Below are 57,671 nucleotides of genomic sequence, written 5' to 3'. Positions count from 1 at the left end.
CCGCGTCCCGAGCACCGAGGCGCGATGCCCCCCGTCTCCCGCGCGCCGACCCGATTCCCGAGCACCGAACAGGCTCCCGCGCGCCCCCGGGGCCGCGCGGGAGCTCAGAACGCGCGCGGGAGCCGGAAACCCGCGCGGGAGCCCGACACCCGAGCGACAACCCGAAACGCGGGCGGGAGTCCGGAACGCGGGCGGAAGAGCCGAACACCGACGCGGGCTTGACCATGCCGCTGCGGCACGGTGTTCCGTGGTGACCCACCCCCGGAACGGAGGACCGATGCCCGCCCCCCTGATCGACGTCGAGGAGTTCTTCGCCGATCCGCAGTTCGCCCACCCCACGATCTCCCCCGACGGCACCCGGATCGCCTACCTCGCCCCGCACGGGGGACGGCTGCAGGTGTGGGTGCGCGGCGTCGACGACGACCACGCCGACGCCGTGCCCGTCACCCGCGACACCCGCCGCGGCATCACGAGCTACCACTGGACCGACGACCCCCGCGTGCTGCTGTACCTGCAGGACGTCGACGGCAACGAGGACTGGCACCTGCACCGCGTCGACCTCGACGACCCGGACGCGCCGCCCGTCGACCTGACGCCGATGGACCCGGGCTCGCGCGTGGTCGGGGTCGAGCCGTACCCGCCCGTGCCGGGGACCGTGCTGGTCGCGATGAACCGGCGGCCGCTGTTCTTCGACCTGTTCCGCGTCGACGTCGCCACCGGCGAGACGGTCGTGCACATGGAGCTGGACGACCCGACCGGCAGCGTCCTGTTCGACCGCGACGGCAGGCCCGCCTTCCACACCGCGCTGGCCGAGGACGGCACCGTCGAGTTCTCCGCGGTCGACCCGGACGGGCAGCGGCGGCTGCTGCGCCGCACGGGCGGCGCGGAGCACCCGGTGGGCGTGCACCCGCAGCTGGTCACCGCCGACGGGAAGGGCCTGCTCGTCGGGTCCTTCCAGGACGGCGACGACCTGCGGCTGGTCCGCATCGACCACGCGACGGGCGACGAGACCGTGGTCGCGGCCGTCGACGGTCACGACCTCGACATCACCGGCGCCATGGTGCCCGGCGTGCTGCCGCCCGTCGTCTACACCCACCGGGGCACCGGGGAGGTCCTCGCCGCCCGATTCACGGGCGACCGCCCGCACGTCGAGGTCGTCGACCCCGCGTTCGCCGAGGTGTTCACCGCCCTGGAGCAGCTGTCCGACGGCGTGCTGGGCACCCTGACCTCCGACGAGGCGGGCCGGCGCTGGATCGCCACGTTCGTCCACGACCGCGACCCGGGCGCCACCTGGCTCTACGACCGCGACACCGGCGGGGCCCGGTTCCTGTTCCGGTCCCAGCCCCAGCGCGACCCGGCCGCGCTGGCCCCGATGACGCCGGTCGCCTTCCCCGCCCGCGACGGCCTGCCGCTGCACGCCCAGCTGACGCTGCCGGTCGGGGTCGAGCCGCGGGACCTCCCGCTGGTCCTGCTCGTGCACGGCGGCCCGTGGTACCACGACAGCTGGGGTTACAGCCCGGACGTGCAGTTCCTGGCCAACCGCGGCTACGCGGTGCTGCAGGTCGACTTCCGCGGCTCGCTGGGCCACGGCCGCCGGCACCTCACCGCCGCCATCGGCGAGTTCGCCCGCGCGATGCACGACGACCTGATCGACGCCGTCGACTGGGCGGTCGCGCAGGGCTACGCCGACCCGGATCGCGTCGGCATCTACGGCGGCTCCTACGGCGGGTACGCCGCGCTCGTGGGCGTCACCGTCACGCCCGACCGGTTCGCCGCCGCCGTCGACTACGTCGGCATCTCCGACCTGGCGAACTTCCTGCGCACCCTGCCGCCGTTCGTCCGGGCCTACAACGTCAACAGCTGGTTCCGCTACGTCGGCGACCCGGAGGTCCCCGAGCAGGAGGCCGACATGCTCGCCCGGTCGCCGATCACGATGGTGGAAAAGATCCGCACGCCGCTGCTGGTGGCGCAGGGCGCCAACGACGTCCGCGTGGTGCAGGCCGAGTCCGACAACATCGTCGCCTCGCTGCGCGAGCGCGGTGTGCCCGTCGAGTACCTCCTCGCCGAGGACGAGGGCCACGGCTTCGCCAACCCGGAGAACCGGATGCGCCTCTACCGCGCGATCGAGCGGCACTTCGCCGAGCACCTCGGCGGACGACGGGCGCCGGACGCGTGAGCGCGACGGGGACGACCGCGCCGCAGGAACCCTCCCCGGCGCTCGACCGCTCCCGCCCGTTCGGCGCCCACCTGCGCATGAGCTGGTGGACGCCGCTCGTGCTCCTCACCGTGCCGGCGCTGGTGATGGTGGTCCTGCAGGTCCTGCTCTACGGGCTGGTCGCCGTCGTCGAGGGCAGCGACGACCCGCTGGCCACCAGCCTCACGCCGCTGAAGCTCCTCGCCGTCAACGTCAGCATCGCGGTCTCGGGCCTGCTGGCGGTCGTGCTCCTGACGTGGACGACCGGCGCGCCGTGGCGCAGCCTGATCAGCTGGCCGCGCGCGTTCGACGTCCGCCGCCTGGTGCACCACCTCCTCGGCGCGGCGCTGATGGTGGCCGCCGGGATCGGGGTCGTGGCGCTCGTCGCGCCCGGCTCCCCCGGCTGGACCGCCTTCGGGATCAGCGGCACGACCGTCGCCCTGCTGGTGGTCACCGTGCTGACCACCCCGGCCCAGGCCGCCGGCGAGGAGCTGATGTTCCGCAGCGTCGCGCTGCCCGCCGCCGCCTCGTGGGTGCGCGCGGTCCGCCCGGCCCTGGTCGTCGGTCTCGTGGTCTCCGGCCTGGCGTTCGCCGCGGTCCACGGCTCCGTCGACCCGTGGCTGGCCGGCTACTACACCCTGATCGGCGTCAGCACCGGGCTGATGGCGGTCCTCAGCGGCGGCATCGAGGCACCGGTCGCGTTCCACGTCGCCAACAACGTGCTGGCGACGGTCGTCAACTCGGTGATGGCCGACGGCGGCGCCGTCCCGCTCGACCGCTCCGTCGGCGCGGGCGACGCGTCGCTGCTGGTCCTCGTCGCCGTCAACGTCGCCATGGTCGTGCTCGTGTGGGCGCACGAGCGCCGACGGCCGGGGCCCGCCCGGAGCTGACCCCGGGCGGGACGGCGGGTCAGAACATGCCGTTGTCGTTGGCCGAGGTGGCCGGGACGACCTGCAGCACGTCCCAGTGCTCGACGATCCGGCCGCCGTCGTCGAGGCGGAAGATGTCGATGCCGGCGTAGTCGTCGCTGCCGGGCCAGGTCTGGTGGCAGTGCACGACGACCAGGTCGCCCTCCGCGACCACCCGGACGAACCGCACGTGCTTGCCCGGGTGGTCGTCGGCCATGCGGCGGAAGTACGCGACGAAGGCGTCCTTGCCGTCGGCCACGTGCACGTTGTGCTGGGTGTAGGTGGCGCCGGCGTAGCGCTCGATGGCCTCGGCGGGCTCGCACCGGTTGAACATCAGGTCGTAGAAGGCGAGGACGGTGTCCTTGTTGCGCGCGAGGTCGGTCACCGAGTCAGTCAACAGGGTGCGGGACCGTGTACGGCGCGGTCATGCCACCGTCGACGGGCAGGGCGATGCCGGTGACGTAGCGGGCCTCGTCCGACGCCAGCCAGACCACGGCGTTGCTGATGTCGACCGCGTCGACCCACGAGATGGGCAGGGCGTGCATCGCCTTCATCGCGGCGGCGGCGGTGTCCCGGTCGGCGCCGGGCACGCCGCCGGAGAACAGGGCGTGGATCGCCGGGTTCTGGATCATGTCGGTGTCGACGTTGGTGGGGTGCACGGAGTTCACCCGGATCCCGTGCGGCGCGAGCTCGACGGCGAGCACCTTCGCCAGCCCCACCAGCCCGTGCTTGGCCGCGCAGTAGTGGGCCAGCGCCGGGAACCCGATCAGCCCGGCGACCGAGCTCGTCAGCACGACCGCCCCGCCGCGCCCGCCGTCGACCAGCGCCGGGGCGGCCGCCCGGACCGTCTTCCAGACGCCGGTCAGGTTGATGTCGATCATCTCCTGCCAGGTGCCCTCGTCCATCTCCAGCGCCGGTGCGTAGCTCGCGATGCCGGCGTTGGCGACGACGACGTCGAGCCGCCCGAACGCGGCGACGGCGTCGGCCACCGCGGACTGCAGCGCCGCCAGGTCGCGGACGTCCGCCCGGACGGCGAGGGCGCGCCGGTCGAGGTCCTCGACCAGCTTCACGGTCTGCTCGAGGTCGGCTACGTCGGCCATCGGGTAGGGCGCCGAGCCGACCGGCTCGCAGAGGTCGACGAGGACGACGTCGGCGCCCTCCTCGGCGAAGCGGACGGCGTGCGAGCGGCCCTGCCCGCGCGCCCCGCCGGTGATCAGCGCGACCTTCCCGGCCAGGCGCCCGGCTGCGGGGGCGCTCACGGCAGGACCCGGTCGATCTCGGGCGCGAGCAGCTCGGCGGCGCGCGCGGCGGTGATGACGTCGGCCGGGTCGGGCTCGATGATCTCCCGCGACGCCCCGTCCTCGTACACGTGCTCGCCGATCAGGCGGCAACGCTCGTCGTAGGGCCAGACGAAGGCCAGGGTGCGGCGCAGCAGGAACATCTCGCCCGGGTCCTCGCCCGCGCGGATGTCGGCGAACGCGCTCTCCCCCAGCATCGGCGCCGGGACGAAGGCGTTGAACACGACCTCGCCCGAGAAGCCGTGGTCGTTGACCGCGATGTCCTGCTCGGCCACCCACATGACGATCGCGTTGGCGGCCGTCAGCGACTCGTAGAACGCGACGACCTGCTCCATCCCGTCGAGCACGATCGACCGCCCGCCCTCGTGCAGGCGGTACTGGGGGTGCTCGACCGTCATGTCCGGGGCGAGCAGCTCCCGGTAGCGCCCGGCGACCTCCAGCAGCCCGTGGCGGCGGTAGTTCGTGAGGATCGCGCGGTGACGCGGGTTGTCGATGCCCTCCAGCTGCTTCTCCAGCCCGGCGAACATGGTCGTGAACTCGTGCTCGTAGCGGCTCATGCACCCGAGGTTGGTCGGCGGCCGGCGCGCAGTCCATGACACAGATCGCTCGCGACGTGAACCATCCGGGTAACTCCCCAGGTCACGGTCGCGCCTGATGCATGACGTGCGACACTGCGCAGACCGGAGGGAGTCGACGTGGACCTCAACCTGCACCTCGTGCGCTACCTCGTCGCCGTCGTCGACGAGGGGCACTTCGGGCGGGCCGCGGCCCGGCTCTACGTGAGCGCGCCGGCGCTGAGCAAGCAGGTGCGCACGCTGGAGCGCAAGCTCGGCGTCGACCTGCTCGACCGCAGCGCGCACCCGGTCGTCCCCACCGAGGCGGGGCGGCGCTTCCTCGCGGAGGCGCGCACCGCGCTGGCCGCGGCGGACCGGGCCGTCGCGGCGGTCGAGGCGCACCGCCGCGACCTCGCCGGCGTCCTGCGGCTGGGGTTCATGACCGCCGCCACCGGCACCCACACCCGCCGCATCATCGACCGGGTGCAGCGCGAGGTGCCGGCCGCGTCGGTGCAGCTCGTGCAGCTGCCCTGGCCCGACCAGGCCGACGCGGTCCGCTCCGGCACCGTCGACGCGTCGCTGGTGCGGCCGCCCGTCGTCGACACCGAGGGGCTGCGGCTGGAGGTCGTGCGCCACGAGCCGCGCGTCGTCGCGCTCCCGGCCGGGCACCGGCTGGCCGCGCGCGCGGAGGTCGTGCTGGCCGACCTCGACGGCGAACCGCACGTCACCGACGACGAGACCGACGAGCGGTGGGTGCGGTGGTGGGCCTGCGACCCGCGGCCCAGCGGCGTCCCCGTGCGGTACGGGCCCGTGGTGCACACGATGGACGAGCTCCTCGAGGTCGTCGCCTCGGGCGAGGCGATCGCGATCACCGGCAGCTCCGTGGTCGACAGCCACCGCCACCCCGAGGTGGTCTTCCTCCCCGTCACCGACGTCGAGCCGTGCCCGATCTCGCTGTGCACCCGCCTCGACGACCCGTCTGTGCTCGTCGCGGCGCTGCGCCGGGCCGTGCGGGCGCTGCGGGCCGACGCGGCCCGCCCGGATCCCACGCCCGGAAACCCGCGAGTCGGGGTCTCGTGGTGACCGAGTCGGGGTGACGCGGCGAACCCGACTCGTTCGCAGCCAGACCCCGACTCGCTCGCAGCCAGACCCCGACTCGCGGGGAGGTGGGGGCGGGGGTCAGGGGTCCGCTCCGTCCGGCGGTGCCTGCGCCAGCAGCACGGCGACCCGGCGCATCACGTCGAGCTGCGCCGGGTTGTACAGCTCCTCCAGCGCCGCCGCCGTGACCTCGCCGACGAACCGGGCCCCGCGGGGGGCGTCGGTGTCGGGCTCCATCACGGCCGGGTGCTCGGCCCGGATGCGGCGGATGTAGGGCGTCATGCGCTCCGCCAGGTCGCGGCGCAGCGCCTCGTCGGCGTCGGGGTCCAGCGCGTCGAACTCGCCGTCGGTGGGGTCGGTGGTGTCGCTGCGCAGCAGGGCGCCGTAGGCCTCCAGCCGCCGCGGGCCCATCACGCGGGTCATGACCGTCACGAGCGAGCGGTCGGCCTGCGACAGCCCCGCCCCGCCGGCCGCCGGGGCGAGGTCGGCGGGCCAGTCGGTCGGCGCGTGGTGCCGCAGGATCAGCCCGAGCTCGACGCGGGCGCGCTGCAGCCGCTCGATCGTCGCGGCCAGCTCGGCGTCGAGGGCGCGCAGGGCCTCGGCGGGGTGCTGGTCGTCCTCGCTCATCTCCGCGATGGCCGCCAGCGAGAAGCCGAGGTCGACCAGCCGCTTGATGCGCAGCAGCCGCAGGAGGTGGGCGACGCCGTACTGCTTGTAGCCGTTGGAGCGCCGTTCGGGCTCGGGCAGCAGCCCCACGTCGTGGTAGTGGCGCACCGCCCGCAGGCTGGTGCCCGCCAGCCGGGCGATCTCGCGCGTGCTCCAGGCCATGCCCCCAGTCCACACCGTGCCGCTGCGGCACGGTCAAGCCCGGGGGCACGACCCTCGGCGCCTCAGCCCTCGACGGCGGTCCGCTGCAACGGCTTCGCGTGCTCCAGCGCCCAGTCCAGCGCCGTGTCGGCGACGGCCTCCCAGCCCGGGGCCGCGCACGTCCAGTGGTCGCGGCCGGCGAACTCGTGGTACTCGGTGAGCGCCGGCGACTTCGCGTAGTGCTTGGCGTTCGAGCGGTTCACCGCGGGGGGCATGATGTGGTCCTTCTCCCCGCCGATGAACAGCAGCGGCGCCCGGTCGGCGGAGTAGTCGACCCAGGTGTCCTGGTGGCCGGGCTTGAAGTTGGCGAACAGGCCGTACTCCCAGATCCAGTAGCCCGGCGCGGCGATCGCGTACCGCTCCCACGCCGCCCGGGAGTCCTCCGCGCTCAGGGTGTTGGTGAAGGCGTAGTGGAACTCCTCGGGGGTGAACGCGACGGCGCGGTGGCGCGTCGCCGGGTTCTTCAGCGCCGGGAACAGCGACCGGGCCTGCGACACCGGGGTGACGCGGACGCCCTCGGTCGGCGCGGAGTCGATCACCACGCCCGCGGCGCCGAGGCCCCGGGCGAGCAGCAGCTGGGTCAGGGTCCCGCCGAAGGAGTGGCCCATGATCACCGGCGGGGCGTCGAGCGCGGAGATCACGGCGGCGAGGTGGTCGACGGTGGCGGGCACCGTCAGGTCGGCGATCACCTGCGGGTCCTCGCGCAGGGCCTCGACCTCGACCTCGAAGCCGGGGTACGCGGGCGCCAGCACCCGCATCCCCTTCGCCTCGTAGTGGGTGACCCAGTGCTCCCAGCTGCGGGGGGTCATCCACAGGCCGTGGACGAGGACGACGGTGTCGGGAGTGCTCATGAGGGGACCTCCAGGCAGAAGGAGAGAAGATCGGTGGACAGACGTCGGGCGTGGGTGTCGGTGATGCCGTGCGGGGCGCCGGGGTAGACGGTCAGCGCCGCGCCGGCGATGCGCTCCGCCGAGGCGCGGCCGCCGACGTCGATCGGGACGACCTGGTCGTCGTCGCCGTGGATGACCAGCGTCGCCACGCCGGCGGCGCTGATCGCGTCGAGGTCGGGCCGGAAGTCCGTCGCCGAGAAGGCGGCGATGCACTCCAGCGCGTTGCGGTGCCCGGACTGCAGCCCCTGCAGCCAGAACGCGTCGCGGATCCCCTGCGAGGGCTCCTGGCCGGGGCGGTTGCCGCCGAAGAACGGGCCGTCGGCGAGGTCGCGGTAGGTCTGGCTGCGGTCGGCGAGGCTGCCGCGGCGGATCTCGTCGAACACCTCGATCGGGACCCCGCCGGGGTTGTCGTCGGTCCGCAGCATGAACGGCGGGACGGCGGAGACCAGCACGAGCCCGCGGACGCGGTCGGTGCCGTGCCGCCCGAGGTAGCGGACGACCTCGCCGCCGCCGGTGGAGAAGCCCACGAGGACGACGTCGCGCAGGTCGAGGGCGTCGAGGAGGTGAGCGAGGTCGTCGGCGTAGGTGTCCATGTCGTTGCCGTGCCAGGTCTGCGTCGACCGGCCGTGGCCGCGGCGGTCGTGCGCGATCGCGCGGAACCCGTTGGCGGCGAGGAACAGCTGCTGCACCTGCCAGCTGTCGGAGTGGAGCGGCCAGCCGTGGGCGAGGACGACCGGCCGGCCCTCCCCCCAGTCCTTGTAGAAGATCTCCGCGCCGTCGGGCGTGGTCACGGTGGGCATCTCGGCCTCCTCGGTCGGTGTCCCGACCCTGGCCCGGCCACCCGCCGGAGCGGATCACGTGGTGTGCGTAGTCCTCCGCAGCACCGCGCCCAGCGCGCGCCGGTCGGTCACGCCGAGCTTCTGGAACACCTTGCGCAGGTGGTAGTCGACGGTGTGCCGCGACAGCGACAGCCGGGCCGCGATCTCGGGGTTGGTGGCCCCGGCCGCGGCCAGGTCCGCCACCGCGGCCTCCTGCGCGGTGAGGCCGCCGCCCGCGTGCTGTCCGCCGCTCGCCCGGAGCTCGCGGCGGGCGCGGTCGGCGAAGGGCCGTGCGCCGATGTCCTCGAAGAGGGCCAGGGCGGCGCGCAGGTGCTCGCGGGCCTCTCCGCGGCGCCGGCCGCGGCGCAGCCACTCCCCGTGCAGGAGCCGGGTGCGGGCGAGCTCGCCGGTGGCGGTGGTGCGGGCCAGGTGCTCCGCGGACTCGCGGTACGCCTCCTCGACGGCGGCCGGGTCGGCGCCGGGACGCCGGGCGTCCACCAGGGCCCGGGCGCGCGCCGCGAAGCCGCGGGCCAGGTCGGTCCGGCTCGCCGCGGCGATCGCGGCGAGCTCGGCGGCGGCGTCGGCGGCCTCGTCGTCGTGCCCGGCGGCCGCGGCCGCCTCGACCAGGTCCGGCAGGACGACCATCGCCACCTGCAGGGCCCTCTCGGCGCGGATGGCCGACGCGGGCCCGTGGGCCTCGGCGGGGCGGCCGTCGGCGAGGTCGAGCACGACCTGCGCGTTCCGGGCCATCGTCTCCACGCCGACCATGCCGACGGCGCGCCCGAGCGCGCCCCCGGCGGCGATCTCGGCCCGGAGTGCGGCGGGGTCGGCGGCACCCTGCCAGGCGCGGCAGGTCGTGTTGCCGTAGATCGTCTCGACCACCGGCGAGAGCCCCATGGTGCGGCCGACCGCGCGGGAGTCCTCCAGCAGCGCGCCGGCCACGTCGGGGCGTCCCAGCGACGCCGCGGTGAGCGAGTGCACCCACAGCATGGAGTGCAGGACCTGCAGGGAGCCGGTCCGGCGGGCCTCGGCCGTGGCGCGGCGCAGCAGCAGGTCGCGCGCCGCGTCGTCGAACGCCGCGGTCGTGACGGCCACACCGATGGACGAGTACTGCTGTGCCGCCGCCGGACCCGCGCCGAGCAGGGCGTCGGTGGCGCGCCGCAGGACGGGGGCGGCCTCGGCGTAGGGCCACAGGGTGAGCGCCGCCACAGCCCGGACCAGCAGCTGCGGCAGGGTGTCCGGCCCGTCGCGGCCGTCCAGGGCGCGCAGGATCCGGCGGGCGACGGCCTCGAAGTCGGTGCCCACGGCACCGCGCTCGACGACCCCGAGCAGCTCCACGGCACGCAGCAGCGCGGTGGTCTCCTGGTCGGCGTCGACCCCGGCGAAGGCGTCGGCGGCCTCCAGGCACACCGCCGGCGAGGCCCGCACGAGGTCGGCGGCGCCGGAGACCAGCCACACCGCCGCGCGGGCGAGCAGGGCCCGGCCGCGGGTCGCCCCGCCGAGCAGGTCGACCGGCAGCGCCCCGAGGACCTCGCCCGCCCGGGCGGGGTAGCCGGCGGTCGTGAACGCCTCCGCCGCGTCGATCCAGCGCTCCGTGCGCCGGGGCCCGTCCGGCGTCAGCTCCGCGGACCGCTGCAGCAACCGGGCCCGGGCGGCCTGCCCGCCCTGCCCGGCGGCCCGCTGCCCGGCCGCCTCCAGCGTGGCGGCGACCTGCTCGTCGACGCCGACCGTCGCCGCGCCGAGGTGCCACGCGTGCCCGATCGTGCCCGCCCCGAGCGCGTCCGCCACCGCGCGGTGGCTGCGCCTGCGGTCGGTGGCGCCCGCACCGGCGTAGACGGCGGCCGCGACCAGCGGGTGCCGGAACTCGATGCGCGCCCCGACCCGGATCAGCCGCTCGTCCTCGGCGGGGCCGGCCGCGTCGACGCCGACGCCCAGCACCGCGGCGGCGCCGCTGACCAGGCCCGGGTCGCCGTTGCCCGCGGCCGCGGCCACCAGCAGCCAGGTCCGCGTGGTCGGGGGCAGCGCGCGGATCCGTTCCAGGTAGTGCCGCTCCAGCGTCGGCCCGATCGAGAGCTGCTCGGGCAGCAGCGTGCCGCCGACCAGCTGGTGGCCCGACAGGGACGGCGCCAGCTCGACGAGGGCGAGCGCGTTGCCCCCGGTCGCGACGACGATCCGGTCGGCGATCGGCGGGTCCAGGGCCCGGCCCAGCACCCGTTCCACGAGCGCGACGGCCGCGTCGCGGGGCAGGCCCGGCACCGGGAGGACCGCGAGCCCGTCGAAGGGGCCGGGGCCGCCGTCGTCCCCGGCCCGTTCGGCCAGGAGCAGGCCGAGCCCGCTCTCCTCCAGCCGCCGGGCGGCGAAGCCGAGGATGTCGCGGGAGTCGGGGTCGAGCCACTGCAGGTCGTCGACGAGGCCGAGCACGGGCGCCTCGGCCGCGGCGACCACCAGCGCGGCGCGCAGGGCGGCGCCGATGCGGAAGCGGTCCGGCGGCGGGCCCTCGATCTCCCCGAAGGCGACGCCGAGGGCCTGGCGCTGCAGCGGCGGGAGCGACGCGACCGGCACCCGCAGCGCGTGGAGCAGCCGCTGCACCGCGGCGAACGGCAGTCCGGCCTCCGACCGCACCCCGGCCAGCCGGACGACCCGGACCCCGCGGTCCGCGGCGACCTCCGCGGCGTGGTCGAGCAGCACGGTCTTGCCGACGCCGGGCTCCCCGAGCAGGCGCAGCACGTCGCCGGCCCCGTCCGCGACGGTCGCCACGAACGCCTCGATGCGGGCCGACTCCGCCTCCCGCCCCAGCAGCATCGTCCACCCCTCGTCGGCGCCGAGTCTGGTGGCGACGACCCGGACTGACAAGCGCGTGGTGGTCACACCCGGATCAGCCGCGCAGCGCCCCCCGCCGGGCGAGCGCACCGATCACGGCCGCGCTGACGAGGGGCACGGCGGCCAGCACCAGCCACGCGACGACCGGCGGCGCGACCGCGACGTCGAGCAGCGCCCCGACCGCGGTGCTGCCGACGAGCACGGCGAGCCCGCCCGCGGAGGCGAGCACGCCGAAGTAGGCCCCGAGCCGGCGCTCGGCCGCCAGGACGGGCACCAGCGCCTGGGCGACGGGCCCGGCCAGCATCTGCCCCGCGGTGAGCAGGACGACGAACCCGACCGCGGGCCACACCCCGGCGGGTGCGGCCGGCAGGGCCAGCGCGACCACCAGGAACGCCGCCGCCATCAGCCCGAACCCGAGCACGAGCGGCTGCTCGACGGGCCGCCGCCGCGCCCACCGGGTGATCGGCACCTGCCCGGCGATCACCAGCACCGCGGCCAGCGCGAACAGCCACCCCAGCGCGGCCTGCCCGCCGGTGCCGCGCTCGAGCTCCACCGGCAGCGCCAGGTAGAGCTGGTTGTAGCAGAGCAGGTAGCCGGAGTAGCCGGCCGCGAACACCAGGAACCGCCGGTTGCGCAGCACCTCGCCCCAGCCGACCAGCACCGGCTCGTCGGCGTGGGCGGCGGCACGGCGGGGCAGCCACCTCAGGTGGGCCAGCCCGATCAGGACGAACGCGGCCGCGGCGACGGTGCAGGCCAGCCCGAAGTCGACGAGCAGCAGCGCGGCCCCGGCCGGCGGCCCGACGACGGTGCCGACCTGACCGCTGACGGCGAACATCGCGAACACGTCGGCGCGCGTCGGCCCGCCGGGCGGCAGCTCCCCCGCCTCCCGCGCCAGCGCGGACTCGACGGCCGGGGAGAACAGCGCCGCGGCGAAGCCGGTGAGCAGCGCCCCGGCCAGCACCCCGGCGAGCGACCCGGCCGCGCCCAGGAGCAGGAACCCGGCCACCCGCAGCGCGCACCCGGCCAGGACCACCGGCTTCGCGCCCCACCTGTCGGCGAGGGTGCCGCCGATCACGAAGAGCCCCTGCTGGCTGAACGTCCGCAGGCCGAGCACCAGGCCGACGAGCCCGCCGGCGAGCGCGAGGTCGGTCGCGAGGTGCACGGCGAGGTAGGGGACCACCATGAAGAAGCCGACGTTGAACGCCAGCTGCGTGCCCACGAGCAGCCGCACGACGCCGGGCAGCGCCCCGAACGCGGTCCGCGCGGGACGTCGTCGGGGGTCCATCCGCACAGGATCACCGGTCATAGTCGCCAACTTCTAGCAGTTACATGCGCATGCGACAGCATCGGGCTTGCTGGTGCAGGAAGTGCGTCACAAGCGTTGACACGCGCTCGGCGGTGATCACAGAATCCGGCGAGCGCTGCCGCACCGACGGCCGCACCCGTGAGAGGCGGACACCCGACGTGCACCCTGCACCGACCCGGACCCGGGCCTGCGCACTGGCCCTCCTGGCCTGCCTGCTGACGGCGTGCGGCACCGGCGCGGCCCCGTCCACCGGCGCGGTCGTGCCCGACGGCGCGGTCACGATCGCCCTGCAGTTCGCACCGCGCTCGGGCCTGGCGATCGACACCGACGACGCGTTCCTGCTGACCCAGCTCGGTGCCGTCGAGACGCTGGTGTCCGTCGACGCCGAGCGCCGCCCGCAGCCGGGCCTCGCGACGGGGTGGACGCAGACCGACCCCACGACGTGGCGCTTCGCGCTGCGCCCCGGGGTGGTCTTCCACGACGGGTCTCCGCTCACCGCCGACGCGGTGGTGGGCGCGCTGACCCACGTCGCGGGCGGCGCGGCCCCGCCCCGGGCGATCGCGGGCACGGGCCTCACGGCCGAGGCCGACGGCGACGCCGTGCTGGTGCGCACCGCGGACCCCGACCCGATCCTGCCGCTGCGCCTGTCCGCCCCGGGCACCGCGGTCCTCGCGCCGTCGGCCTACACCGGCGACGGCCCGCCGTCGGTCGTCGGCACGGGCACCGGCCTGCTGCAGATCACCGGGGCGGACGCCGCGCAGGGCATCGAGCTGACGCGCTTCGACGGGTACTGGGGCGAGCGCGCGCAGGTCTCCGCGGTCTCCGCGCGCTTCCTCCCGGACCCGACGGCCCGCGCGCTGGCCTTCCGCGCCGGTGACGTCGACGTCGTGGTCGGGCTCCCCGAGCCCGCCGTCCTGGAGCTGCGGGCGAGCCCGGACGTGCAGGTGCAGACCGTCCCGACGCCGCGCACCGCGAGCCTGTACCTCAACCAGTCCGCCCCGCCCTTCGACGACGTGCGGGTGCGGCGGGCCGTCGCGCTCGCCGTCGACCGCACCGCGCTCGCCGAGCAGGCGCTCGCCGGGTCGGCGCTGCCCGCGTCGGAGGTCTTCGGGCCGGCCGTGCCGTGGGGCGCCCCCGGCCCGGCGCCGGCCGCCGACCCGGCCGCGGCCGCCGCTCTCCTGGCCGAGGCCGGCCACGGGCCGGGCAACCCGCTGACGGTGCGGCTGTGGACCTACCCCAACCGCCCCGAGCTCCCGACGCTGGCCACGGCGGTGCAGGCGATGCTGGCCGGTGCGGGGATCACCGCCGACATCCGGCTCGGCGAGTACGCGGCCCAGGAGCCCGAGGTGCTCGCCGGCCGCTACGACATGATGCTGCTCTCGCGCAACCTGCTCACCGACCTGCCCGACGCGGCGGGCGTGCTGACCAGCGACTACGGCTGCGCGGGCACCTACAACCTCAACCGGTCCTGCTCCCCCGCCCTCGACGCGCTGGTGGCCGGCCTGGTCGACGTGCCCGACGCCGCGGCCCGCCAGGACGTGTTCGCGCGGGCGGCGCAGCTGCTCGAGGCCGAGGCGGTCGGGGTGCCGCTGGTGCACACCGTCGACAGCTCCGCGACCCGCGGCGTCACGGGCTTCGTCCCCGACCCGGCCAACCGGGTGCTGGTCACCGCGGAGCTGGCCCGAACGGGCTGACGTGACGGGCACCCTCGGCCGCCGCCTGCTCCCGCTGCCCGCGGTCCTGCTGGGCGTCTCGGCGCTGGTGTTCCTGCTGCCCCGCGCGTCGGGCCTGGACACCACCCGCACGGTGCTGCGCTCGCGCCTCGCCGACTCGGTGCCCGACCCGGCCGCGGCCGAGCGGGTCACCCGCGAGCTGGGCCTCGACGGCCCGCTGTGGCAGCAGTACCTGCTCTGGCTCGGCGGCGCGCTGCGCGGCGACCTCGGCCTGTCGTTCTCCACCCGCACCGCCGTGGTGCCGCAGCTCGGAGCGGCGCTGGGCGTGTCGGCGCTGCTCACGGCGGGCGCCCTGCTGCTGGCCGGGCTGGTCGGCGTCCCCGCGGGCGTCGCGGCGGCGCGGCGGCCCGGCGGGCCCGTCGACCGCGCCGTCACCGGTCTGTCGGTGCTCGGCGCGGCCGTCCCCGAGTTCATCCTCGCCCCGCTGCTGGTGCTGGTGTTCGCCGTCGCGCTGCCCCTGCTGCCGGCCGCCGGCTGGGACGGCCCGGGCGCCGCGGTCCTGCCGGTCGTCACGCTGGCGCTGTTCCCCGCGGCGCTGGCCGCGCAGCTCACCCGGGCCGAGACCGCCGACGTGCTGGGCGCGCTGCACATCGCCGCGGCACGGGCGAAGGGCCTGTCGGAGCGGCGGGTGCTCTGGGTGCACGCCGGGCGCCGGTCGCTGACGTCGGTGACGGCGCTGTCGGGCGTGTTCTTCGCCGGACTGCTCGGGGGGTCGGTCGTCGTGGAGGTGGTGTTCGCCGTCCCCGGGCTGGGGCGGCTGCTCTACGACGCCGTGCTCGCCCAGGACCTGCCGGTGGTGCAGGGCGGGCTGCTCGTCCTCGTGATGATCGCCGTCCTCACGACCGTCGGCACGGAGCTGGTGCAGCTCGCGGTCGACCCGCTCGCGCGGCGGGCCGCGCGGTGAGGCGCGCACCGGCGGTGGCGCCGGCGGCGCTCGCGGCGATCCTGCTCGGGGCCGTCCTGCTGGTGGCGGCCCTGCTCCCGCTCGACGCCGTGGGCAACGACCTCGCGAACCGGTTCGCCCCGCCGTCGCCGGCGCACCCGCTGGGCACCGACCACCTCGGCCGCGACGTCCTGGCCCGGCTCGCGGCGGGCACCCGCCTGTCGGTCGGGTCCACCGTCGTCGCGGTCGGGCTGTGCGCCTCGCTCGGCACCGCGCTCGGCCTGCTCGCGGGCTTCCGCGGCGGGTTCGCGGCGCAGGCGCTGGACCGCGTCGTCGACGTGCTGGTGGCCGTGCCGTCGATCGTGCTGGCGCTGGTGCTCACCACGCTGCTCTCCCCCGGCACGACGACGCTGCTGGTCGCCGTCGTCGCCACGGGGTGGACGCCGTTCGCGCGGCTCGCGCTGGGGCTCACCGTGCGGGAGGCGGGCACCGACTACGTTCGCGGCGCGACGGCGCTGGGCGCCGGGCCCGCGCGGATCGTGTTCCGGCACGTCCTGCCCAACGCGGTCCGCCCGCTCGCCGCGCACGCGTTCCTGCGCTTCGCCGCCACCCTGCTCACCATCGCGGGCCTGTCGTTCCTCGGGCTCGGGCCGCAGCCGCCGACCCCGGAGTGGGGCGCGATGCTCGACGAGGCCCGCCCGTACCTGTTCGTGCGGCCCGGTCTGGTCCTCGCGCCCGCCGCGGCGATCGTGGGCGTCGCGCTCGTGGTCACGCTGGCCGGGCGCGCCCTGGAGCGCCGGTGGGGCGAACCGGACATCTTCCACCCGACCCGCAGTCACACCTAATGTGCACATGCAGGTAACCGGCAACAAGGGGGGCGTCGTGGCGACCACCGACGGACAGGGCCGCCGGCGCGGCACCGTGCGGCCCGAGCTGGAGGAGCTGCTGGCACCGCTGGGGGTGGTGCCAGCCCGGGCCGGTGACGCCGACGCGCGCGCCGTGCTCGAGCGCGACGGGGCGGTGGTCCTCGCCGACCGCGGCGACGACCCGGAGGTGCTGGTCACCGCGGCTGCGCAGCTGCTCGGCGGGCGGCTGCGCGAGCTGTTCGGCATCCGCGCCCAGCACGGCGTCGACGCGCCGGTGCTGCCGCTGCACAGCGACGGCGCCACCGTGACCGTCGACGTCCACGGCCGCGCGGTCCGGCTGCGCGACCCCGACGAGGACTACCTGCTCATGCTCTGCACCCGGCCCGCGCCGCGCGGGGGCGACTCGGTGCTCGTCGACGGCCACGCGCTCGTCGCGGCGCTGCGGGAGGCCCGCCCGGAGCTGCACGCCTTCCTCACCACGTGCGACGTCGACTTCTTCGGCGGCTGGACCGGGCGGCCGCACTCCGTCCCGCTCACCCCGCTGGTCCGCGGGCTCGTGGAGCACACCCGGCGCGGGCGGTGCGCGGTCGGGGCGAGCGACTACGCGCTGCCCGTGCCCCGCGAGCCGCGCTGGGACGCCCACCTGGCCCACCTCGAGGAGTACGCCGACGTGCTCGCCACCGCCCAGGAGTGCGCCGCGCGGTTCCGGCTCGAGGCCGGGGAGGTGCTCGTGCTCGACAACTACCGCTTCCTGCACGGGCGCGACGCGTTCGCGGGCGAGCGCCGGATGCACGTCATGACGGTGCGGACGACGGACGCCTTCTAGTCCTGCTCCGCGGGCAGCACCGGCTGCTGGAGCCGGCCGAAGAACTCCGCGGTGAGCCGCTCGCGCAGCCGGGGCGGGGCGAGGGCGAGCAGCGCGTTCACCGGGGCCATGCGCGTCGGGAGGCCGCCGCCACCACCGAGGCCCGCGGCGGCGAGCAGGCCGCCGAACTCCTCGGGGGTGAGGGCGTCCGGGTCCAGGGCGGCGACCACCGCGGCGATCCCGTCGTCGATCACCACCGGCCCGGCGGCGCGGGCGGCGTCGACGGCGGCGCGCAGGTCGGCCAGCAGCGCGTCCTCCTGCCCCGACAGCGCGGCGGTGACCGTGAGGTGCAGGTTCGCCGGGGAGGGGCCGAAGCCGAACTGAGGCTGCAGGTACCAGCCGCGGGCGAGCATCTCGTCGGCCAGGGTGAACACGTCGAGCCCGCCGTCGGAGGCCGTGAGCGCGAGCAGCGTGCTGTCCGGGGCGACCAGCACGCGCAGCCCGTCGGTCGCGTCGACCCCCTCGGCGAGCGCCAGCGTCGAGCGCCGCGCCGCACGGGCCAGCTCCGCGTAGCCCTCCCGGCCGAGGTGGCGCACCACGGCCCACGCCGCGGCGACCGGCCCGCCCGAGCGCGTGGACTGCATCGTCGGGTTGACCATCGTGTAGCCGGGCCAGGCCGCGCTCGCGAAGTACTGCGGGCGGCGCAGCGCGGCGTCGGCGTGCAGCAGGACCGAGGTGCCCTTGGGGCAGTAGGCGTACTTGTGCAGGTCGACCGCGATGCTCGTCACGCCGGGCACCGACAGGTCGAAGGGGGCCGCGTCCAGGTGCGGCAGCACCCAGCCGCCGATGCAGGCGTCGACGTGGCAGCGGATGCCGCGCGCGGCCGCCGCGGCGGCGACGGGCGCCACCGGGTCGAGCACGCCGTGGGCGTAGGACGGCGCGCTGACGACGACGAGCACCGTCCGGTCGTCGAGCGCGGCGGCCATCGCGCTCGGGTCGGCGGCGAGCGTCACCGGGTCGACGGGGACGCGCACGGCCTCCATCCCGAAGTAGTGCGCGGCCTTGTCGAACGCCGGGTGCGCGGTGTCGGGCAGCACCATCCGCGGCCGGGGCACGTCCGGGCGGGCCTCCCGGGCGGCGAGCACGGCGAGCAGGCACGACTCGGTGCCGCCCGAGGTGACGGTGCCGGCCGTGTGCGCGCCGCCGCCGAGCAGCGCGGCGGCCTCGCCGACGAGCTCGTTCTCGCACCGCAGCATGCTGGGGAACGCGGTGGGGTCGAGCCCGTTGGTCGACGACGCCAGCGCGTGCGCCTGCGCCGCGAGGGCGTCGACGCCGTCGAGGCCGCTGTCGAAGACGTAGGCCAGGGTGCGGCCGCCGTGCGTGGGCAGGTCGCCGGTGCGGCGGCGGCGGAGCTCGTCGAGCAGGTCCTCAGGAGAGGTCAACGCAGCACGTCCTTCCTCAGCAGCAGCAGCGCGCCTGCCAGCACCAGCACCGCCGGGACCAGCGAGAACCCGACGACCACGGCGGTCGTCGCCGACGGGGGCTGCACGGCGCCCGTCCCGGACACGAAACCACCCAGGGCCAGCACCACCCCGTACAGACCGGGGCCGAGCGCGAGCCCGAGTGTCTCGGCGGCCGTCCAGACCCCGGCGTAGCCGCCCACGTGCCCGCTCCCGGCGGTGACGTCGGGCAGCATCGCCAGCGGGAACACCTGGACGCCGGCGTACCCGGCCCCGGCGAGCGCGGCCAGCACCGCGACGACCGCGAGCGGCACCGAGCCCGCCGTGACCAAAGCGGCCGAGGCCGCCCCCAGCAGCAGCGACGACGCGAGGTAGCCGACCCGCTTGCCCACCCGCGCCCCGACCCGCGACCACAGCGGCGTCACGAGCACGGCGGGCCCGACGAACGCGGCGAACAGCAGGCTCGACGACCCGGCGTCGCCGAGGGTGAGGCGGGCGACGTAGTCGACCGACGCCAGCAGACAGCCGATGCCGACCGCCTGCACGACGAACACGGCCAGCAGCCAGCGGAACGCGGCGTTGGCGCGGACGGCGGCGACCAGGTCGCCCCAGCCGACCCCGCTCGCCCGCACGGGCGCCCGCGCCGTGCGCGTCCCGAGCACCGTCGCGACCGTGCCCAGCGCGATCAGCCCGCCCACCGCGAACCCCATCGCCGGGTAGCCGGCCAGGTCGCGCACGAGCGGGGCGCCGACGCCGCTCACCAGGATCGCGACGGCGAGCACCGCGATCCGGCCCGCGATCAGCCGGGTGCGCCCGTGGTAGTCGTCGGTCAGCTCGGCGGGCATCGCCACGTAGGGCACCTGGAAGAACGCGAACGCCGACGCGCAGGCGAGGAACGCGACCGTCACCCACACCACGCCGCCCGGCGACGTCGTCGGCCCGGCGAACATCAGGCCGAAGCAGACCGCCAGCGCCAGCCCGCCGCCGAGCAGGAACGGCCGCCGCGCGCCCGCGCGGTCGCTGATCCGCCCGGCCACCGGGTTGAGCAGCACGTCCCACGCCTTCGGCAGCAGCACCAGCAGCCCGGCCAGGGCCGCGGGCACGGCCAGCGACCCGGTGAGGAACGGGAGCAGCAGCAGCCCCGGGACCGTGCCGAACGCCCCGGTGACCAGCGAGCCGGCCGCGTAGCCCGCCCGCACCCCGCCGGGCAGCCCGCCCCCGTCGCCGCCGCGCATCCGGCCATCCTGCACGGCCGGGCCGCGGCTACTGTCGGCGACGTGCCGCCCCCCTCGGTCCCGCTGCGCACGCTGGGCTTCCTGACCATCGGCTCGTTCGACGAGGCCGACCCCCGCGCCGGCCACGAGACCACGCTGCGGGTCATCGAGCTCGGGGAGCGGCTCGGGTTCGACGGGGCCTGGCTGCGCCACCGGCACCTGCAGCACGGCATCTCCTCCCCCGTCGCGGTGATGGCCGCGGCGAGCCAGCGCACGACCCGCATCGAGCTGGGCACGGCCGTCACGCCGCTGGGCTGGGAGAACCCGCTGCGCCTCGCCGAGGACCTCGCCACCGTCGACGTCCTGTCCGGCGGCCGCGTCAACCCCGGGGTGTCGGTCGGGCCGCCGATGCGCTTCGACGAGGTCCGCGCCTCCCTCTACCCCGACACCGCCGACGTCGAGGACTTCACCTACGCCCGCGTCCAGCGGCTCGTCGCGCTGCTGCGCGGGGAGCCGGCCAGCACGTTCCGCGGCACGGTCGGCATCGAGGAGTTCTCCGATCGCGTGCAGCCTCACTCCCCCGGCCTCGCCGACCGGGTCTGGTACGGCGCCGCGAGCGCCGGCTCGGCCCGGTGGGCGGGCGAGCAGGGACTGTCGCTGCTCACCAGCAGCGTGCTCAAGGCGGCCGGCCCCGACGACACGACCGACTTCGCCACGCAGCAGCAGGCGCAGATCCGGGCGTTCCGCGAGGTGCACCCCGCCGGCGCCGACGCCCGCGTCTCCCAGGGCCTGGTCGTCATCCCCACCGACACCGCCACGCCCGAGCAGCGCGCGAGGTACGCCGCCTACGTCGACGCGCGGACGCCGCGCACCGCCCGTCCGCAGGGCCCGGCGCACCTGCTGTTCGCGCCCGACGTGCTGGGCACCTCCGAGCAGATCGCGGAGGCGCTGTGGTCGCACGCCGGGTTCCGCGAGGTGAGCGAGGTCGTGTTCGCCCTGCCGTTCGGCTTCGAGCACGCCGACTACGTGCAGATCCTCACCGACACGGCGACCCGCCTCGGCCCGGCGCTCGGCTGGTCGCCGCGCGGCTGAGCGATCAGCCCAGGCGCACGTCGTCGGCCTCGACCTCGACGTGCGCCCCGGCCGCGACGATGTCCTCGGCGTCCTCGGCCGGGAACTCCGGGCCCAGCACGAAGTCCGGGCCGTGGGCCACGACCGAACCGGTGAAGCTCACGCGGTCCCCGGGCTCGACGACGAACGGGCTCTCGCCCGCGGTGCCGATCTGCACCCACACGGGGTCGCCGCCGCCGGAGACCCAGAACCCCTCGTCGGCGGGCACGCTCTCGACCTCCGCGCCGCGCGCGGACACCCGCCCGCCCACGACGTCGCGGAGGTCGTCGACGTCGGCCAGGTCCACGGCCTCGCCCGCACCGGACGTCGGCGGCGGGTCGGCGCCGTAGGTGCCCACGAGGCCGATCAGCACCGCCACCGCCGCCACGACGAGGCTCACGACGAACACCCGGTCCTGCCACAACCGCCGCACCGCACCCTCCCCCGCCCGCGCCTGTGGTCCGGGTCCCCCGGTGGCGCCCTCCCCAACCCCGCCGCCGGCGGTTGACCCGGCGCGCGGCCGCAGCCAGGCTGCCCGCATGACCGCACGGGTCGGGGCGCGCCGGGCCCTGCTCGCCCTGGCGCTCGCCCTCGCCCTGACCGCCGCCGCCTGCAGCACCCCGGCGGCGCCCACCGGCGAGGACGGGCTGCGGCGCATCGCGCAGCGGTTCCTCGAGCCCGGGGCCGACCCGGTGGCGATCGCGCTCGACCTGCGCCCCGCCGACGCCGAGTACGCCGCGGTGTTCCGGTCGGAGCACCTGGTCGACGCGCTGCGGCACTACGCGGGGTACTGGGAGCACCCCGGCGTGCCCGGCCCCGCGCCCGGGCAGACCGAGGCGACGACCGGGTCGGTGACCACCGAGGAGCTCGCGGCGGGCACCGGGGAGTCCGCGCGGTTCCCCGGCGGCTTCCGGACCGCCGCACCCGCGCTGGCGCCCGGCCTGCGGATCCACCAGATCACCTTCCACGCGCCCGGGCAGACCGTCGGCGTCGCCGTGGCCGGGTTCGTGGAGGTCGACGGGAACTGGCGGCTCGTCCCGGCGCCGTGGGAGGTCCTCCTCGTCGAGCAGCCGGGGCACCGGCACTGACCGGCGTCCCGGTCCGCATCCGGACCGGGTGATCCGCGCCTCACCCGCGCCCCGCGTGTATCCGGCGTCACGGCCACCGGGTCTGGAGGGTGCCGCGGCGGCACGGCGTCCCCTGGTGGGCGCAGCCGACCGGGCACCCGACGAGGAACAGGACGATCGCATGGCGCTGACCGACCCGACCGCGGTCCGGCATCCCGACCCGGCCCCGGTCCGCGGCGTCGCCGGGGCGGTCAAGTCGGTCGTCGACGTCACCGGGGCGCTGCTACTGCTCCTGCTCGTCGCACCGGTGCTGCTCGCCGTGGCGGTCGCGGTGGCCGCCGACGGCGGGCCGGTGCTCTTCCGCCAGACCCGTGTCGGGCGCGGCGGCCGCGAGTTCCGGATGGTCAAGTTCCGCTCGATGACCGTCGACGCCGAGGGGCGCCGCGCCGCGCTGCTCGCCGTGGACGACGGTGCGGGCCCGCTGTTCAAGGTCCGCGACGACCCGCGCACCACGCCGGTCGGCGCGCTGCTGCGGCGCTGGTCGCTCGACGAGCTGCCGCAGCTGCTCAACGTCGTCGCCGGCGAGATGTCGCTGGTCGGGCCCCGCCCGCCGCTGCCCGCCGAGGTCGCCGCCTACACCGCCCGCGAGCGCCGGCGGCTCGCCGTGCGCCCGGGGATGACCGGCCTGTGGCAGGTGAGCGGGCGCAGCGACCTGGGCTGGGACGAGTCGGTCCGCCTCGACCTGGAGTACGTCGACGCGTGGACCCCGCGGCTGGAGGCGCGGATCGTGCTGCGCACGGCGCGGGCGGTGCTCGGCGGGCGCGGCGCCTACTGAGGGGCCGGCGAACGGACGGACCTAGTGGCAGTGGTCCTCGTGGTCGACGTGGTCGTCCTGCTCGATCTGGAGGGTGCTGTGGTCGAGCCCGAACCGGGTGCGCAGCATCCCGGCCGCGGCGTCGAGCACCGACGCCTCACCGCACCGGACGTGGGTGGCCTCGTCGACCACGAGGTGCGCCGACACCGTCGGCCGCCGGTCGTTGATCGACCACACGTGCAGCTCGTGCACGTCGCGCACGCCGGGGACGCCCATCAGCGCGGCCTCGACGTCGTCGGTGGCGATCCCGCGCGGCGCCCCCTCCAGCAGGACGTGCCCGACCTCGCGCAGCAGCCCGACCGTGCGCGGCAGGATGAGCGCGACGATGAACAGCGAGGCCGCGGTGTCGGCGTAGGGCCAGCCGGTGAGCAGCAGCACCGCCGCGGCGGCGAGCACGCCGACCGAGCCGAGGGCGTCACCGAGCACGTGCAGCATCGCGCCGCGCAGGTTCATGTTGCGGCGGTCGCCCCCGGAGAGCACGGCCAGCGAGACGAGGTTGCCGACGAGCCCGAGCGCGCCGACGACCAGCAGCGGCAGCCCCGGCACCTCGGCCGGGTCGAACAGGCGCTGGACGCCCTCCACCGCCACCCAGACGACGACGGCCACCAGCGTGATGGCGTTGATGCCGGCCACCAGCACCTCGACCCGCCCGAGCCCGAACGTGCGGCGGGCGTCGGCAGGGCGCTGGGCGAGGATCGAGGCGACGAGCGCGGCGGCGAGCGCGCCGGCGTCGGTCAGCAGGTGCCCGAGGTCGGCGAGCAGCGCGAGCGACCCGGCGACGACGGCCCCGACCGCGCCGACCACGGCCGTGACCAGCGTGATCGCGAGCGCGACGGCCAGCCGGCGGCGGTCGGTGTCGGCGGAGTGCCCGTGACCGTGCCCGTGACCCATGCCGCCACCGTACCTATGCGCATTCGTGCATGTCTACCGGGAACCGGCGGGGAGGCGCCGCCGCAGCAGGTAGGTGTCCATGATCCAGCCCTTGCGCTCCCGGTGCTCGGCGAAGATCCGGACGATGTCGTCGCGCACGGCGTGCAGGTCGCCGTGGGCCAGCACCTCGTCCGGCGTGCCGAGGTAGGCGCCCCAGTAGATGTCGAGGTCGCGGTCGGGCAGCGCGGCGAAGGCGTTGTGGGCGTCGAGCATCACCACCACGTCGTCGACGCCCGCGGGCATGCCCCCGGCGGCGAGGCGCCGGCCCGTCGTGACCAGGAACGGCGAGCCGACCCGGTTGAGGATCAGCCGGTGGCGGGCCGCGAGCACCTGCACGCTGCTGATCCCCGGCACGGACACGACCTCGACGGGAGTGCGCTCGCCGATGCTCTCCAGGATGCGCAGCGTGCCGTCGTAGAGCGCGGGGTCGCCCCACACGAGGAAGGCGCCGGTGCCGCCGTCGGGCAGCTCGGCGTCGATCATGTCGGCGTAGACGGCCTCGCGACGGCCCTGCCAGTCGACGACGGCGTCGGCGTACGCGGCCGCGCGCCGGTCGCGGGGCGGGTCGGGGGCCACCACGACCCGGTGCGGCCTCGTCACGTGCCGGGCCAGGAGCTCCGACCGCAGCCCGGCGAGGTCGGACTTCGCCTCGCCCTTGTCGATGGTGAAGAACACGTCGACCCGGTTCATGGCCGCGATCGCGGCCAGGGTGAGGTGCTCGGGATCGCCCGCCCCGATGCCGATCACGTAGACGGTGCGCACCGCGCGACCGTATCCCGGACCCGCGCCAGCGCCGCCTCCACGGTGTCGACCACGTCCGCCCCCGGCGGCAGCGGCGGGCGGGCCACCACCAGCACCGGCACCCCCTCCGCCCGCGCGGCCTCCAGCTTCGCCGCCGGGCCGCCGCTGTCCTTGGTGACGAGCACGTCGATCGCGTGGGCGCGCAGCAGCGCGCGCTCGTCGTCGACGGTGAACGGGCCGCGGCCCAGCACGACGTGCATCCGCCGGGGCGCGGGCGGCCCGGGCGGGTCGACCGAGCGCACGAGGAACCACAGCTCCGACGCGGCGAACGCGGCGAGCCCGCCCCGCCCGGTGGTGAGGAAGGCCCGCTCCCCCAGCTCCGGGAGCCGGCGGGCGGCGTCGGCGAGGGAGTCGACGACCGTCCACGCGTCGCCGGGACCCGGGGTCCACCCGGGGCGGCGCAGCACCACCAGCGGGACGCCGGCCGCGCCGGTGGCCGCGGCGGCGTGGGCGCTCATCCGGGCCGCGAACGGATGGGTCGCGTCGACGACGGCCACCGCGTGGCGCGCGACCAGCCAGGCCGCGAGCGCGTCGGGCCCGCCGAAGCCGCCGATCCGGACCTCCCCCGGCGGCAGCGCGGGCTCGCGCACCCGCCCGGCCAGCGACGACACGACGTGCACTCCTGGCTCGCCGACCAGCGCCTCCGCCAGCCGCCGCGCCTCGCCGGTGCCGCCCAGGACGAGCACGGTGCGCTCCACGCGCCCATCCTCGCCGCTCAGGGCTGCGCCGGTGCGGGCGGGAGGAACAGGTGCCCGCGGGCGCTCCCCCGCGCGGTGCGGCCGGCGACCACCACCCAGGCGGCCACCAGCCCGGCGCAGAGCACGACCGCGAGGGCGGCCAGGGCGGTCGCGCCGGTGTGCACCGCGAGCGCGCTGGTCCCCGTGACGACCGCGCCGAGCGGGAACGTGAACGACCACCAGGTCAGCGAGAAGGGCAGGTGGGCGCGCGCGGTCCGCAGCGTCGCCGCGCCGGCGAACACGATCCACAGCAGCGCGGCCCCGAGCACCGGGACGCCGTAGACGACGCCCAGCGCGAGGAGCGCCGAGGCGTAGGGCCGGGGCACCGCGAGGTGCGCGACGCCACCGAGCAGGTTCGCCGCGGTGACCGACTGCCCGAGCCAGCCGAGCACGATCCACAGCGCCGGCACCGTCGCCGCCGGGCCCACCCCGTGCAGCACGACCCGCTGGACGATCAGGGTGGTGACGACGAGCGAGGCGAGCAGCGCCGCCCCGAACATCGCGTAGCAGGCGAGCAGCAGCGTGAGCCGGAGCTGCCCCGCCGGGGCGTGGGGCACCAGCAGCGCGCCGGTCGTCGCCGAGACCATCGGCGGCACCACCGGCATCAGCCAGCCGCCGAACGCCGCGTCCGGGCCGACGTCGTGCCGCGTGATCACCAGGTAGGGCACCACCACGGCGCTCGCGAGCCCGGCGACGGTGCCCAGCGTCCAGAGCGTGGCGGAGACCGCCACGGCGAGCGGCTCACCCAGCAGGTCCCTGCCCAGCAGCAGGGCGCCGGCGCCGACCGTCAGCAGCGCCATCGGCGGCGCACCGTAGGAGTGGACCATCACCGGGTGCCGGACGTGCCCGCGCGCGGCGTCGCGGTGCAGGAGCCGGTGCGCCGCCGACGCGGTGCACAGGGCGACGAGCAGGACCGCGGCGGCGACCCACACCAGCAGCGCGGCGAGGTGCAGCCCCGGCGCCTGCAGCGGGAGGGTGACCAGGGCGATCGCGACGATCCCCGTGCCCATGATCGAGGCGAACCAGTTCGGCCCGAGGTGGGCCACGACCTGGCGCGGGTGCGCGAGGTCGCGGAGCAGCCCGGCCCGGTGCAGGGGGTGGAGCGGGGTGTCGCGGCGGGGCAGCGTGCTCGTGCTCATGGCGCCGACCCTGCTCCCGCGGCGGCTCCCCCGGTAGCCGCCGCGGAGCGGGGAGTCCACAAGGCCACCTTGTGGGCGGGCACTACGGTGACCGGGTGGCCCTGTCCCCGCGCGTCCCCGACCTCGGCTCCCTGGAGCTGCTGCTCGCGGTCTCGCGGACCGGCAGCCTGGGTGCGGCGGGGCGCGAGCTCGGGCTGACGCAGCAGGCGGTGTCGGCGCGGATCCGGACCGTCGAGAAGCTCGTCGGCGTCCCCGTGCTGCACCGGACCGCGCGCGGCAGCACGCTCACCGACGCCGGGGCGCTGATGGTGCACTGGGCCGTGCCGGTGCTCGCCGCCGCCGAGGAGCTCGACACCGCGATCGGGGCCCTGCGCGGCGAGCGCGACGCGCACCTCGACGTCGCGGCCAGCTTCACGGTCGCGGAGTACCTGCTGCCGGGCTGGCTGGTGCGGCTGCGCGCGCGGGCGCCGGGCGTCGCGGTCGGGCTCGTGGTGCGCAACAGCGACGACGTGGCCCGGCGCGTGCTGGCCGGGGAGTCGCGGCTCGGGTTCGTCGAGGGCCCGGAGGTGGCGTCCGGGCTGTCGACCGCGACCGTCGCCGTCGACGAGCTGGTGCTCGTCGTGCCACCCGCGCACCCGTGGGCGCGGCGCCGCCGGCCGGTCCCGGCGGCCGAGGTCGCCGGCACGCCGCTGGTGACCCGCGAGCCCGGCTCCGGCGCGCGCGCCACCCTGGAGGACGCCCTGCGCGCCGCCGCCCCCGGCGCGCCGCTCGCCGCCCCGGCCCTCGAGCTCGCCGTCACGACCGCGATCCGGCAGGCCGTCCTGGCCGGCGCCGGCCCGGCCGTGCTGTCCGACCTGGCCGTGTCCGACGACCTCGCCGCCGGCCGGCTGGTCCGCGTGCCGATCGCCGGCACGGTGGTGCTGCGCCGGGAGCTGCGCGCGGTGTGGGCGAGCGGGCCGGTCCCGGCCGGTCCGGCGCGCGACCTGCTGGCGGTCGCGACGGAGGCCGATCAGCCCCCGGAGCCCGGGCGGGCGCGGACGGTGCGCCGGTAGGCGCGTCGACCCGTGAGTGGGAACGAGTGCTGGAGCACTCGTTCCCACTCACGGGGTCTTCCTGCGCGTCGCCGGGTCCCGGCCGCCGGGACGGCGTGCCAGGGTGGCCCCATGACCGAGGGGCCGGGTGCGCACCACACGGGACTGACCATCGCCGGTGTGGCGCTCACCGACGGGCAGGTGCAGGACGTCGTCGTGACGCGGGGCAACTTCTGGCGCGTCCGGATGCGCGGCGTGTGGATCGGCGAGGTGGAGATCGACGGCGACATCGCCGGGCTGCGGGTCAACGGCGTCGACGTCGGGCCGCTGGTCGAGGCCGAGCTCGACCGCCGCCACCCGCAGCGCGCCGCGATGCGCCCGGTCGACGTCGCCGGGTTCCGCGCGGCGTGGGACCTGCTCGAGTCGCTGTGGGCCGGCACCGTCGACCGGGCGCGGGCCCTGCCGCCGGACCTGCTGCACGAGCGGGTCGACGGCGAGTGGTCCTTCGTCCAGACGCTGCGGCACCTGCTCTACGCCACCGACATCTGGGTGCGCCGCCCGATCCTGGGCGACCCCCTGCCGTGGCACCCGCTGAGCCTGCCCTTCGACGGGCTCGCGCAGGACCCCGCCGTGCCGTGCGACCCCGACGCCCGGCCGGACCTGGACGAGGTGCTCGCCCTGCGCGCCGACCGGCGGGCCGCCGTTCGCGCGGTGATCGAGGGCCTCACCGAGGAGTCGCTGGCGGGCAGCACCGAGCCCGTCGAGGGTCCGGGGTACCCCGGGCCGGGCCGCTTCCCCGTCGCGGAGTGCCTGCGCACGGTGCTGAACGAGGAGTGGCAGCACCGCCTCTACGCCGAGCGCGACCTCGACGTGCTCGCCGCGCGGCTGCACCCCTGAGCGCCGCCAGCGGTTGCCGGGTGAGGGCAGCCTTGCTTCACTTCCGGCCACCGAACCCCGGAGGTGCCCGTGTTGCTGCTGTCCCCGCCCCGCTCCGCCCTCGACCGACGCCGCTTCCTCACGGGGGCGGCGGGGATGGCCGCCGTGCTCGGCGCCACGGCCTGCGGCGGGACCGACGACCCTGCCCCGGCGGGCGGCGCGACCCGGACGATCGAGGGGGCCTTCGGGCCGGTGGAGGTGCCGGTCGCCCCGCAGCGCGTGGTCAGCACCGACTTCTACACGCCGTGGGCGCTGCTCGACGTCGGGTACACCGTGGTCGGCACGGTGCAGGCGAACGTGGGCGGTGTGCTGCCGGAGTACCGGCCCGCCTACGAGGCCATGACCCGGATCGGCACGCCCGCGGAGGTCGACCTCGAGGCGCTGGCCGCGCTGCAGCCCGACCTCGTGCTGGGCACGCTCGTCCCGGACCTGCCCGTCGACCTCCACGACCGGCTCAGCGCCGTCGCGCCCACGCTGCTGTTCGAGGCCGCGCGCGAGCCGGGGACGTGGCAGGAGCGGGCGGTGCGCGCGGCCGACGTGATCGGCCGCGGCGCCGACGCCGAGGCCCTGCGCGCGGAGTACGAGCAGCAGGCCGCCGACCTCGGCGTCCGCTACGCCGACGTGCTGGGCCGCACCCGCTTCGCGCTGGTCCGCGGCGGCGCGCAGGGCAACGCGCTCGTCGACCTCCCGGCGTCGTGGAGCGGGGTGGTGCTGGAGGCGGTCGGGGCCCGGCTCGGCTCCGTCGCCGAGGGGAGGCCCGGCGTGTTCGAGCCGCTGTCGTTCGAGGAGCTCGGGCGCCTGGAGGACTGCGACGTCGTGCTGCACCTCGTCGACACGACCGGCGAGGTCGATGACAACACGCAGCGCCTGCTGGACCAGCCGACGTTCCAGGCGCTCCCCGCGGCGCGCGGGGGACGGGTGTTCCCGCTGCCCAACTACTACGTCAGCCACTACCGGCAGGCGCAGGCCGTCCTCGACCGGCTCGACACGGTCCTCGCCGGTCTCTGAGTCCCTCGGCGGGCCGACCTCGCACACCCGCTGCGCTCCTCGCACGGCGTCGACGCCGTGCGAGGTCACCACCCGGTGTGCGAGGTGCACGGCTGGACAGGCCGCGGGGGCCCCACGACGATGACCCCGGTGAGCGATGAGGCGCAGGGTGTCGTGTTCCCGGCCGACGCGTCGGGACGGCGCAGCACCACGGCGGTGGGGCGCGCGGTCCTGGCCGACGCGCTGCGCCCCGCCGATCCGGCCGGGGCGCGGGCCGCGGAGCAGGAGACGGCGTGGCGCACCCGCTACGTCGGGCACTTCCGGCGCCAGGTCGAGGCCGGGCTCGACAGCGCGCAGGCCTGGCTGGAGATGGCCGGCACGGGGCTGGAGTCGGTGGCCGACCGGATGGCCGTCGCACGCGACGGCGAGGAGGCCGGGGCGCGCACGCTGCTGACCGCGCCGCCGGAGCGGCCGCTGGAGACCGCCGAGGTCGTCGGCGTCCGGGACCCCGTCGACCGCCTCGTCGTGCCCTACCGCGGTGCCCGGCTCGAGGGCGACGCGCTGCGCGCCCAGCTCGCGCGGTGGCTCGCCGACGGGGTGCTGGAGCCGTCGGCGGCGCAGGCCGTCGAGACCGTGATCGACCACCCGGAGTGGCTCGCGCTGCCCGGGCGGGCCGTCGCCGTGCTCGGTGCCGCGTCGGAGATGGGCCCCGCGTCGACGCTGCTGCGCTGGGGCGCGACCGTCGCTGCCGTCGACCTCCCCCGCCCGGCTCTGTGGGAGCGGCTGGAGCGCACCGCGCGGGAGGGCGCCGGCCGCCTGCTCGTGCCGGTCCGCGACGGCGACGTCCTCGCCCGGGCCGCCGGCACCGACCTGATCGCCGACGTGCCCGCCGTCGCCCAGTGGCTGGGGGCGCGCCCGCAGCCGCTCGTGCTGGCCAACTGCCTCTACGCCGACGGCGGCACGCACGTGCGGCTCTCGGTGGCCGCCGACCTGCTCGCGCAGCGCCTGCAGACCGCGCGCCCGGGCCTCGCGCTCGCCTTCCTCGCCACCCCGACCGACGTGTTCGCGGTGCCGACCGAGGCCGTCGAGCACTCGGTGCGGGCCTACACCGGGCGCTCGCGCACCACCAAGCTCCTGGGCCGGCCGCTGCGCTGGGCGAGCCGCGGGCGGCTGCTGCACCGCAACTACCGCCCCGGCGCCGACCCCGGCGTCTGCGACGCCCTCGTGCCCGCCCAGGGCCCCAACTACGCGCTGGCCAAGCGGATCCAGCGCTGGCGCGCGGCCGTGGCGCGCGCCGCGGGCACCACGGTGTCCTTCCACGTCGCCCCGTCGAGCCGGACCACCTCGGTCGTCCGCAACCGCGCGCTGGCGGCGGCGTTCGCCGGGGCGCACCGGTTCGAGGTGGAGATCTTCGACCCCGCGACCTCGAACGCGCTCATGGCCGCGCTGCTCGTCCACGACCTGCACGCCCCGCCCGCCGGGCATGACCACCCCTGGCGGCACGAGGCGCACGCGGCGGTGCACGGCGGGCTGTGGCGCGGGCCGTTCGCCCCGCGCAGCGCGCTGGGGCTGGCCGCCGTCCTGGGCTACACGACCGCCCGCCAGTAGGGCCCGCGCCGGGAGGGCCCGCGCCCGGACAGCTCAGCCGCGCGTCGCGGCGATCACGCCGGAGAGCACGGCGTGCAGGTGCTCGAGCTCGGCCAGCGGCATGCCGAGCCGCTCGACCACGGCCGGCGGGATGCGCTCGGCCTGCTCGCGCAGCGCCCGCCCCTTCGGGGTGAGCGTGACGGCGAGCGTGCGCTCGTCGCCCCGGACCCGGTCGCGGCGGACGTACCCGGCCGCCTCCAGCCGCTTGAGCAGCGGCGACAGCGTGCCCGGGTCGAGCGCGAGCGCCGACGCGAGCTCGGTGACCGACCGCGGGTCGCGCTCCCACAGCGCCAGCATCACCAGGTACTGCGGGTGCGTCAGCCCCATCGGCTCGAGCAGCGGGCGGTACAGCGCGACGACGCCGCGCGCCGCGACGGACAGCGCGAAGCACACCTGCCGGTCGAGCTGCAGCAGGTCGGCCGGGGCCGCCTGCGTCGTCCCGTCGGGCGCACCGTCCATGGCTCCACGGTACCGATGCGCCGGTCACACCGGGCACACCGCGGCCAGGCGGCGCGCTATCGTGGAGGAACACTTGGTACCCCAATGATTGGCACACGATGACGCCGTCCGACATCACCCGACCCGACCCGTTCCACTGGCTCTGGTACGCCTTCGGCGGCGCGCTGCCCGCCCGCAACCGCGGCTGGGTGCTGCACGACCTCACCGCCCGCACCTGGCCGGTCCGCCAGCTCCTGCGCTCGCTCGTGCAGGTCTCGCCGGTCGCCGCGCTGCTCGTGGCGGTGATCCCCGGGGAGCTGTGGGTCCGGCTCGTGGCCGTGCTGGGCGGCATCCTGGTCGGGATGATCTACGCCGTGGCGTACCTGTACGAGGCGACGGAGCACCGCGCACTCAAGGCCGGCTACCCGCGCGGGGCGCTGGCCGCGGTGCGCGAGCGGGCGCACAGCGGCGAGCGGGCCGAGGCGGCGCAGCGGTACGCGGAGAAGTACCGCGCAGCCTGACCCCGCGTCCGGCCGCTCGAACAGCGCCCGAGGGCAGGCTAGCCTCACCACCGTGCCGCCCTCCCCCACGACGCTGCTGCGCTCCGCCCGCCTCGACGGCCGCACCGTCGACGTCCTGCTCCGCGACGGGGTGGTGGCCGCGGTCGGGGCGGACCCGGAGGTGCCGCCCGGGGCCGAGGTCGTCGACCTCGACGGCCGGTGGCTGGGCCCGGGGATGTGGGACAACCACGTCCACCTCGACGAGCACGCGCTCAACCGCACGCGGCTCGACCTGTCCGGCGCGACGTCCGCGGCCGCGGCGGCCGCGCTGGTCGGGGAGCGCCTGCGGGCCGGGGCGCCGGCGGAGGGGCTGCCGCTCGTCGGCTCCGGCTTCCGTGACGCGCTGTGGGCCGACGCGACGAGCCACGCCCTGCTCGACCGCGTGAGCGGGGACGTGCCCGTCGTCCTCGTCTCCGCCGACCTGCACTGCTGCTGGGTCAACAGCGCCGCCGCCCGCCGCTACGGGCACGCGGGCGACGCCGACGGGATCGTGCGCGAGACCGCGGGGCAGGAGCTGCGGATGGTGATCGGGCGGGTGCCCCGGGAGGCACTGGACCGGCAGGTCGCGGCCGTCGTCGCGGAGGCGGCGGCGCGCGGGACGGTCGGGGTCGTCGACTTCCAGGAGCCCTGGCAGCTCGACACCTGGACGGCGCGGCTGGCCGGCGGCGCGGGCGCGCTGCGCGTCTCGGTCTCGGTGTGGCCCTCGCACCTCGACGACGCCGTGGCGCGCGGCCTGCGCACCGGCGACGCCATCGCGGGCACCGGCGGGCTGCTCACGATGGGCCCGCTGAAGATCCTCACCGACGGCTCGCTGAACACCCGCACCGCCTACTGCCACGAGCCCTACGCCTTCCCCGCGGACGCCGCGCACCCGTGCGGGATGCTCCTGGTCCCCCCGGACGAGCTCGCGCCGCTGATGCACCGAGCCACGGCCGCCGGGATCGACGTGGCCGTGCACGCCATCGGCGACCGCGCCAACGGCCTCGTCCTCGACGCCTTCGCCGCGACCGGCGCCCGCGGGCGGATCGAGCACGCGCAGCTCCTGTCCGACGGCGACGTCGGCCGGTTCGCGGCGCTCGGCGTGGTGGCGAGCGTCCAGCCCGAGCACGCGGTGGACGACCGCGACGTCGCCGACCGGCACTGGGCCGGGCGCACGCACCGCGCCTTCGCCTACCGCAGCCTGCTCGACGCCGGGGCGGGGCTCGCGCTGGGCTCGGACGCCCCGGTGGCCCCGCTGGACCCGTGGACCACCCTCGCCGCGGCCGTCCGGCGCACCGGTGACGACCGGCCGTCGTGGCACCCGGAGCAGGAGATCCCGGTGGACGTGGCGCTGGCCGCGTCGGCGGGGCCGGACGGGCCGGTGGCCGTCGGGCGCCGCGCCGACCTGGTCGTCACCGACCTCGACCCGCGCACGGCGGACCCGGCCGCGCTCCGCGCGATGCCCGTGGCCGGGACCCTGCTCGGCGGGCGCTGGACGCACCGGCACGGGCTCTGAGCGGCGCGCACCGGTCTGGACCTTCACCGGTCGGTAAGCATAGGCTCCCCTCACCACCGCCTGTACGAGGAGACTCATGCGCGTCGTCGCGTTCGGATACATGACCTGGGGCCGACGGACGATCGAGGCGCTCCTCGACGCCGGTCACGACGTCGCGCTGATCGTCACGCACCCCGACAGCGACAACGCCTACGAGAAGATCTTCAACGAGTCGGTCGCCGACCTCGCGGCCGACCACGGGATCCCGCTGCTGGTCCGCGACCGCGCCGACGACGACGAGGTCCGCACGGCGATCGCCGACGCGCGTGCCGACGTCATGGTCGTGTCGAACTGGCGGACCTGGCTCGCGCCCGAGGTGTTCTCGCTGCCCCGGCTCGGCACGCTCAACGTGCACGACGCCCTGCTGCCCGCCTACGCCGGTTTCGCGCCGCTCAACTGGGCGCTGATCAACGACGAGCCCGAGGTCGGCGTCACCGCGCACATGATGGACGCCGAGTTCGACGCCGGCGACGTCGTGCTGCAGCGCTCCACCCCGGTCACCGACGACGACACGATCGTCGACCTGTTCGACCGCACGCTCGCGATGTTCGGCCCGATCACCGTCGACGCGCTGGAGCTGATCGCGCAGGGGCGCACCTCCTGGACCCCGCAGGACCGCCGCGCCGCGTCGTACTTCCACCGGCGCACCGAGGAGGAGAACCGGATCGACTGGACCTGGCCGCCGCGCGACGTGTTCAACCTCGTCCGCGCCCAGGTCGACCCCTACCCGAACGCCTACTGCTACCGCGGGGCCGAGCGCGTGCGGATCACCGCCGCGTCGCTGACCCCGGACGCGATCGGCGGCACCCCGGGCCGCATCGTGATCCGCCGCGGCACCGGCGTGGTGGTCGTCGCGGGCGCCGACGCGCGGCGCGGGCGCAACCCCGGGGTGCTCGTCGAGCGCGTCCGCACCGAGGACGGCCGCGACCTCGACGCCACCGAGTTCTTCACGACCATGGGCGGCTACCTCACCTCGCACCCGGCATGCTGACGGCGGGCATGCTGACGGCGGCCGCACCCGCGACCGGGACCGTCACCGGGCCGCAGGTCCTGCGCGGGGCCATCTCCTCCCAGCGCCGCGACGTCACCCTCGGGTCGCTGCTCGCCTCCTCGCACCAGGCCGGCGAGGCGCTGGTGCCGGTGATCATCGGCGTGGTCGTCGACACCGCCGTCGGCTCGGGCTCGACCGGCCTGCTGGCCCTGTGGATCGCGGTGCTCGCCGTGACCTTCGCCGGGCTGTCCTACTCCTACCGGTTCGGCGCGCGCGCCGCCGAGCGCGCGGCCGAGAACGCCGCGCACGACCTGCGGCTGCGCCTGACCCGCCGGGTGCTGCACCCGGGCGGTGGGGCCGACGCCGGGCGCCTGTCCGGGGAGCTCGTCAACACCGCCACCGAGGACGCCAAGCGGGTGGGCGCGGCGAACCTGGTGCTGCCCTTCGGGGTCGCGGCCCTGGTCGCGGTGCTGGTCAGCGCCGTCGTCCTGCTGACGGTCTCGGTGCCGCTGGGCCTGCTGGTGCTGCTGGGCACTCCCCCGCTCCTGCTGCTCACCCACTACGTGAGCCGGCCGCTGGAGCGGCGCAGCGAGGTCGAGCAGGAGCGCGCGGCCCACGCGTCCGGGGTGGCGGCCGACCTGGTCGCCGGCCTGCGCGTGCTCAAGGGGCTCGGGGCCGAGCGCGCCGCCGTCGACCGCTACCGCGGCACGAGCCAGGCCTCGCTGCTCGCCACCCTGCGCACCGCACGGGCGTTCGCGACGCAGGGCGGGGTCGTGGAGGCCTCGGCCGGGCTGTTCATCGCGCTCGTCGCGCTGGTCGGGGGCCGGCTCGCCGCGGACGGCGCGATCAGCGTCGGGCAGCTCGTCGCCACCGTCGGGCTCGCGCTGTTCCTCATGGAGCCGCTGCAGGTCGCGGGCTGGATGACCCTGGAGTTCGCGCAGGCGCGCGCCTCGGCCACGCGGATCGCGGCCGTGCTGAGCTCGCCGCCCGCCGTGACGGGCGGGGCCGCCCCCGGCCCCGGGCCCGTCCGCGGCGCGCTGCGCCTGCGCGGGCTGCGCCACGGCGCGCTGCGCGGCGTCGACCTCGACGTCGCCCCCGGCGAGCTGCTCGGGATCGTCGTCCCCTCGCCGGCCGTCGCCGCGGCCCTGCTCGCCTGCCTGGCGCGCGAGGCCGACCCGGAGGAGGGCAGCGTGGAGCTGGACGGTGCACCACTGGTCGGCGCCGACCCGACCGCCACCCGGACCGCGGTCCTCGTCGCCGCCCACGACGCCGTGCTGTTCGCCGGGACGCTGCTGGAGAACGTCCTCGCGGCCGGCGGCACCGGGCCCGCGGCCGAGCGGCTCGCCGGCCGGATGCTGGCCGCCGCGGCCGCCGACGAGGTGGCCGACGCCCTGCCCGGCGGCGTGCACGGCACGGTCGGGGAACAGGGCGGCTCGCTCTCGGGCGGGCAGCGCCAGCGCGTCGCACTGGCCCGTGCCCTGACCGCCGACCGGCCCGTCCTGGTGCTGCACGACCCGACGACGGCGGTCGACTCCGTCACCGAGGCGCGCATCGCCGGCGCCCTCCGGCGTGTCCGCGACGGGCGCACCACCCTGGTCGTGACGACCAGCCCCCCGCTGCTCGCCGCCACGGACCGGGTCGTCGTGCTCGACGCCGACGGCGTCCGCCGCAGCGGCCGCCACGCCGACCTCGTCGGTTCCGACGCCGCCTACCGCGACCTGGTGCTGTCGTGACCGCGCCCGAGCGCACCCTGCTGCCCCTGGCCTCCGCGGCGCAGACCCGCGCCGCGGTCCGGCTGCTCCTGCGCCCGCACCGGCTGCGCGCGGCCCTCGCGGTCGCGGTGCTGCTCGCGGGCAGCGCGGTGGGGCTGCTGGTCGCGCCGCTGCTGGGGCGGATCGTCGACGTCGTCGCGGACGGCGCCGGAGCCGGGGCCGTGACCGCGCCCGCGGTGGCCCTCGCGGCCGTCGCCCTGGTCGCCGCGCTGCTCAGCGCCCTGGGCCTGGCTCTCGTCATCGGTCTCGGCGAGCGGCTGCTGGCCCGGCTGCGCGAGCGGTTCGTGGAGCGGGCGCTCGCCCTGCCGCTCGAGGACGTCGAGCAGGCGGGGGGCGGCGACCTGACCGCCCGCGTCACCCGGGACGTCTCCGCGGTCGGCGAGGCCGCCCGCGAGGCCGTGCCGCAGCTCGTCCGGGCCGGGATGACGATCGGGCTGACGCTGCTCGCGATGGGCGTCCTGGACTGGCGCTTCCTCGTCGTCGCGCTGGTGGCGGTGCCCATCCAGGTGCACACCGCGCGCTGGTACGTCCGCACGGCCACGCCGGTCTACGCCGAGCAGCGCGTGGCGCTGGGTGCCCAGCAGCAGCAGCTGCTCGACACCGTCGGCGGGGCCTCCACGGTGCGCGCGTTCCTGCTCGCCGGGGACCACACCGACCGGGTCGCCCGCCGCTCGCGCGCCGCCGTCGACGTCACCCTGCACGGGATCACGCTGATCACGCGGTTCTACGCGCGCCTCAACCTCGCCGAGTTCGTCGGGCTCTCCGCCGTGCTGGTGACCGGGTTCCTGCTCGTCGGCGGCGGGTCGGTGTCGGTGGGCACGGCGACCGCGGCGGCGCTGTACTTCCACAACCTGTTCGGGCCGATCAACATCGCCCTGTCCACGATCGACGACGCGCTCGCCGCGGGCGCGAGCCTGGCCCGCATCGTCGGGGTCGCCGAGCTGCCGCCGGCCGCCGGGCCCGAGCACACCGGGACGCCGCTGGACGGCTCGGTGAAGGTGGCCGGCGTCGAGTACGCGTACACGACCGGCCACCCCGTGCTGCACGGCGTCGACCTCGGGATCGGGGCGGCCGAGCGGGTCGCGCTGGTCGGCGCGAGCGGCGCCGGGAAGACGACGCTGGCCAAGCTGGTGGCCGGGGTGCACCGACCCGACGGCGGCTCGATCAGCCTGGGCGGGGTGCCGCTCGACGAGCTCGGCCCCGAGCGGACGCGGCGGACCGTCGTGCTGGTGGCCCAGGAGGTGCACGTCTTCAGCGGCACGCTCGCCGAGGACCTGCTGCTGGCCCGCCCGCACGCCTCGCGCGCCGAGCTGCGCCACGCGCTCGCCACGGTCGGCGCCGACACCTGGGCCGACGCCCTGCCCGACGGCCTCGACACCGCCGTCGGCGAGGGCGCGCACCAGCTCACCGTCACGCAGGCCCAGCAGCTCGCCCTGGCCCGCCTCGTGCTGGCCGACCCGCCGGTCGCGATCCTCGACGAGGCCACCGCGGAGGCCGGCAGCGCGGGCGCCCGCGTGCTGGAGGGCTCCGCCGGCAGCGCGCTCGACGGCCGCACCGGGCTCGTCGTCGCCCACCGGATGACCCAGGCCGCCGCGGCCGACCGGGTCGTCGTGCTCGACGCCGGGCGCGTCGTCGAGAGCGGCACCCACGACGAGCTCGTGGCCGCCGGCGGGCGCTACGCCGACCTGTGGGCCGCGTGGTCGGCCACGCGGTCCTGAGACCGACCGTGAGTGGCGATCGTGGCCCTGGCCACGATCGCCACTCACGAGCCCGTCAGGGCAGCAGCCCCTCGTCCCCGTCCCCCTCGTCCCGCTCGTCCCGCTCGTCCCCAGGAGGATCACCGATGTCCCCGCTCCCCGTCCCCCCGCTCCCCCGCACCCGGTCACGGGGACGGCGGGCCGCGACGCTCCTCGCGACGGCCGCACTGCTCGCCGGCGCGGCCGCCTGCGGCGGCGCCGCCCCCGAGCCGGCCGACCCCGCGGCCCCGGCCGGGGGCGCGTACCCGGTGAGCATCGAGCACAAGTACGGCAGCACCGAGATCGCCGCCACCCCGGAGCGGATCGTGCTCGTCGGGCTCAACGAGCAGGACGCCCTGCTCGCGCTCGGCACCGTGCCCGTCGGCACCAGCAAGTTCCTCGAGGCGCCGGGCGGCATCTTCCCCTGGGCCGAGGAGGCCCTCGGCGGTGCCCCGCTGCCGACGCTGATCGACCAGACCGACGGCATCCCCTACGAGCAGGTCGCCGCGCTGGCCCCGGACCTGATCATCGGCCTGTACTCGGGCCTGACCCAGGAGGACTACGACACCCTCTCGGGCATCGCGCCGACCGTCGCGCAGCCGGCGGGCCAGGAGGACTACACGATCTCCTGGCAGGACACCACGACCACGCTCGGGAGGATCCTGGGCAAGGAGGACGAGGCTGCGGCGCTCGTCGCCGACACCGAGGCCGTGTTCGCGCAGGCGCGCGACGCGCACCCGGAGTTCGCCGGGCGGACCGCGGTGATGGCCACCCTCTACGAGGGCTACTACTTCTACGGGGCCGACGACGTCCGCGGCCGCACGCTCACCTCGCTCGGGTTCACCGTTCCCGCCGACCTCGACCAGTTCGTCGGGGCCGACGGCTTCGGCGGCACGGTCCCCGGTGAGCGGGTCTCCCTGCTCGACGTCGACGCGCTGGTCTGGCTGGCCGAGGAGAGCACCGAGTCCACGCTGCGCGCGGACGCGCTCTACAGCAGCCTCGGCGTCGTGTCCGAGGGCCGCGAGGTGTTCGTCGCGGACTCCGAGGACGTGTACGACGCCGTCTCGTTCGTGACGCCGCTGAGCATCCCGTTCGTCGTCGAGAACCTCGTGCCGCGCCTGTCGGCCGCCGTCGACGGCGACCCGGTGACGGTCGCGCCCGCCGCCTGACCCACCCGCACGCGACGAGGGCCCGGCCGGGAGTCCCGGCCGGGCCCTCGTCGCGTCGGTCGCGCGGAGGGGCGGCTCAGCCGCCGGTGCGCTGCCCGTCCCGCTCCATGGCCAGGGCCAGGCTGCGGGGGCGCAGGTCGGTCCAGTGCTGCTCGATGTGGTCGAGGCACTCCTGGCGCCCGGCCGGGCCGAGCCGGACCGACCAGCCGTCGGGGACGGGCACGAACGCGGGCCACAGCGAGTACTGGCCCTCGTCGTTCACCAGGGCGTAGAACGTGCCGTTCTCGTCGTCGAACGGGTTGGTGGACATGGCGGTGCTCCTGCTGGTCGGGGGCGGGGCTGGTCGGACGGGGTCTCAGGCCCCGGTGGCGGAGTGCGCGAGGCCGGCGGTCTGCCGGACGGGCCGGCGGGCGGCGATCGAGTCGGCGATCTCGCCGCTGCGCACCGCGACGTTGGACAGCAGCGTCGACGACAGCCCGTGGGTGTGCTCGGTGGCTCCCTGCACGTAGATGCCGGCCGTCACGTCGTCGTCGGTGACGACCCGGTAGTCGCGCCCGATCTCGAGGCGGCCCAGGCCGTCGCGGCGGCACTTCGGGGCCAGCGCGCCGAGCAGCCCGACCGGGTCCGAGGGCCGGTAGCCCGTGGCGTAGAGGACGAGGTCGGCGGTCAGCACCTCCCGGCTGCGGTCGACCAGGGACTCCACGGCCAGCTCGACGCGGTCGTCGGTCTCGACCACGTCGGCCACCCGGCTGACGTTGAGGAACCGCAGCCGCTCCCGCCCGCTGACCTTCTCGTGGTAGTGGCGGCGGTAGAGCGACTGGATCAGGTCGAGGTCGACGACCGAGTAGTTGGTGTTGCCGTGGTAACCGAGAATGAGCTCCTTGACCTCGCTCGGCGCCTGGAAGAAGTCGTCGACGGCGCCGGGGTCGAAGACCCGGTTGGCGAACGAGCTGTCGTCGGCGGGGCTGTAGCCGTAGCGGGCGAACACCGCGCAGACCTCGGCGTCGGGGAACGACCGGTGCAGGTGGTCCGCCGCCTCCGCCGCGCTCTGGCCCGCCCCGACCACGATCACCCGGCGGACGTCGGTGGCCCGGGCCGCCGCAGTGAGCAGGTCCCGGCTGTGCCAGATGCGCCGCCCGCTGCTGACCCCGGCCGGGAGGTGCGGCACCAGGCCGGTGGCGAGCACGACGTTGCGCGCCCGCAGCCGTCCGCCGTCCTCGGTGCGGACGTCGAGCAGGCCGGGGTCGTCGGCGACGGGGTCGATCCCGACGATCGTCGTGCCGTAGTCGACGCGGTCGCCGAAGCCCGCGGCGGCCCACTCGAGGTAGTCGTGGAACTCCAGCCGCGTCGGGAACGACGTGCCGTAGTTGATGAAGTCGACGAGCCGGTCCCGGTCGTGCAGGTAGGACAGGAAGCTGTAGCGGCTGGCCGGGTTGCGCAGCGTCGAGAGGTCCTTGAGGAACGACACCTGCATCGTCGCGTCCTCGATCAGCATCCCGCGGTGCCAGCCGAACCGCTCCTGGCGCTCGACGAACCGCGCCGAGAGCGGCGGGCCGCCCTGCGCGACGTGCTCCTCCACGGCGATCGCCAGCGCGAGGTTCGACGGACCGAACCCGATGCCGACGAGATCGTGGACGGGGCCGATGTCGACCGGTCTCACCTGCGGCATGTACTGGCCCTTCTCGAAGACGATGGAACGGGAACACAACTGAGGCGAACCTTACGGAAGGGCAGCCTAACTTCAAGTCTTGACGCGGCCCCTCGACCGTGCCAGGACGGTCAGCCGCCGTCCGGGCCCGCGGCCGCGGCGCGGACGACGCCCCGCAGGGCCTCGAACCACAGCTCGGCCAGGGCCGGCACCTCGTCGGCGGTGAACAGCGCCGCCGGCCACTCCCACGAGGCGTGCAGCTCGGGGCGCCCGGCCGCGTCCACGGCGAGCACGTCGACCACCAGGGGGTAGCCGACGGGCGTGCCGTCGCCGCGGCCGCCGGTCAGCGGGTCGAGCCCGGGTGGGGTCCGCCAGTCGTGGCCGGACGCCGGGTCGGGCTCGCCGGAGTACCGGCCGAGGTAGTTGAACTGGAGCTCCGGCGGAGCGGCCCTAGCCAGGTCGGCCCGCGCCCGCGGGTCGAGGTGCCGCAGCACCCCGTAGCCCAGCCCGCCGTCGGCCACCGCGCACAGGCGGGTGCCGACCCCGCCGACTACCCCTCCCACCGCGTTCGGGTCGCCCGCCGCGACGGCGGGCCACGCACCGGGCCCGACCGGCAGGTGGACGGGGAAGGCGGTGGTGAACCAGCCGACGGTCCGGGTGAGGTCGACGTCGCCGACGTGCTCCTCGCGCCCGTGCCCCTCGAGCGCCACCAGCGTGCCGTCGCCGGGGTCGCGCCCGGTCCGGCGGCGCCACTCGGCCGCCGCCACGGCCAGCCCGCCGAGCAGCACGTCGTTGATCGTGGCGCCGAGCGCGGCCGGGACGGACGACAGGAGCGGCGCCGCCCACTCCGCGGGCAGGACCAGGGTGCGCTCCCGGACGGTGCCGGCCGTGTCGCGGGCCGGGTTGAGCGGGACGCGGGCGAACCCGCCGGGAGCCGTCCGCGCGACGGCGCTCCAGTCGGGGAGCTCGTCGGCCCGGTCCCCCCGGCGGCCGGCGTCGGCCAGCCCGCGGGCCCAGGTGCGGAACGAGGTCGCGACGGCCGGGAGGCTGATCGGCCCGCCGGCCGCCTGCTGCGCCCACGCCTCCGCGACGTCCTCGGTGAGGATGCGCCAGGACACGCCGTCGACCACCAGGTGGTGGGCGACCAGCAGCAGGATGCCCGGTTCGGCCGGCCCGCGGTCCAGGAGCACCGCCCGGAGCACGGTCCCGCGGTCGGGGTCGAGGCGGTCCGCGGCCCGCAGCCGCTCCTCCTCGACCGCCGCCGCGGTGTCGGTGCCGGGCGCCGGCACCGCGACCGACAGCACGTCCTCGGCCCGCACGGCGCCCGGCTCGGGCACCTCCAGCTCCCACCCGTCCGGCCCGCGGTGCAGGCGGGCGCGCAGCAGGTCGTGGTGGTCGAGCAGCGCCTGCAGCACCGGCAGCAGCGCCGCGGCGTCCGCCCCGGCCGGGGTCTGCAGGGTCACGGCCTGGTGGAAGGCCCCGATGTCCCCCGTCGGGCCGGCCAGCTCGGCGAGCCAGCCGACGATCGGGGTGGCCGGCACCCGGCCGGTCCCGCGGTCGTGCGCCGCGGCGGCGGCCGCACCCGACGCAGCCTCCCCCGACGCAGCCTCCCCCGACGCAGCCCCCAGCGCGGCCAGTGCCTCGACGGTGCGGGCCGCACGCACGTCCCGCGGCCGGAACGCCAGACCCTGGCGGCGCGCCTGCGAGACCAGCGCGATCGAGCTGATGCTGTCCCCGCCCAGCTCGAAGAAGTCGTCGTCGAGGCCGACCTCGGGCACCCCGAGCAGGCGGCCGATCAGCTCGCAGAGGGTCCGCTCGGCGTCCGTCCGCGGCGGCCGGTGGTCCCGGCTGCCGGTGAGCTCCGGAGCCGGCAGCGCGGCCGTGTCGAGCTTGCCGTTGACGGTCAGCGGCAGCTCGTCGAGCACGTCGATGGTCGTGGGGACCATGTGCTGCGGCAGGCGCGCGCCCAGGTCCGCCCGCACCGCGGCGGCGAGCGCCCCGCGGTCCGCGGACCCGGCCGGGACGACGTAGGCCGCCAGGTGGGCGATCCCGGCCTCGCCGCGCCGGTGCACGGTCACCGCCGCCTGGGCCACCTCGGGGTGGCGTTCCAGGGTGGCGACGATCTCGCCCGGCTCGATCCGGTAGCCGCGGATCTTGACCTGGTCGTCGGTCCGGCCCAGGAAGTCGATGTTGCCGTCCGCCCGCTGGACGACGAGGTCGCCGGTGCGGTACATCCGGCCACCGGGCCCGGCGGCGTGCGGGTCGGCGACGAACCGCTCGGCGGTCTGCCCCGGCCGGTCGTGGTAGCCGCGGGCCAGCCCGGCCCCGGCGATGTAGAGCTCGCCCGGTGACCCGGGCGGCACGGGGCGCAGCGCGCTGTCGAGGATGTAGGCGCGGGTGTTGAGGATCGGCGTGCCGACGGTCGGGGTGGCGCTGTCGGTGGTGCCGCCGCCCAGGGTGTTGATCGTGTACTCGGTGGGGCCGTAGAGGTTGTAGCCGGTGACGCCGTCGGTGTCGCGCAGCTGCGACCACACCGACTCCGTCACCGCCTCCCCGCCCAGCAGCACCAGCGGCGGCCGGTGGGGCCCGTCGAGCAGGGCGCCGTCGAGCAGGGTCCGCGCGTAGGTGGGCGTCACGTTGACGACGTCGACGCGCTGCTCGGCGCAGTAGGCGACCAGCAGCTGGGCGTCGCGGCGCAGCTCCTCGTCGCAGACGTGCACCTCGTGGCCCTCGACGAGCCAGAGCAGCTCCTCCCACGACATGTCGAAGGAGAACGACACCGTGTGCGCGATCCGCAGCCGGCGTCCCCCCGTCCGGTCCAGGGTCGGCTCGAAGATCGCCGCCCGGTGGTTGACCAGCATGTTGGTCAGCCCGCGGTACGGGGTGAGCACGCCCTTGGGCCGGCCGGTGGACCCCGAGGTGTAGATGAGGTACGCCGGGTGCTCGAGCCGTCCCGGCGTGCCCGGGGCGAACGCCCCGAGCTCGGCGGGCGCCAGCGGGGCCGCCGACGTCGCGGCCAGCTCCCCGGCGGTGGCGGGCTCGTGCAGCCCCACCACCGCGGCGGTGCCGGCGGGCAGCCGGGCCGCGCCCGTCGCGTCGGCGAGCACGCACACCGGGCGGGCGTCGTCGAGCATGACCGCCCACCGCTCGGCGGGGTGGTCGAGGTCCAGCGGCAGGTACGCGGCCCCGGTGCGGAGCACCGCGAAGAGCGCGACCACCGTGTCCAGGGACCGGGGCATGGCGAGCGCGATGGTGCGCTCGGGCCCCGCGCCGCGCGCGAGCAGCAGCCTGGCCAGCCGGTTCACCCGGGCGTCGAGCCCGGCGAAGGTGAGCTGCTCGCCGTTGCACACCAGGGCCACCGAGTCGGGCTCGGCGGCGGCCCGCTCCGCGAGGAGCTCGGCGACGGTGAGCGCCGGCACCGGGTGCTCCGTCGCCGCCCAGCCCGCCTCCAGCGCCGACCGCTCCTCCGGGGCGAGCAGCGCCAGGGCGCCCACCGCCCGGTCGGGGTCGGCCGCGAGCTGGCCGAGGACGGACACGAACACCTCGTGCAGCCGCCGGGCCCGCTCGGGAGCGACCCGCCGCTGGTCGTACTGCAGCCGCAGCGCGAGCTCCGCGCCGGGGAAGACCTGCAGGGTCGCGGCGAAGTGGGTGCGCGCCTCGACGGACTCGCCCGTGCCGGTGATCCGCAGCTCCCCGGGCCGCTCCTCGTCGGCCCCCGGCGGGAAGTTCTCGAAGACGAACAGCACGTCGAACAGCTGCTCCGCCCCGACGAGGGACTGCACCTCGGCCAGGCCGAGGTACTGGTGGCCCAGCAGGTCGGCCTGCTCGCGCTGGTGGCGCAGCAGGACGTCGGCCAGCCGGTCGGCCGGCGACCAGCGCACGCGCACCGGCACCGTGTTGATGAACAGCCCGACCTGCGAGTCGATGCCGGGCACGTCGGCGTCACGGCCGGACACCACGGCCCCGAACACGAGGTCGTCGCGCCCGGTGGCGGCGCCGAGCGCGAGCGCCCAGGCCCCGCTGACGAGGGTGTTCAGCGTCAGCCCGCGGTCGCGGGCGACGGCGGTGAGCGCGCCCGTCAGCGCGACGGGCACGGTGGCGGTGAGAGCGGCGGGGGCGACCGGGACGGCGTCCGCGGGCAGGGCCGTGCCGAGCACGGTGGGCTCGGTGACCCCCTCCAGCGCCCGCTGCCAGGCGGCGCGGGTCCGGCCGGAGTCCTGCGCGGTCAGCCACCGCAGGTACTCGCGGTACGAGGGCACCGGGGCGAGGTCGCGTCCCTCGGTGCGCGCGCGGACCGACGCCAGCAGGTCCTCGAACAGGACCGGGAGCGACCAGCCGTCGGCCACCAGGTGGTGCAGGGTGAGGATCACCTGGTGCCGGGCGTCCGGGTGGTCCGGGACCGCGTCACCGACCAGGGCGACCCGCAGCAGCGGAGCGCGGTCCAGTCGCAGAGCGCGGCTGCGCTCCTCGTCGGCGACCCGCTCGGCCGCCGCGGCGTCGGTCCACCGCTCCACCCGCAGCGGGACCTCGACCGACCGGGCGACCGCCTGCACCAGTCCGCCGTCGGCGGTCTCGTGGAACGAGGCGCGCAGCGCCGGGTGCCGGTCGGTGAGCGCGGCGAGGGCCGTGCGCAGCTGGTCCGGGGTGAGCGGGCCCGCCAGCTCGAGCACGTACTGCACGATGTAGCCGTCCGGGTCGGCGGCGCTGTGCTCGTGGTAGCGGGAGTGGAAGTACATGCCCTGCTGCAGCGGGGTGAGCGGCCAGACGTCGGCCGGCCCGCCCGGGACCGCCGCGACGAGGGCGTCGACGTCCGCCTGGTCCAGGGCGACCAGCGGGAAGTCGACCGGCGACGGGCCCCACTCCCCCGGCCCGGGGGCGTGCGCGGCCAGCGCCTGCAGCGCGGCCGACCACCGGTCGGCGATCGCGGTCACCGCGGCCCCGGTCAGCACCCCGGCCGGCCACGTGAACGTGGCGGAGAGCTGCGGGCCGGCGGCGCCGTCGGTGACCTCGGCGTTGATCTCCAGGGGGTACCCGGCCGCGGTCGTCGGGTCCGCCCGCTCCCCGAGCGCGGGGCGCTCCGGGGCCGGTGCCCAGTCCCGTCCCGCGGCGTCGTCACCGGTGCCGAAGCGGCCCAGGTAGTTGAACAGGACGGACGGCTCGGCGGTGCCCTCCCACGCCTGCGCCCGGTCCGGGTGCAGCCGGCGCACGGCGGCGTAGCCGATGCCGCGGTCCGGGCGGGACTCGACGCGGGTGCGGATCCGCTTGGCGGCGGCGGCCATCGGGGCGCCGCCGGCCAGGAACCCGGCCCACGTCACGGGTCCGGGATCGAGCCGGACCGGGGCGATCGTGGTGAACCAGCCGACGGTCCGCGACAGGTCGATCCCCTCGTCGACCGCGGCGGCCTCGCGCCCGTGGCCCTCCAGGTCGACCAGCACCGCGGTGTCGGTGCGGTCACCGCGCAGGGCGAGCGCGAGCGCCGTGAGCAGGACGTCGTTGACCGTGCCGCCGAACGCGGCCGGGACCTCGCCCAGCAGGCGCCCGACGACCGCGGGCGCGACCGTGGTCGTGAGCGAGCGGGTGCTGCCGATGGTGTCCCGGGCGGGGTCCAGCGGCCGGTCCCCCACCGGGCACAGCCCGTCGGGGTCCAGCTCGGCCCGCCAGCGGGGCACCTCCTCGACCCGCTGCGCGCGGGCCGCCTCGCGGTGCAGCGCCTCCGCCCAGCCGCGGAAGGAGCCGGGCACCGGCTCGGGGGCGACCGGGTCGCCGGCGCGGTGCTGCCGCCACATCTCGGCGAGGTCCTCGGCGAGGATCCGCCAGGACACCCCGTCGACCACGACGTGGTGGGCGACGAGCAGCAGCCTGCCCCGGCGGGAGGACCCCGCCCCGGGGTCGACGAACACGGCCTGCAGCACCGTGCCGCGGTCCGGGGACAGGCGCCGGACGGCCTGCTGCTCGCATTCGTCGAGCAGCGCGGACAGCGCGGCCGGATCGTCCGGCGCGGCCACGGTGGTCAGCACGTCGGCGGCGGGGACCGCGCCCGGCCCGGGCACGTGCATCGCCCAGTCGTCGGCCCGGTCCAGCCGGGCGCGCAGCAGGTCGTGCCGGTCCAGCAGCCCCTGCAGCAGCACGGTCAGCGCGGCCGCGTCGGCGCCGGCCGGGGTCTGCACGCACAGCGACTGGAAGAACCCGTCGATGCCGACGGCCTCGTCCCGCAGCCCGGCCAGGATCGGGACCGGCGGGACCCGGCCCACCCCCGGGTCCGGCGCCCGGTGCGCGGTCGGGGCGCTCTCGGCGGCGCACGCCAGCGCCGCCGGGGTGCGCCGCTCGAACACCAGCCGCGGGCTGATCGCGAGCCCGCGGCGGCGGGCCTGCCCGACCAGCCCGATGGAGACGATGCTGTCGCCGCCGAGCTCGAAGAAGTCGTCGTCGACGCCGACGTCGGCGACCCCGAGCAGCTGGGCGAACACCTCGCACAGCAGCCGTTCCGCCTCGGTGCGCGGAGCGCGCCGCGGGCGGCTCGAGGTGAAGGCGGGCTCGGGGAGCGCGGCGGCGTCGAGCTTGCCGTTGACCGTCAGCGGCAGCTCGGGCACCGCGACCAGCGCGGCCGGGACCATGTGCGCCGGGAGCCGCTCGGTCAGCGCCTCCCGCACCACCGCGACCAGCGCCGCGGCGTCCGCAGCGGGGTCGGCCGGCACGAGGTACCCGGCCAGCCGCTTGTGCCCGGACGGCCGGTGGGTGTGCACGACGACCGCCGCGTGGGCCACCTGCTCCAGCGACTCCAGGGCGCCGACGATCTCGCCCGGCTCGATCCGGTAGCCGCGGATCTTGACCTGGTCGTCGGTCCGGCCCAGGAAGTCGACGTTGCCGTCGGGGCGTCGCCGGACCAGGTCGCCCGTGCGGTACATCCGCCCGCCCGGGACCGCGGCGAACGGGTCGGCGACGAACCGCTCCGCCGAGAGCGCGGCCCGCCGGTGGTAGCCGCGGGCCAGCCCCGCGCCGGCGATGTAGAGCTCCCCGGGGCAACCGACCGGCACCGGGCGCAGCGCCCGGTCCAGCACGTACCCGCGGGTGTTGTGGATCGGCCGCCCGACCGTGGGCGTGGCGCTGTCGGTGGTGCCCCCGCCCAGGGTGTTGATCGTGTACTCGGTGGGGCCGTAGAGGTTGTAGCCGGTGACGCCGTCGGCGTCGCGCAGCGCGGCCCACACCGAGTCGGTCACCGCCTCCCCGCCCAGCAGCACCAGCGACGGCCGGTGCGGACCGTCCAGCAGCCCCTCGTCGAGCAGGGCGCGCGCGAACGTCGGGGTCACGTTGACCACGTCGATCCGCTGGTCGCGGCAGTAGTCGACCAGCTTGCGGGCGTCGCGGCGCAGCTCCTCGTCGCAGACGTGCACCTCGTGCCCCTCGACGAGCCAGAGCAGCTCCTCCCAGGACATGTCGAACGCGAACGACACCGTGTGCGCGATCCGCAGGCGCCGCCCGGCCGCGGCCACGACCGGGCCGAAGATCTCGGCGCGGTGGTTGGCCAGCATGTTGGTCAGGCCGCGGTAGGGGGTGAGCACGCCCTTGGGCGTGCCCGTGGAGCCCGAGGTGTAGATCAGGTACGCCGGGTGCTCCAGCCGGTCCGGGTCGTCGGCGGCGAACCCGGGACGCTCCTCGTCCACCAGGGACGCCGGGGAGGCCGCGGCCAGCTCGGCGAGCACCGCGGGGTCGTCGAGCCGGACGACCGGCGCGTCGGCGGGCAGCAGCGCGGCGGCGTCACCGACCGAGAGCACGCAGACCGGCTCGGCGTCGGCCAGCATGACCGCCAGCCGCCGGGCGGGGTGCTCCAGGTCCAGGGGCAGGTAGGCGGCCCCGGTGCGCAGGGTGGCGAACAGCGCGGCGACCATGTCCGTGCCGCGCGGCAGCGCCAGCCCGACCACGCGCTCCGGCCCGGCCCCGCGGGCCAGCAGCAGCCGCGTGAAGCGGTTGACGCGCTCGTCGAGCTCGGTGAACGACAGCCGGTCCGCGCCGCAGACCAGCGCCGTGGACCCGGCGCGGTGCGCGGCCGTGCCGGCCAGCGCCTCGGCGACCGAGTCGGTGGCCAGCGGCCGTTCGGCCGCCGCCCACTCCTGCGCGAACGCGGTCCGCTCCCCCGGGGCGAGCAGGTCGATCCGACCCAGCGGGCGGTCCGCGCCGTCGGCCAGCGCCGCCGCCACGGCGGCGACCCGCCGCAGCAGCGTCCCGGCCGCGTCGGCGGTCGTCGCGGCGTCGTGCTCGAGGGTCAGCCCCAGCTCGGCCCCCGGCGTCGCGATCAGCACCAGCGGGTAGTGCGTGGCGTCGACGTGGTGGCGCCCGACGACCCCCGCCGCGGTCAGCGTGTCCTGCGGGATGTCGCCGAAGTTCTGCAGCACGAACAGGGTGTCGAACAGCACCGGGTGGCCGGAGGCCCGCTGGACGGCCCCCAGCCCGAGGAACTCGTGGTCGGCCAGGGCCAGCCGCTCGTCCTGCAGCCGGCGCAGGAACGCGCCGACGGCCTCGGCCGGGTCGGTCCGCACCCGCGTCGGCACGGTGTTGAGGAACTGCCCGACGACGTGCTCGGCGCCGGCCAGTTCGGGCGGCCGGCCCGCGACCGTGGTGCCGAACACCACCTCGTCGCGGCCGGTGAGAGCGCCCAGGACCAGTGCCCAGGCCGCGTTGAGCACGGTGTTGAGCGTGACCCCGCTGCGCCGGGCGCCGTCGCGCAGGACCTCCGAGGCCGCGGCCGGCAGCGTGATCGCCGTCCGGTCCGGGATGGTCGCGGTCGCCGGGCTCCCGGCCGGCAGCGCCGTGCGGACCAGGGTGGGCTCCTCCAGCCCGGCGAGCGCGTCGGCCCACGCGGCGCGGGCGGCGTCGGCGTCCTGCTCGGCCAGCCAGCGCAGGTGCTCGGGGTAGCTGCCGGCCGGGGGCAGCGCCTTCGGGCTGCCGCCGGCGTAGAGGGTGAACAGCTGGTCGAACAGGGTGCTGTGCGACCAGCCGTCCCAGGCCAGCAGGTGGTAGGTGGCGAGCAGCCGGTCGGTGCCGCCGGGCAGGCGCAGCAGCGACATCCGGAACAGGGGCGGCTCGGCGAGGTCGAACCGGCGGGTCCGGTCGGCCTGCGCGATCTCCGCCGCCCGCGCCGCGGCCGCGGCCGGCTCGAGCGCGGACAGGTCGTGCTCGGTCACCGGGTCGGCGGCGGCCGCCCGCACCACCTGGTGCACCGCGCCGTCGCCGGTCTCGACGAAGGCGCAGCGCAGGGTCGGGTGGCGCAGCTGCAGCAGCTGCGTCGCCCCGCGCAGCCGGGCGAGGTCGACCCGGTGGTCCAGCTCGAACGCGGTCTGCCCGGTGTAGAGGTCGAGCGCGCCGGTGTCGTCGTAGACGGCCTGGAAGTACAGCCCCGACTGCAGCGGGGACAGCGGCCAGACGTCGGTGAGGTCGGCGAACCGCTCGCGCAGCGCGCCGAGGGCGGTCAGGTCGAGCTCCACCAGCTCCAGCGGCCCCACCGGTGGGCGGGCCGGTGCCGGGGTGTCCTCGACGCCGGCGACCAGGGCGAGCGCCTCCGGCGTCCGGCCGGTGAAGACCTGCCTCGGGGTGAGCACCAGTCCCCGTTCGCGGGCCCGGCCGACCAGGGTGATCGAGGCGATGCTGTCGCCGCCGAGCACGAAGAAGTCGTCGTCGGCGCCGACGTCGGAGGCGCCGAGCAGCTCGGCGAACAGCGCGCAGAGCACCCGCTCGGGTCCCGTGCGGGGCGGCCTGCTGCCGCCGCCGGTGTAGACGGGGGCCGGGAGCGCCCGCGTGTCGAGCTTGCCGTTCGTGGTCAGCGGCAGCGCGGGGACCGCCGCCAGCGCGGCCGGGACCATGTGCGCCGGGAGCACGGTGGCGAGGTGGCTGCGCAGCCGCGCGGCCGGCGCACCGGCGTCCGCGTCGGCCGGCACCACGTAGGCCGCGAGCCGGGTCAGGACCGAGCCGCCCGCCGCCGTCGTGCTGTCGACCGTCACGGCGGCCTGGGCGACGAGGGGGTGGGCCTCCAGTGCGGCGACGATCTCCCCCAGCTCGATCCGGTAACCGCGGACCTTGACCTGGTCGTCGGTCCGGCCCAGGAAGTCGATGCTCCCGTCGGGGCGGCGGCGGGCGAGGTCGCCGGTGCGGTACATGCGCGCGCCCGGCTCACGGGCGAACGGGTCGGCGACGAACCGCTCCGCGGTCAGCCCCGGCCGGTCGTGGTAGCCGCGGGCCAGCCCGGTCCCGGCGAGGTAGAGCTCCCCCGGCGATCCGTCGAGGACCGGGCGCAGCGCGCCGTCGAGCAGGTGGACGCGGGTGTTGTGCACCGGCCGGCCGACCGTGCAGGTGGCGCTGCCGTCGACGCCGGCGCCGAGGGCGTTGATCGTGTACTCGGTGGGCCCGTACAGGTTGTAGCCGTCGGTGCGGGGCGCCTCGCGCAGTGCGGTCCAGACCGACTCGGTGGCCGCCTCGCCGCCCAGCAGCACGAGCGCGGGCGCGTGCGTCCCGTCGAGCAGGCCGCCGTCGAGCAGGGCCCGTGCGTAGGTGGGGGTCACGTTGACCACGTCGATGCGCTCCGCGCGGCAGAGCTCGACCAGGCGGTGGGCGTCGCGGCGCAGCTGCTCGTCGCACAGGTGCAGCTCGTGGCCGTCGACCAGCCACAGCAGCTCGTCCCAGGACATGTCGAAGGAGAAGGCGGTGGTGTGCGCGACGCGCAGCCGCCGGCCACCGGTCCCGGCCAGTGCCCGCGGCACGATCTCGGCGCGGTAGTTCGCCAGCATGTTGGTGAGGCCGCGGTGCGGGGTGAGGACGCCTTTGGGCGTGCCGGTGGAGCCGGAGGTGTACATCAGGTAGGCGGGGTGCTCGAGCCGGCCCGGCGTGCCGGGTGCGGAGCCGGGCGCCTCCGCGGCGAGCGGCCCGGCCGGCAGCGCGGCGAGCTCGGCGACCACCGCGGGATCGTCCAGCCGGACCGTCGGGACCCCCAGTCCCGGGTCGTCACCGGTGAGGGTGACGACGCAGGCCGGACGCGCGTCGTCGACGATCGTCCGGAGCCGGGCGACCGGCAGTTCCAGGTCGAGGGGCAGGTAGGCCGCGCCGGTGCGCAGCACCGCGAACACCGCCGCCACCAGGTCGGTCGAGCGGGGCAGCGCGAGCGCGACGATCCGCTCCGCTCCCCCGGCCCCGTCGAACCGGTCGAGCAGCAGCCGGGCGATCCGGTCGACCCGCGCCGCGAGCTCGCCGAAGGTGAGCCGGTGCGCGCCGCAGACCAGCGCCGTGTCGTGCGGTGCGGCGGCGGCCACCCGGGCGAGGTGCTCGGCCACCGTCTCGTCGGCGAGGTCGCGCTCGGTCACCGACCAGCCGGCGCGCAGCGCCGCGGTCTCGCCGTCGGCCAGCACGTCCACCCGGCCGACCGGCTCGTCCACCGCCTCGAGCAGCCGCCGCGCCGTCACCGCGAACCGGTCCAACAGCGCGGCCGCCGCGGACCGGTCGAGGACGTCCGGCCGGTACTGGAGGGTGCAGTGCATCCCCGCGTCGGGGGCGACCACCAGCGCCAGCGGGTAGTGGGTGGCGTCGGCGTAGTCGACGTAGCGGGCTCCCGCCGCGTCCAGCGCCGACGGGGCGAGCTTCGGGAAGTTCTGGAGCACGAACAGGGTGTCGAACAGCGTCTCCTGCCCGGCGGCCCGCTGGATGTCGGCCAGCCCGGCGTGCTCGTGCTCGACGAGGCCGGCCCGCTCCTCCTGGATCCGGTGCAGCAGGACGCCCACGGGCTCGGCGGGGTCGAGCCGGACCCGGGCCGGCACCGTGTTGAGGAACTGGCCGATCGACCGGTCGCTGCCCGGGAGCTCGGCCGGGCGGCCGGCCACCGTGATGCCGAAGACCACGTCGGTGCGCCCGGTCAACCCGCCCAGGGTGATGGCCCACGCCGCGTTGAGCACCGTGTTGACCGTGACGCCGAGCGCGCGGGCGCCCGCGCGCAGGGCCGCGTCGGCCTCCGCGGGCAGCTCCAGCTCGACGGTCGAGGGGAGGACGGCCGCGGTCGCGGCGTGCTGCGGGCCGGCGACCAGGGTGGCGCCGTCGAGGCCCGCCAGCACCTCGCGCCACGCCGCCTCGACGGCCGGGCGGTCGCGCCCGGCCAGCCAGCGCGGGTGGTCCAGGTGCGACGGCGGTGTCCCCAGCCCCGGGTCGGCGCCGTCGTGGGCGAGGAGGGTGAACAGCTCCTCCAGGACGATGTGGTGCGACCAGCCGTCCCACGCCGTGAGGTGCTGGGTGAGGACCAGGCGCGACCGGCCGTCCGGCAGGTGGGCGAGGACGATCCGGAACAGCGGCGGCGCGGCCAGGTCGAACCGCCGGGCCCGGTGCTCGGCCGCCACGGCGGTCAGCCGCTCCAGGGCCCCGTCGAGGGGCAGGTCGTCGAGGGCGATCTCCTCGACCGGCACCGTGGCCGTCCGCAGGACGACCTGCACCGGCTGCGGCACGCGGTCGCCGGTGAGGCCGGCCCGCAGGAACGGGTGCCGGTCCAGCAGCGCCGCGCACGCCCGGCGGAGCCGGGCGGGGTCGAGCCGCCGGTCGAGCTCGAACACGTGCTGCGCGGTGTAGGGGTCCAGGTCCTCGGCGCCCTCGAAGAGGGACTGGACGTACAGCCCGGCCTGCAGCGGCGACGCGGGGAACACGGCGCCGGGCTCGACGCCGTACCGGTCGGCCACCTGCGCCGCGACCTGCGGGTCGAGGAGCGGGGCGAGGTCGTCGACGGCCTCGGACGGCGCCTGCGGGGCCGCGGTGGGGTGGTGGGCGGCGAGCGCCTCGGGCGTGCGCAGCTCCATCAGCTCGCGCACCCGCACGCGCAGCCCGTCCTCGTGGGCCGCGCGGAGCACCCGGACCGCGGTGATGGAGTCGCCGCCGAGGGCGAAGAAGTCGTCCTCGGGCCCGACCTCGGGCAGGTCGAGGGCGTCGGCGAGCCGCCGGCACCACTGCCGCTCGGCCTCGTCGCGCGGCGCCCGGCCCCCGCCGGGCCCGATCAGCGGCGCGGGCAGCGCCTCGCGGTCGAGCTTGCCGTTCGGGGTCATCGGCAGCCCGCCGGGCAGCGGCACCAGCACGGTGGGGACCATGTGGGCGGGCAGCGCGTCGGCGAGCCGCGCCCGCACCCGGGCCGGCTCGGCGGCCGTCGCGTCGAGCACGACGTAGCCGACCAGCATCCGCCGGCCGGGGTGGTCCTCGCGGACCACGACCGCGGCCTGGGTGACGCCCGGCTGCGCGAGCAGCGCCGTCTCCACCTCCCCCGGCTCGATCCGGTGGCCGCGCAGCTTCACCTGCTGGTCGGCGCGGCCGAGGAAGTCCAGCGTGCCGTCGGGACGCCAGCGGGCCCGGTCGCCGGTGCGGTACATCCGCGCGCCGTCGGCCGCGAAGAGGTCGGCGACGAATCGGGAGGCGGTGAGCGCGTGGCGGCCCCGGTACCCGCGGGCCAGCCCGCGGCCGGCGATGTAGAGCTCGCCGACCTCGCCCACCCCGACCGGGCGCAGCATCTCGTCGAGCACGTAGGCGTGGGTGTTCGGGTCGGGCCGGCCGATCGGCGCGGGCCCGGACCAGTCGGCGTCGGCCGTCCACAGCGTGGAGTTCACCGTCGCCTCGGTCAGGCCGTAGGCGGTGACCACCCGCAGCGGGCCGGTCCACCGCCGGATCACCTCGGGCGGCACCGTCTCGGTGCCGACGACGAGGACCGCGCCGTCGGGCAGCCGCGCCTGCTCGGGCAGCGCGGCGACCAGCGACGGCGGCAGGATCATGTGCGTCACGCCGTGCGCGACCAGGTAGTCGGTCAGCTCGGGTCCGGCCACGCGGCGGTGGGCCGGCACCAGCACGACGGTCCCGCCGACGCACAGCGACATGGTCAGGTCCCACACCGCCACGTCGAACCCGATCGAGGCGAACTGCGCGACGCGGCTGTCCGCGTCGACGCCCAGCCGGTCCACCGCCGTCGCGACCAGGCTGCCGATGCCCTCGTGGGTGAGCACCGCACCCTTGGGGCGGCCGGTGGAACCGGAGGTGTAGATGAGGTAGGCGGCGCGGTCGAGCCCGATCGGGCCGCCCACCTCCGCGTCGTCGAGGTCGTCACCGCGGTGACCGGCCAGCTCGGCCGCCGTCGCCGGGGCGTCCACCACGATCACGGCGGTGCCCGGCGGCAGCTCGCCGGCCAGCTCGGAGGTGGTGAGCACCAGCTCGGCACCGGAGTCGCCGAGCAGGTAGGCGATCCGGTCGGCCGGGTGGTCGAGGTCCAGCGGGAGGAACACGGCCCCCGCCTTGAGCACTGCGAGCACCGACGCGACCAGCTCGGGCGTGCGCGGCAGGGCGAGGCCGACGACGTCCTCGGCACCGACCCCGCGGGCGCGGAGCAGCCGGGCCATCCGGTTGGCGCGCTCGTCGAGCTCGCGGTAGCTCACCGCGTCGTCCTCGCAGACGACGGCGGTGGCCTCCGGGTGCTCGGCGGCGCGCGCCTCGAAGAGCCGGGACCACGACCGCTCCTCGACCACCCGCACGGGGCTGCGGGCCCACGGCGTCAGCGCGTCGATGCTCGCAGCGGTCACGGCTTGGCGTCCAGCGTCTGCAGCTCGGGAACGATCTGCTCGAGCGCGTAGGGGATGCTCAGCACGGTGTTGAACGTGATCGCGGCGCCCGGGAACGGCGCGGTGGTGTAGTCGAAGTAGGCCACGCGCCCGTCGCGGACCACGTCGAGCTGGTTGTAGATGGTGTCGTCGCGCAGGACCTGCAGGGTGTCCGGGTCCGACGTCCAGGCCAGCCGGTCGACGTCGAGCAGCGAGAACTCCTCGGCGCTGACGGTGGCGAGGTTGTCCTGCACCCGCGGCGCCAGCCAGTCGGGCTCGGTCCGGAAGCCGAGGTCGGCGAAGAAGCGGGCCTTCGGGTCCTGCGGCGAGAAGACCCCGTAGGTGCCGCTCTCCACGGTGGCCATCACCAGCATGGTCTGCTCGGCCCACTGCGGGTTGGCGCTGCGGACGGTGGCGATCTGCTGCTCCACGTCGGCGATCAGGTCCCTGGCCTGCTGCTCGCGGCCCAGTGCCTGCCCGGTGGTCAGGGTCATGTCCTGCCACGGGGCGCCGAAGGGGTCGTACTGGGCGGAGTGCGCGACGGTGGGCGCGATCGCGGAGAGCTTGTCGTACTCGGACTGCTCGAGTCCCTCGTACAGGGCCAGGATCAGGTCGGGCTGCAGCGCCGCCACCTTCTCCAGGTTGATCTCCCCGGCGTTCGCGACGATCTCCGGCGCCGGTCCCGTCGCCGACCCGGTGGCCCAGGGGAAGATCGCACCGGGCTGCTCGTTGAACCACTCGGTGGTGCCGACCGGCTGCACGCCGAGGGCGAGGACGGCGTCCTGGTCGCTCCAGCCGATGGTGACCACGCGCTGGGGCGCGGCGCTGATGGTGGTGGACCCGAGTGCGTGGTCGATGGTGACCGGCATCCCGCTGCCCGCCTGCGGGGCCTGCGCGGGGGCCGCCGCCGGCGGCGCGGCCGGTGCCCCGCACGCGGAGACGGTGAGGGCCAGCGCGGCGCCGGCGAGCAACCACCGGCGTCGGACGGGTCGGGACAGGTAGGTGCTCATCGTGCTCCTCGGGGAACGGGCCGGGCGTGACGTGGACGGGTTCGACGGCCGGACCGGTGTCACCGGTGCGGACAGAGGCGTGCGGCTGCCTGCCGCGGGCGGAGCGGGGAGGGGCCGGGCGGGTCCTGCCCGACGCGGTCCGGGCGTTCCCGCCGGCGCACTGCCGGCGGCGTCACCCGCCGGCCCGCGGGCGGCGGCGGGACTCCGCGGTGGTGGTGGTCGACGCGGGGTGCGACGGCCCGGGGGCGGCCTCTGCCGGGTCCAGCGGGCCGTGCCGGGACATCCGTGACTCCCTCTCCGTCGAGCGACTCGATCACCCTCGCCTAAGGTTAGGCTTTCCTCAATAGTCCGTTCGGGCGAGCGAGGGAACGGAGCGCGACCTGCGGTTGCTCGATCCGGGGAGCGCGAAGGCGTCTCTGCACCGAGAACGAGCAAGGGGAGGCTAACCTGATCGCGATGGCGCGGCGTGTGACGTGCGTCCTCTTGCGACGGAGCCCGGCCCCGTGCCCGGACGGAGCGGGGCCGCCGCGGTCCGTCGCGCCCGGAACCCCGCCCGGGACCTGCCCGGAACGCGGAACGGCCCCTGACCGCGGGGGGTCAGGGGCCGTCGTCGTGCCGTGCGTGCGGGTTCAGGAGCGCTGCTCGAACGGCTCGTCGACCGGCGTCTCGGTCGGCGCCACGCCCGCGGAGGTCTCGTAGGGGTTGGCGTAGGGCAGGGGCTCGTCGTGGCCCGGGGTGACGGTGTCGTAGATGCCGTCGAGGTTCGTGTCGTCGATGACGACGTCGGCCAGGCCGTCGCCGCCGGTGGCCACCGCGATGACGTCGGGGGTGAACTCCCCGTCGCCGGGGGTGTTGTCGAACTGGGCGATGTCGTCGTAGAAGTCGCCGTCGACGTCGGTGAGGACGGCGTCGACCTCGCCGTCGGCGTTGGAGTCGATGACGGTGGTCTCGGCGTAGCCGTCACCGTCGGTGTCGACGTACTCGTAGGACGAGCCCGTCTCCGTGAAGTCGTCCTGGTCGGTGGGCTCCGGGGCGTCCGTCTCGGGGTGCTCGGGCAGGTCGGGGGTCTCGGGTGCGTAGAACTCGCCGGACATCGGATCCTCCAGGGAACCAGGGGGTGGGTGGGCGTTCAACAGGAAGGACGTCGGTGGCGCCTGATCGGTTACAGGCGCGCCGCAGGAAGTTTCGGGGCACCGGCCCGTGCCGACAAGACCGTTCGGCGCCAGCGGGCGACCGGACGCGGGCCTAGGCT

The 57,671-nt window shown here is 76.4% G+C and carries 40 protein-coding genes and 1 pseudogene; 20 read left to right on the top strand and 21 right to left on the bottom strand.

The features are described 5' to 3' along the window. Positions 1–277 precede the first annotated feature (277 nt). Entirely contained in the window at positions 278–2,176 is a 1,899-nt protein-coding gene (locus HOP40_RS19390) for a S9 family peptidase (protein ID WP_172160599.1), read from the top strand. After that, complete coding sequence (locus HOP40_RS19385; protein ID WP_205346821.1) at positions 2,173–3,084, top strand: CPBP family intramembrane glutamic endopeptidase; 912 nt, start codon at positions 2,173–2,175, stop codon at positions 3,082–3,084. The genes HOP40_RS19390 and HOP40_RS19385 overlap by 4 nt, the downstream gene beginning before the upstream one ends. A gap of 19 nt (positions 3,085–3,103) precedes the next feature. On the opposite strand, the gene HOP40_RS19380 is transcribed toward HOP40_RS19385, so the two are convergent. Genes HOP40_RS19380 through HOP40_RS19370 form a run of 3 tightly spaced genes read right to left on the bottom strand, consistent with a single transcriptional unit; the run spans position 3,104 to position 4,957 of the window. Beyond that, the gene (locus tag HOP40_RS19380; protein WP_172160597.1) at positions 3,104–3,487 is read right to left on the bottom strand and encodes a nuclear transport factor 2 family protein; all 384 of its coding nucleotides are present in this window, start codon (positions 3,485–3,487) and stop codon (positions 3,104–3,106) included. Between the two features lie 4 nt (positions 3,488–3,491). Then, the gene (locus tag HOP40_RS19375; RefSeq protein WP_172160595.1) at positions 3,492–4,361 is read right to left on the bottom strand and encodes a mycofactocin-coupled SDR family oxidoreductase; all 870 of its coding nucleotides are present in this window, start codon (positions 4,359–4,361) and stop codon (positions 3,492–3,494) included. Further along, the gene (locus HOP40_RS19370) at positions 4,358–4,957 is read right to left on the bottom strand and encodes a hypothetical protein (RefSeq protein ID WP_172160593.1); all 600 of its coding nucleotides are present in this window, start codon (positions 4,955–4,957) and stop codon (positions 4,358–4,360) included. Before HOP40_RS19370 ends, HOP40_RS19375 begins: the two co-directional genes overlap by 4 nt. A gap of 138 nt (positions 4,958–5,095) precedes the next feature. On the opposite strand from HOP40_RS19370, the gene HOP40_RS19365 reads away from it, so the two are divergent. Next, the gene (locus tag HOP40_RS19365; RefSeq protein WP_172160591.1) at positions 5,096–6,037 is read left to right on the top strand and encodes a LysR family transcriptional regulator; all 942 of its coding nucleotides are present in this window, start codon (positions 5,096–5,098) and stop codon (positions 6,035–6,037) included. Positions 6,038–6,133: 96 nt separating this feature from the next. Here the strand turns inward: HOP40_RS19365 and HOP40_RS19360 are convergent, their stop codons facing one another. The 5 genes from HOP40_RS19360 to HOP40_RS19340 form a co-directional block, all read right to left on the bottom strand. Beyond that, positions 6,134–6,880, bottom strand: a complete 747-nt coding sequence (locus tag HOP40_RS19360) for a helix-turn-helix domain-containing protein (RefSeq protein WP_172160589.1) — start codon at positions 6,878–6,880, stop codon at positions 6,134–6,136. Positions 6,881–6,942: 62 nt separating this feature from the next. After that, positions 6,943–7,770 (bottom strand): alpha/beta hydrolase, encoded by an 828-nt coding sequence (locus HOP40_RS19355; protein WP_172160587.1) that lies wholly within the window; start codon positions 7,768–7,770, stop codon positions 6,943–6,945. Beyond that, positions 7,767–8,609, bottom strand: coding sequence for an alpha/beta fold hydrolase (locus HOP40_RS19350; protein ID WP_172160585.1), 843 nt, complete (start codon positions 8,607–8,609; stop codon positions 7,767–7,769). The genes HOP40_RS19355 and HOP40_RS19350 overlap by 4 nt, the downstream gene beginning before the upstream one ends. A gap of 54 nt (positions 8,610–8,663) precedes the next feature. Beyond that, a complete protein-coding gene (locus HOP40_RS19345) occupies positions 8,664–11,495 on the bottom strand; it encodes a helix-turn-helix transcriptional regulator (RefSeq protein WP_172160583.1) in 2,832 nt (943 codons plus the stop codon). 7 nt (positions 11,496–11,502) lie between these two features. Beyond that, a complete protein-coding gene (locus tag HOP40_RS19340) occupies positions 11,503–12,732 on the bottom strand; it encodes an MDR family MFS transporter (RefSeq protein ID WP_240157152.1) in 1,230 nt (409 codons plus the stop codon). Between the two features lie 179 nt (positions 12,733–12,911). Between HOP40_RS19340 and HOP40_RS19335 the strand changes: the two genes are divergently transcribed. Genes HOP40_RS19335 through HOP40_RS19320 form a run of 4 tightly spaced genes read left to right on the top strand, consistent with a single transcriptional unit; the run spans position 12,912 to position 17,061 of the window. Next, positions 12,912–14,447 (top strand): ABC transporter substrate-binding protein, encoded by a 1,536-nt coding sequence (locus HOP40_RS19335; RefSeq protein ID WP_240157151.1) that lies wholly within the window; start codon positions 12,912–12,914, stop codon positions 14,445–14,447. A 1-nt stretch (position 14,448) separates the two neighbouring features. Further along, the gene (locus HOP40_RS19330; RefSeq protein ID WP_172160577.1) at positions 14,449–15,390 is read left to right on the top strand and encodes an ABC transporter permease; all 942 of its coding nucleotides are present in this window, start codon (positions 14,449–14,451) and stop codon (positions 15,388–15,390) included. Next, positions 15,387–16,214, top strand: coding sequence for an ABC transporter permease (locus HOP40_RS19325; protein ID WP_172160575.1), 828 nt, complete (start codon positions 15,387–15,389; stop codon positions 16,212–16,214). Before HOP40_RS19330 ends, HOP40_RS19325 begins: the two co-directional genes overlap by 4 nt. A gap of 37 nt (positions 16,215–16,251) precedes the next feature. After that, positions 16,252–17,061 carry a TauD/TfdA family dioxygenase gene (locus HOP40_RS19320; RefSeq protein WP_172160573.1) on the top strand — a complete coding sequence of 270 codons (810 nt, stop codon included), beginning with the start codon at positions 16,252–16,254 and terminating at the stop codon, positions 17,059–17,061. Here the strand turns inward: HOP40_RS19320 and HOP40_RS19315 are convergent. Both HOP40_RS19315 and HOP40_RS19310 read right to left on the bottom strand, forming a co-directional pair. After that, positions 17,058–18,482, bottom strand: coding sequence for a pyridoxal phosphate-dependent decarboxylase family protein (locus HOP40_RS19315; protein ID WP_172160571.1), 1,425 nt, complete (start codon positions 18,480–18,482; stop codon positions 17,058–17,060). The two genes, HOP40_RS19320 and HOP40_RS19315, sit on opposite strands and share 4 nt — an antisense overlap. Then, a complete protein-coding gene (locus tag HOP40_RS19310; RefSeq protein ID WP_172160569.1) occupies positions 18,479–19,735 on the bottom strand; it encodes an MFS transporter in 1,257 nt (418 codons plus the stop codon). Before HOP40_RS19310 ends, HOP40_RS19315 begins: the two co-directional genes overlap by 4 nt. A gap of 42 nt (positions 19,736–19,777) precedes the next feature. Between HOP40_RS19310 and HOP40_RS19305 the strand changes: the two genes are divergently transcribed. Next, on the top strand, positions 19,778–20,806 hold the full coding sequence (locus HOP40_RS19305) for an LLM class flavin-dependent oxidoreductase (protein WP_172160567.1): 1,029 nt from the start codon (positions 19,778–19,780) through the stop codon (positions 20,804–20,806). A 4-nt stretch (positions 20,807–20,810) separates the two neighbouring features. Here the strand turns inward: HOP40_RS19305 and HOP40_RS19300 are convergent, their stop codons facing one another. After that, the gene (locus tag HOP40_RS19300) at positions 20,811–21,257 is read right to left on the bottom strand and encodes a hypothetical protein (protein ID WP_172160565.1); all 447 of its coding nucleotides are present in this window, start codon (positions 21,255–21,257) and stop codon (positions 20,811–20,813) included. 106 nt (positions 21,258–21,363) lie between these two features. Between HOP40_RS19300 and HOP40_RS19295 the strand changes: the two genes are divergently transcribed. Further along, positions 21,364–21,912, top strand: coding sequence for a hypothetical protein (locus HOP40_RS19295; protein WP_172160563.1), 549 nt, complete (start codon positions 21,364–21,366; stop codon positions 21,910–21,912). Positions 21,913–22,072: 160 nt separating this feature from the next. Further along, positions 22,073–22,726, top strand: coding sequence for a sugar transferase (locus tag HOP40_RS19290; RefSeq protein WP_172160561.1), 654 nt, complete (start codon positions 22,073–22,075; stop codon positions 22,724–22,726). Between the two features lie 21 nt (positions 22,727–22,747). On the opposite strand, the gene HOP40_RS19285 is transcribed toward HOP40_RS19290, so the two are convergent. Genes HOP40_RS19285 through HOP40_RS19270 form a run of 4 tightly spaced genes read right to left on the bottom strand, consistent with a single transcriptional unit; the run spans position 22,748 to position 26,372 of the window. After that, complete coding sequence (locus HOP40_RS19285; protein ID WP_172160559.1) at positions 22,748–23,656, bottom strand: cation diffusion facilitator family transporter; 909 nt, start codon at positions 23,654–23,656, stop codon at positions 22,748–22,750. A gap of 33 nt (positions 23,657–23,689) precedes the next feature. Then, entirely contained in the window at positions 23,690–24,457 is a 768-nt protein-coding gene (gene cobF, locus HOP40_RS19280) for a precorrin-6A synthase (deacetylating) (RefSeq protein ID WP_172160557.1), read from the bottom strand. Further along, on the bottom strand, positions 24,439–25,194 hold the full coding sequence (locus HOP40_RS19275; RefSeq protein WP_172160555.1) for a cobalt-precorrin-6A reductase: 756 nt from the start codon (positions 25,192–25,194) through the stop codon (positions 24,439–24,441). Before HOP40_RS19275 ends, cobF begins: the two co-directional genes overlap by 19 nt. A gap of 17 nt (positions 25,195–25,211) precedes the next feature. Then, positions 25,212–26,372 carry a TDT family transporter gene (locus HOP40_RS19270; protein WP_172160553.1) on the bottom strand — a complete coding sequence of 387 codons (1,161 nt, stop codon included), beginning with the start codon at positions 26,370–26,372 and terminating at the stop codon, positions 25,212–25,214. 95 nt (positions 26,373–26,467) lie between these two features. Here HOP40_RS19270 and HOP40_RS19265 point away from each other — a divergent pair, with 95 nt between their 5' ends. The 4 genes from HOP40_RS19265 to HOP40_RS19250 all read left to right on the top strand — a co-directional run bounded on the left by HOP40_RS19265 (position 26,468) and on the right by HOP40_RS19250 (position 30,934). Beyond that, a complete protein-coding gene (locus tag HOP40_RS19265) occupies positions 26,468–27,424 on the top strand; it encodes a LysR family transcriptional regulator (protein WP_338053022.1) in 957 nt (318 codons plus the stop codon). 111 nt (positions 27,425–27,535) lie between these two features. After that, a complete protein-coding gene (locus tag HOP40_RS19260) occupies positions 27,536–28,300 on the top strand; it encodes a DinB family protein (protein ID WP_172160549.1) in 765 nt (254 codons plus the stop codon). Positions 28,301–28,369: 69 nt separating this feature from the next. Then, positions 28,370–29,347 carry an ABC transporter substrate-binding protein gene (locus tag HOP40_RS19255; RefSeq protein ID WP_172160547.1) on the top strand — a complete coding sequence of 326 codons (978 nt, stop codon included), beginning with the start codon at positions 28,370–28,372 and terminating at the stop codon, positions 29,345–29,347. Positions 29,348–29,476: 129 nt separating this feature from the next. Continuing rightward, the gene (locus HOP40_RS19250; RefSeq protein WP_205346820.1) at positions 29,477–30,934 is read left to right on the top strand and encodes a hypothetical protein; all 1,458 of its coding nucleotides are present in this window, start codon (positions 29,477–29,479) and stop codon (positions 30,932–30,934) included. Positions 30,935–30,967: 33 nt separating this feature from the next. On the opposite strand, the gene HOP40_RS19245 is transcribed toward HOP40_RS19250, so the two are convergent. After that, positions 30,968–31,432, bottom strand: a complete 465-nt coding sequence (locus HOP40_RS19245; RefSeq protein ID WP_172160543.1) for a MarR family winged helix-turn-helix transcriptional regulator — start codon at positions 31,430–31,432, stop codon at positions 30,968–30,970. 98 nt (positions 31,433–31,530) lie between these two features. Here HOP40_RS19245 and HOP40_RS19240 point away from each other — a divergent pair, with 98 nt between their 5' ends. The 6 genes from HOP40_RS19240 (at position 31,531) to HOP40_RS19215 (ending at position 39,173) form a co-directional block, all read left to right on the top strand. Beyond that, positions 31,531–31,932 carry a DUF5313 family protein gene (locus tag HOP40_RS19240; protein WP_172160541.1) on the top strand — a complete coding sequence of 134 codons (402 nt, stop codon included), beginning with the start codon at positions 31,531–31,533 and terminating at the stop codon, positions 31,930–31,932. A 52-nt stretch (positions 31,933–31,984) separates the two neighbouring features. Continuing rightward, positions 31,985–33,466 (top strand): amidohydrolase, encoded by a 1,482-nt coding sequence (locus HOP40_RS19235; protein WP_172160539.1) that lies wholly within the window; start codon positions 31,985–31,987, stop codon positions 33,464–33,466. A gap of 76 nt (positions 33,467–33,542) precedes the next feature. Beyond that, positions 33,543–34,496 carry a methionyl-tRNA formyltransferase gene (locus HOP40_RS19230; protein WP_172160537.1) on the top strand — a complete coding sequence of 318 codons (954 nt, stop codon included), beginning with the start codon at positions 33,543–33,545 and terminating at the stop codon, positions 34,494–34,496. Beyond that, positions 34,490–36,229, top strand: coding sequence for an ABC transporter transmembrane domain-containing protein (locus HOP40_RS19225; RefSeq protein WP_240157150.1), 1,740 nt, complete (start codon positions 34,490–34,492; stop codon positions 36,227–36,229). Before HOP40_RS19230 ends, HOP40_RS19225 begins: the two co-directional genes overlap by 7 nt. Beyond that, positions 36,226–37,986 carry an ABC transporter ATP-binding protein gene (locus tag HOP40_RS19220; RefSeq protein WP_172160535.1) on the top strand — a complete coding sequence of 587 codons (1,761 nt, stop codon included), beginning with the start codon at positions 36,226–36,228 and terminating at the stop codon, positions 37,984–37,986. The genes HOP40_RS19225 and HOP40_RS19220 overlap by 4 nt, the downstream gene beginning before the upstream one ends. Before the next feature lie 125 nt (positions 37,987–38,111). Further along, on the top strand, positions 38,112–39,173 hold the full coding sequence (locus HOP40_RS19215; RefSeq protein WP_172160533.1) for an iron-siderophore ABC transporter substrate-binding protein: 1,062 nt from the start codon (positions 38,112–38,114) through the stop codon (positions 39,171–39,173). A 76-nt stretch (positions 39,174–39,249) separates the two neighbouring features. Here the strand turns inward: HOP40_RS19215 and HOP40_RS19210 are convergent, their stop codons facing one another. The 5 genes and pseudogenes from HOP40_RS19210 to HOP40_RS35510 all read right to left on the bottom strand — a co-directional run bounded on the left by HOP40_RS19210 (position 39,250) and on the right by HOP40_RS35510 (position 57,513). Next, positions 39,250–39,483, bottom strand: a complete 234-nt coding sequence (locus HOP40_RS19210; protein WP_172160531.1) for an MbtH family protein — start codon at positions 39,481–39,483, stop codon at positions 39,250–39,252. A gap of 45 nt (positions 39,484–39,528) precedes the next feature. After that, positions 39,529–40,842, bottom strand: coding sequence for a lysine N(6)-hydroxylase/L-ornithine N(5)-oxygenase family protein (locus HOP40_RS19205; protein WP_172160529.1), 1,314 nt, complete (start codon positions 40,840–40,842; stop codon positions 39,529–39,531). Positions 40,843–40,952: 110 nt separating this feature from the next. Beyond that, positions 40,953–55,382, bottom strand: a pseudogene (locus HOP40_RS19200) (amino acid adenylation domain-containing protein); the annotation flags it as partial. Positions 55,383–55,387: 5 nt separating this feature from the next. Next, on the bottom strand, positions 55,388–56,419 hold the full coding sequence (locus tag HOP40_RS19195) for an iron-siderophore ABC transporter substrate-binding protein (protein WP_172160525.1): 1,032 nt from the start codon (positions 56,417–56,419) through the stop codon (positions 55,388–55,390). A 629-nt stretch (positions 56,420–57,048) separates the two neighbouring features. Next, positions 57,049–57,513: a hypothetical protein gene (locus HOP40_RS35510; RefSeq protein ID WP_205346819.1), complete on the bottom strand. Its 465-nt coding sequence runs from the start codon at positions 57,511–57,513 to the stop codon at positions 57,049–57,051. Between the last annotated feature and the right edge of the window lie 158 nt (positions 57,514–57,671).

The sequence above is a fragment of the Pseudonocardia broussonetiae genome, from assembly GCF_013155125.1.
GTDB classification, from domain to species: domain Bacteria; phylum Actinomycetota; class Actinomycetes; order Mycobacteriales; family Pseudonocardiaceae; genus Pseudonocardia; species Pseudonocardia broussonetiae.
Note: the sequence above shows the minus strand (reverse complement) of the source record. Positions and strands in the feature narration are given on the sequence as shown.

Excerpts from the sequence above, each read along its gene's own strand:
- HOP40_RS19390 (WP_172160599.1), top strand. The coding sequence starts at position 278 with ATGCCCGCCCCCCTGATCGACGTCGAGGAGTTCTTCGCCGATCCGCAG.
- HOP40_RS19370 (WP_172160593.1), bottom strand. The coding sequence starts at position 4,957 with ATGAGCCGCTACGAGCACGAGTTCACGACCATGTTCGCCGGGCTGGAG.
- HOP40_RS19360 (WP_172160589.1), bottom strand. The coding sequence starts at position 6,880 with ATGGCCTGGAGCACGCGCGAGATCGCCCGGCTGGCGGGCACCAGCCTG.
- HOP40_RS19355 (WP_172160587.1), bottom strand. The coding sequence starts at position 7,770 with ATGAGCACTCCCGACACCGTCGTCCTCGTCCACGGCCTGTGGATGACC.
- HOP40_RS19350 (WP_172160585.1), bottom strand. The coding sequence starts at position 8,609 with ATGCCCACCGTGACCACGCCCGACGGCGCGGAGATCTTCTACAAGGAC.
- HOP40_RS19340 (WP_240157152.1), bottom strand. The coding sequence starts at position 12,732 with ATGGACCCCCGACGACGTCCCGCGCGGACCGCGTTCGGGGCGCTGCCC.
- HOP40_RS19310 (WP_172160569.1), bottom strand. The coding sequence starts at position 19,735 with ATGCGCGGCGGCGACGGGGGCGGGCTGCCCGGCGGGGTGCGGGCGGGC.
- HOP40_RS19295 (WP_172160563.1), top strand. The coding sequence starts at position 21,364 with ATGACCGCACGGGTCGGGGCGCGCCGGGCCCTGCTCGCCCTGGCGCTC.
- HOP40_RS19290 (WP_172160561.1), top strand. The coding sequence starts at position 22,073 with ATGGCGCTGACCGACCCGACCGCGGTCCGGCATCCCGACCCGGCCCCG.
- HOP40_RS19285 (WP_172160559.1), bottom strand. The coding sequence starts at position 23,656 with ATGGGTCACGGGCACGGTCACGGGCACTCCGCCGACACCGACCGCCGC.
- HOP40_RS19270 (WP_172160553.1), bottom strand. The coding sequence starts at position 26,372 with ATGAGCACGAGCACGCTGCCCCGCCGCGACACCCCGCTCCACCCCCTG.
- HOP40_RS19260 (WP_172160549.1), top strand. The coding sequence starts at position 27,536 with ATGACCGAGGGGCCGGGTGCGCACCACACGGGACTGACCATCGCCGGT.
- HOP40_RS19245 (WP_172160543.1), bottom strand. The coding sequence starts at position 31,432 with ATGGACGGTGCGCCCGACGGGACGACGCAGGCGGCCCCGGCCGACCTG.
- HOP40_RS19240 (WP_172160541.1), top strand. The coding sequence starts at position 31,531 with ATGACGCCGTCCGACATCACCCGACCCGACCCGTTCCACTGGCTCTGG.
- HOP40_RS19230 (WP_172160537.1), top strand. The coding sequence starts at position 33,543 with ATGCGCGTCGTCGCGTTCGGATACATGACCTGGGGCCGACGGACGATC.
- HOP40_RS19225 (WP_240157150.1), top strand. The coding sequence starts at position 34,490 with ATGCTGACGGCGGGCATGCTGACGGCGGCCGCACCCGCGACCGGGACC.
- HOP40_RS19215 (WP_172160533.1), top strand. The coding sequence starts at position 38,112 with ATGTCCCCGCTCCCCGTCCCCCCGCTCCCCCGCACCCGGTCACGGGGA.
- HOP40_RS19210 (WP_172160531.1), bottom strand. The coding sequence starts at position 39,483 with ATGTCCACCAACCCGTTCGACGACGAGAACGGCACGTTCTACGCCCTG.
- HOP40_RS19205 (WP_172160529.1), bottom strand. The coding sequence starts at position 40,842 with ATGCCGCAGGTGAGACCGGTCGACATCGGCCCCGTCCACGATCTCGTC.
- HOP40_RS19195 (WP_172160525.1), bottom strand. The coding sequence starts at position 56,419 with ATGAGCACCTACCTGTCCCGACCCGTCCGACGCCGGTGGTTGCTCGCC.
- HOP40_RS35510 (WP_205346819.1), bottom strand. The coding sequence starts at position 57,513 with ATGTCCGGCGAGTTCTACGCACCCGAGACCCCCGACCTGCCCGAGCAC.